This window comes from Vibrio sp. D173a, assembly GCF_030248475.1.
This window is the reverse complement of sequence record NZ_JAHGAH010000050.1, coordinates 1-43,057: the sequence shown is the minus strand read 5'-3', so window position 1 is coordinate 43,057 and position 43,057 is coordinate 1. Positions and strand designations below refer to the sequence as shown.

General features: G+C 46.8%; 39 protein-coding genes. 12 read left to right on the top strand and 27 right to left on the bottom strand.

Going from position 1 to position 43,057, the window contains the following annotated elements; genetic code table 11:
* Positions 1–371 precede the first annotated feature (371 nt).
* Positions 372–1,622: a serine hydroxymethyltransferase gene (glyA, locus tag KIV40_RS06285; RefSeq protein WP_005440106.1), complete on the bottom strand. Its 1,251-nt coding sequence runs from the start codon at positions 1,620–1,622 to the stop codon at positions 372–374.
* A 347-nt stretch (positions 1,623–1,969) separates the two neighbouring features.
* Between glyA and KIV40_RS06280 the strand changes: the two genes are divergently transcribed.
* Entirely contained in the window at positions 1,970–2,572 is a 603-nt protein-coding gene (locus tag KIV40_RS06280; protein ID WP_285348291.1) for a YitT family protein, read from the top strand.
* Between the two features lie 78 nt (positions 2,573–2,650).
* Here the strand turns inward: KIV40_RS06280 and treC are convergent, their stop codons facing one another.
* From treC to gmhB, 4 genes are all read right to left on the bottom strand, one after another.
* The gene (treC, locus tag KIV40_RS06275; protein WP_012127181.1) at positions 2,651–4,336 is read right to left on the bottom strand and encodes an alpha,alpha-phosphotrehalase; all 1,686 of its coding nucleotides are present in this window, start codon (positions 4,334–4,336) and stop codon (positions 2,651–2,653) included.
* 90 nt (positions 4,337–4,426) lie between these two features.
* On the bottom strand, positions 4,427–5,851 hold the full coding sequence (gene treB, locus KIV40_RS06270) for a PTS trehalose transporter subunit IIBC (protein WP_005530695.1): 1,425 nt from the start codon (positions 5,849–5,851) through the stop codon (positions 4,427–4,429).
* A gap of 175 nt (positions 5,852–6,026) precedes the next feature.
* Positions 6,027–6,974 (bottom strand): trehalose operon repressor TreR, encoded by a 948-nt coding sequence (gene treR, locus KIV40_RS06265; RefSeq protein WP_005530693.1) that lies wholly within the window; start codon positions 6,972–6,974, stop codon positions 6,027–6,029.
* A gap of 74 nt (positions 6,975–7,048) precedes the next feature.
* Positions 7,049–7,600, bottom strand: coding sequence for a D-glycero-beta-D-manno-heptose 1,7-bisphosphate 7-phosphatase (gene gmhB / locus KIV40_RS06260; RefSeq protein ID WP_285348288.1), 552 nt, complete (start codon positions 7,598–7,600; stop codon positions 7,049–7,051).
* A gap of 343 nt (positions 7,601–7,943) precedes the next feature.
* On the opposite strand from gmhB, the gene metN reads away from it, so the two are divergent.
* From metN to KIV40_RS06245, 3 genes are read left to right on the top strand one after another with little or no spacing between them, the layout of a single operon-like run.
* Complete coding sequence (gene metN, locus KIV40_RS06255) at positions 7,944–8,978, top strand: methionine ABC transporter ATP-binding protein MetN (RefSeq protein WP_005530689.1); 1,035 nt, start codon at positions 7,944–7,946, stop codon at positions 8,976–8,978.
* The gene (locus tag KIV40_RS06250; RefSeq protein WP_005432672.1) at positions 8,968–9,645 is read left to right on the top strand and encodes a methionine ABC transporter permease; all 678 of its coding nucleotides are present in this window, start codon (positions 8,968–8,970) and stop codon (positions 9,643–9,645) included. The genes metN and KIV40_RS06250 overlap by 11 nt, the downstream gene beginning before the upstream one ends.
* Before the next feature lie 32 nt (positions 9,646–9,677).
* Positions 9,678–10,487 carry a MetQ/NlpA family lipoprotein gene (locus tag KIV40_RS06245; RefSeq protein ID WP_005530685.1) on the top strand — a complete coding sequence of 270 codons (810 nt, stop codon included), beginning with the start codon at positions 9,678–9,680 and terminating at the stop codon, positions 10,485–10,487.
* Between the two features lie 85 nt (positions 10,488–10,572).
* Here KIV40_RS06245 and KIV40_RS06240 read toward each other — a convergent pair whose 3' ends face one another.
* The 4 genes from KIV40_RS06240 to syd all read right to left on the bottom strand — a co-directional run bounded on the left by KIV40_RS06240 (position 10,573) and on the right by syd (position 15,686).
* Positions 10,573–11,763, bottom strand: coding sequence for a YibE/F family protein (locus KIV40_RS06240; RefSeq protein ID WP_285348284.1), 1,191 nt, complete (start codon positions 11,761–11,763; stop codon positions 10,573–10,575).
* Positions 11,764–11,853: 90 nt separating this feature from the next.
* Positions 11,854–14,046: a bifunctional UDP-sugar hydrolase/5'-nucleotidase gene (locus KIV40_RS06235; protein ID WP_285348282.1), complete on the bottom strand. Its 2,193-nt coding sequence runs from the start codon at positions 14,044–14,046 to the stop codon at positions 11,854–11,856.
* Between the two features lie 315 nt (positions 14,047–14,361).
* Positions 14,362–15,138 (bottom strand): Zn-ribbon-containing protein, encoded by a 777-nt coding sequence (locus KIV40_RS06230; protein WP_005432677.1) that lies wholly within the window; start codon positions 15,136–15,138, stop codon positions 14,362–14,364.
* Positions 15,139–15,140: 2 nt separating this feature from the next.
* Positions 15,141–15,686, bottom strand: a complete 546-nt coding sequence (gene syd / locus KIV40_RS06225; protein WP_005530679.1) for a SecY-interacting protein — start codon at positions 15,684–15,686, stop codon at positions 15,141–15,143.
* 107 nt (positions 15,687–15,793) lie between these two features.
* Between syd and queF the strand changes: the two genes are divergently transcribed.
* From queF to xni, 5 genes are all read left to right on the top strand, one after another.
* A complete protein-coding gene (gene queF / locus KIV40_RS06220; protein ID WP_010648239.1) occupies positions 15,794–16,639 on the top strand; it encodes an NADPH-dependent 7-cyano-7-deazaguanine reductase QueF in 846 nt (281 codons plus the stop codon).
* A 159-nt stretch (positions 16,640–16,798) separates the two neighbouring features.
* Positions 16,799–19,084 carry a tetratricopeptide repeat protein gene (locus KIV40_RS06215; RefSeq protein WP_285348280.1) on the top strand — a complete coding sequence of 762 codons (2,286 nt, stop codon included), beginning with the start codon at positions 16,799–16,801 and terminating at the stop codon, positions 19,082–19,084.
* A gap of 98 nt (positions 19,085–19,182) precedes the next feature.
* Positions 19,183–20,748 carry a diguanylate cyclase gene (locus KIV40_RS06210; protein ID WP_285348279.1) on the top strand — a complete coding sequence of 522 codons (1,566 nt, stop codon included), beginning with the start codon at positions 19,183–19,185 and terminating at the stop codon, positions 20,746–20,748.
* Positions 20,749–20,966: 218 nt separating this feature from the next.
* Positions 20,967–22,343 carry a nucleotide 5'-monophosphate nucleosidase PpnN gene (ppnN, locus tag KIV40_RS06205; protein ID WP_005530670.1) on the top strand — a complete coding sequence of 459 codons (1,377 nt, stop codon included), beginning with the start codon at positions 20,967–20,969 and terminating at the stop codon, positions 22,341–22,343.
* Positions 22,344–22,401: 58 nt separating this feature from the next.
* The gene (gene xni / locus KIV40_RS06200) at positions 22,402–23,184 is read left to right on the top strand and encodes a flap endonuclease Xni (protein WP_285348277.1); all 783 of its coding nucleotides are present in this window, start codon (positions 22,402–22,404) and stop codon (positions 23,182–23,184) included.
* Between the two features lie 79 nt (positions 23,185–23,263).
* Here the strand turns inward: xni and rlmM are convergent, their stop codons facing one another.
* The 7 genes from rlmM to pomA form a co-directional block, all read right to left on the bottom strand.
* Positions 23,264–24,355, bottom strand: a complete 1,092-nt coding sequence (gene rlmM, locus KIV40_RS06195; RefSeq protein ID WP_010648228.1) for a 23S rRNA (cytidine(2498)-2'-O)-methyltransferase RlmM — start codon at positions 24,353–24,355, stop codon at positions 23,264–23,266.
* Entirely contained in the window at positions 24,352–24,750 is a 399-nt protein-coding gene (locus KIV40_RS06190) for a DUF423 domain-containing protein (protein ID WP_010648226.1), read from the bottom strand. The genes rlmM and KIV40_RS06190 overlap by 4 nt, the downstream gene beginning before the upstream one ends.
* Complete coding sequence (locus tag KIV40_RS06185) at positions 24,740–25,363, bottom strand: alpha/beta fold hydrolase (RefSeq protein ID WP_012127167.1); 624 nt, start codon at positions 25,361–25,363, stop codon at positions 24,740–24,742. Before KIV40_RS06185 ends, KIV40_RS06190 begins: the two co-directional genes overlap by 11 nt.
* Complete coding sequence (locus tag KIV40_RS06180) at positions 25,344–26,264, bottom strand: transcriptional regulator GcvA (RefSeq protein WP_285348274.1); 921 nt, start codon at positions 26,262–26,264, stop codon at positions 25,344–25,346. Before KIV40_RS06180 ends, KIV40_RS06185 begins: the two co-directional genes overlap by 20 nt.
* Before the next feature lie 534 nt (positions 26,265–26,798).
* On the bottom strand, positions 26,799–28,247 hold the full coding sequence (gene thiI / locus KIV40_RS06175; protein ID WP_010648221.1) for a tRNA uracil 4-sulfurtransferase ThiI: 1,449 nt from the start codon (positions 28,245–28,247) through the stop codon (positions 26,799–26,801).
* A 197-nt stretch (positions 28,248–28,444) separates the two neighbouring features.
* On the bottom strand, positions 28,445–29,389 hold the full coding sequence (locus KIV40_RS06170) for a flagellar motor protein MotB (RefSeq protein WP_005530654.1): 945 nt from the start codon (positions 29,387–29,389) through the stop codon (positions 28,445–28,447).
* Between the two features lie 15 nt (positions 29,390–29,404).
* Positions 29,405–30,166, bottom strand: a complete 762-nt coding sequence (gene pomA / locus KIV40_RS06165) for a flagellar motor protein PomA (RefSeq protein WP_005530650.1) — start codon at positions 30,164–30,166, stop codon at positions 29,405–29,407.
* A gap of 265 nt (positions 30,167–30,431) precedes the next feature.
* On the opposite strand from pomA, the gene xseB reads away from it, so the two are divergent.
* From xseB to dxs, 3 genes are read left to right on the top strand one after another with little or no spacing between them, the layout of a single operon-like run.
* Positions 30,432–30,674 (top strand): exodeoxyribonuclease VII small subunit, encoded by a 243-nt coding sequence (xseB, locus tag KIV40_RS06160; protein WP_005427560.1) that lies wholly within the window; start codon positions 30,432–30,434, stop codon positions 30,672–30,674.
* Positions 30,675–30,695: 21 nt separating this feature from the next.
* Positions 30,696–31,580 (top strand): (2E,6E)-farnesyl diphosphate synthase, encoded by an 885-nt coding sequence (ispA, locus tag KIV40_RS06155; RefSeq protein ID WP_012127163.1) that lies wholly within the window; start codon positions 30,696–30,698, stop codon positions 31,578–31,580.
* Positions 31,581–31,599: 19 nt separating this feature from the next.
* On the top strand, positions 31,600–33,465 hold the full coding sequence (gene dxs, locus KIV40_RS06150; RefSeq protein ID WP_285348272.1) for a 1-deoxy-D-xylulose-5-phosphate synthase: 1,866 nt from the start codon (positions 31,600–31,602) through the stop codon (positions 33,463–33,465).
* 104 nt (positions 33,466–33,569) lie between these two features.
* Here the strand turns inward: dxs and pgpA are convergent, their stop codons facing one another.
* From pgpA to crl, 11 genes are all read right to left on the bottom strand, one after another.
* Positions 33,570–34,073, bottom strand: a complete 504-nt coding sequence (pgpA, locus tag KIV40_RS06145) for a phosphatidylglycerophosphatase A (RefSeq protein WP_012127161.1) — start codon at positions 34,071–34,073, stop codon at positions 33,570–33,572.
* 57 nt (positions 34,074–34,130) lie between these two features.
* Complete coding sequence (gene thiL / locus KIV40_RS06140) at positions 34,131–35,096, bottom strand: thiamine-phosphate kinase (RefSeq protein ID WP_005530642.1); 966 nt, start codon at positions 35,094–35,096, stop codon at positions 34,131–34,133.
* 78 nt (positions 35,097–35,174) lie between these two features.
* On the bottom strand, positions 35,175–35,642 hold the full coding sequence (gene nusB / locus KIV40_RS06135; protein ID WP_005440182.1) for a transcription antitermination factor NusB: 468 nt from the start codon (positions 35,640–35,642) through the stop codon (positions 35,175–35,177).
* Positions 35,642–36,112, bottom strand: coding sequence for a 6,7-dimethyl-8-ribityllumazine synthase (gene ribE / locus KIV40_RS06130; RefSeq protein WP_005440184.1), 471 nt, complete (start codon positions 36,110–36,112; stop codon positions 35,642–35,644). The genes nusB and ribE overlap by 1 nt, the downstream gene beginning before the upstream one ends.
* 169 nt (positions 36,113–36,281) lie before the next feature.
* Entirely contained in the window at positions 36,282–37,391 is a 1,110-nt protein-coding gene (gene ribBA, locus KIV40_RS06125; RefSeq protein ID WP_285348269.1) for a bifunctional 3,4-dihydroxy-2-butanone-4-phosphate synthase/GTP cyclohydrolase II, read from the bottom strand.
* A 159-nt stretch (positions 37,392–37,550) separates the two neighbouring features.
* Complete coding sequence (locus KIV40_RS06120; RefSeq protein WP_005424876.1) at positions 37,551–38,204, bottom strand: riboflavin synthase; 654 nt, start codon at positions 38,202–38,204, stop codon at positions 37,551–37,553.
* 11 nt (positions 38,205–38,215) lie between these two features.
* On the bottom strand, positions 38,216–39,340 hold the full coding sequence (gene ribD / locus KIV40_RS06115; protein WP_012127159.1) for a bifunctional diaminohydroxyphosphoribosylaminopyrimidine deaminase/5-amino-6-(5-phosphoribosylamino)uracil reductase RibD: 1,125 nt from the start codon (positions 39,338–39,340) through the stop codon (positions 38,216–38,218).
* A 7-nt stretch (positions 39,341–39,347) separates the two neighbouring features.
* Positions 39,348–39,797: a transcriptional regulator NrdR gene (nrdR, locus tag KIV40_RS06110; RefSeq protein WP_005424846.1), complete on the bottom strand. Its 450-nt coding sequence runs from the start codon at positions 39,795–39,797 to the stop codon at positions 39,348–39,350.
* 127 nt (positions 39,798–39,924) lie between these two features.
* Positions 39,925–41,175 carry a glutamate-5-semialdehyde dehydrogenase gene (locus KIV40_RS06105; RefSeq protein ID WP_285348267.1) on the bottom strand — a complete coding sequence of 417 codons (1,251 nt, stop codon included), beginning with the start codon at positions 41,173–41,175 and terminating at the stop codon, positions 39,925–39,927.
* Between the two features lie 17 nt (positions 41,176–41,192).
* Positions 41,193–42,332: a glutamate 5-kinase gene (proB, locus tag KIV40_RS06100; protein ID WP_005424865.1), complete on the bottom strand. Its 1,140-nt coding sequence runs from the start codon at positions 42,330–42,332 to the stop codon at positions 41,193–41,195.
* 122 nt (positions 42,333–42,454) lie between these two features.
* Positions 42,455–42,844 carry a sigma factor-binding protein Crl gene (crl, locus tag KIV40_RS06095; RefSeq protein WP_005424873.1) on the bottom strand — a complete coding sequence of 130 codons (390 nt, stop codon included), beginning with the start codon at positions 42,842–42,844 and terminating at the stop codon, positions 42,455–42,457.
* Between the last annotated feature and the right edge of the window lie 213 nt (positions 42,845–43,057).

Below are 43,057 nucleotides of genomic sequence, written 5' to 3'. Positions count from 1 at the left end.
CCATATACGTTCCTCGCTTGTAGGGAATGACGACGTTGGGTTCCTGAGCAAATCAAAAGTATATTCAGAGTCTAATAACCTCTTTCGTTTTCCACGCAAATACTCCCAAGCAGCCACATAACAACTTGTTTCTCAGAAACCAAAACACGTCATTCCGAAGAGCCTAGGCGATATCAGGAATCTCGCTTCAACGCGCTCTAAGCTGATATTTCCATACGCTAGAAAAACAAAAAGGCCCTCAAATGAGGACCTTTAAATTGGGTGAACTTTCGAAATAGATGCGTCGAGTTCTAGGAGAACACACGGAGTTTGGTTTGCTTCTAGCAAATAAGTATGTCCGACAACGAAATCGGCGCACTCAATGAAGAAAGTTACGCGTAAACTGGTAGACGCTTACAGATTTCTAGAACTTTCTGTTTTGTCGCTTCGATAACTTCTTCGTTGCCGATGTTATCTAGAACGTCACACATCCAGTTTGCTAGCTCTTTCGCGTCATCTTCAGTGAAGCCGCGACGAGTAATTGCTGGCGTACCAACACGGATACCAGACGTTACGAATGGGCTGCGTGGATCGTTTGGAACAGAGTTCTTGTTTACTGTGATGTTTGCTGCACCTAGTGCTGCATCTGCATCTTTACCAGTGATGTCTTTGTCGATTAGGTCAACTAGGAATAGGTGGTTCTCAGTACCGTTAGAAACGATCTTGTAGCCACGCTCTTGGAATTGACCAACCATTGCTTTCGCGTTTTTCACTACGTTAGCTTGGTAAGCTTTGAATTCAGGCTCCATCGCTTCTTTGAACGCTACCGCTTTACCAGCGATAACGTGCATTAGAGGACCACCTTGACCGCCAGGGAATACTGCTGAGTTCAGCTTCTTGTACAGCTCTTCACCTTCGTTAGAAAGGATAAGACCGCCACGAGGACCTGCTAGCGTTTTGTGCGTAGTCGTAGTTACTACGTGAGCGTGTGGAACTGGTGTTGGGTACTCGCCTGCTGCGATTAGACCAGCAACGTGTGCCATGTCTACAAATAGGTAAGCGTCAACTTTGTCTGCGATTTCACGCATGCGTTTCCAATCAACGATTTGTGAGTAAGCAGAGAAACCACCGATGATCATCTTAGGCTTGTGCTCAAGCGCTAGCTGTTCCATCTCGTCGTAGTTGATTTGACCTGCTTCGTCGATACCGTAAGGAATCACGTTGTAGTGCTTACCAGAAAAGTTTACTGGAGAACCGTGAGTTAGGTGACCACCGTGCGCTAGGCTCATACCTAGAACTGTGTCGCCTGGGTTCAGAAGCGCCATGTAAACTGCGCTGTTTGCTTGAGAACCTGAGTGAGGCTGTACGTTCGCGTACTCACAACCGAACAGTTGGCATGCACGATCGATTGCCAGTGCTTCAGCTTTATCTACGTACTCACAACCGCCGTAGTAACGCTTGCCTGGGTAGCCTTCAGCGTATTTGTTCGTTAGCTGAGAACCTTGAGCTTCCATTACACGTGGACTTGTGTAGTTTTCAGAAGCGATTAGTTCAATGTGTTCTTCCTGGCGAAGTGTTTCTTCCTGGATAGCTGCGAACAGTTCCGCATCGTAATCTGCGATGTTCATATCACGCTTAAGCATCTGTATCTCCTGACTCAGATTGGTACTGAAAGTTGCAAAAAAACTGGATAACGACCTAAAGCAAACGTTTTCGTCGACCTAATGGCGCGCATTCTACATAATTTGGTCTAGGTCATAAAGAGAAATTTACAATTTTTCTCATGCAGTTTTTTCATGGTGACAAGCAAGAAATATCATGACGATGTTGCAATCGTTTAACCATGATCCGTTGACTGTCAATTTTGTGCTTTACACCCTGTAAAACGACAATTACATAGGTTTACCGAAAATTTTACCCTCTAGCTACCGAAAAGATCATCTTTTTACTACTATGCACGCCCGATTTATCACTAACGACTGCATAATAGATGGAAAAACACTCAAGAAAAGAAGACTGGATGGCAATTCTTACGGGGACCTTTTTGGTCGCTCAAGGCGTTTTCTTTCTCCAATCCGCGAACCTCTTAACCGGAGGCACCACAGGATTGGCTCTGCTTATTAGCCAATTTACACCTTTTACGTTTGGTGTGCTGTACTTTTTAGCCAACTGTCCTTTTTACTTGCTAGCATGGAAACACTTCGGCCGTCATTTTGCGATTAATAGTGCAATTTCTGGCGCTTTGGTTTCTATCTTTGCGGATAATCTGTATTTGCTGATCTCACTCGAGTCGATTAATGAGATTTACTGTGCGGTTGCTGGCGGGCTGTTGATGGGCTTGGGTATGTTGATCCTGTTCCGTCACCGTTCAAGTTTGGGTGGCTTCAACGTGCTGTGCTTGTTCATTCAGGACAAATTCGGTATTTCGGTCGGGAAATCTCAGATGGCGATCGACGCCTGTATCTTGTTTGCGTCTTTCTTCTTCGTCACACCTTGGGTGATCGGCTTATCGATTCTTGGCGCCTTCGCACTGAACCTTGTACTTGCAATGAATCACAAACCGCATCGCTACTCAGTAAGTTACGGTTCATAGGATGAAAAAATAAAAGGCTTTGGGGAGCACTCCAAAGCCTTTTGTTTAGGACCGAAATCCTTAGGGGAAGCTTAATTTTTACTCTTCAATCAGAAAGATGCGAGTTTCGTAAGGACGCAGTACTTGGTGGTTGGAAGCAATCGCGCTGGTTGCATTCTGATAGTTGGAAAGCAGGTTCTTGGCTTTGCTCATATCAAAGCGCTCTGGTAACACACACTCCACTTCTTCGCCGTAGTAGTTGTTAATACACAGCAGCGTTTGCTTGTCGTTCTGACGTGCGTAAGCAAAAATACGTTTGTGCTCAGGCAGTAAGTCCTCGTAACGACCATCGGTGATGACTGGAACCTGTTTACGCAGTTCAATCAAGCGCTTGTAGAAGTAGAACACCGAGTTCAAATCGGCAATCGCGGCTTCTGCGTTGATCTCTGAATAGTTCTGAGCCACCTCTAGCCACGGCGTGCCCTCAGTAAAGCCCGCGTGTTTCGCGCTATTCCATTGCATTGGCGTACGTGAGTTATCACGCGACTTCTGTGCCAAAATCGCCATCATGTCGTCGTGAGATACGCCATCGCGATTGACCATGATGTCGTACATGTTAGTGCTTTCAACATCGCGATATTGGCTGATTTCGGTGTAACCTGGGTTGGTCATGCCGATCTCTTCACCTTGGTAAACATAAGGCGTGCCTTGCATCATGTGCACCGATGCCGCAAGCATTTTGGCAGATTCAACACGGTATTGTTCGTCGTTACCTAATCGGCTCACAACGCGTGGTTGGTCGTGGTTACACCAAAATAGCGCGCCCCACCCTTTGCCATTTAAACCAGTTTGCCAATGGTTGAAGAGCTGTTTCAGTTGGATGAAATCAAACGGCGCTTTCGTCCATTTATCACCATTCGGGTAATCGACTTTCAAGTGGTGGAAATTGAACACCATTGACAGCTCTTTGCCATCTTGCGCTGAATATTGCTGACAATGCTCTAGTGTGGTGGAAGACATTTCACCTACAGTCACACTGCCATATTTCTGGAACACCGCTTCACTGATCTCTTGAAGGTATTCATGCACACGTGGGCCGTCGGTGTAGAAGCGGCGACCATCACCAATATCATCACTTGGAAAATCTTGCTGCTTGGAAATCAGGTTGATAACGTCAAGACGGAAGCCATCCACACCTTTTTCTGCCCAGAAGCTGATGACTTCTTTCACTTCTTCACGCACTACCGGGTTTTCCCAGTTTAGGTCCGCTTGCTCTTTAGCAAAAAGGTGCAAATAGTACTGACCCGTTTTTTCATCCAACGCCCAAGCGTTGCCACCAAACTTAGATTGCCAGTTGTTTGGCTCTACGCCATCAACCGGATCTTTCCAGATGTAGTAATCACGGTATGGACTGTTTTTGTCACCCAATGCCGATTGGAACCACTTATGTTCTGTCGAAGTATGATTCACCACGATATCCATGATGATTCGAATACCCAGCTGGTGAGCCTCAGCCAACAGGGTATCGAAATCTTGCATAGTGCCGAAATCTGGGTTGATCGCATAGTAATCGGAAATGTCATAACCATTGTCGATCATTGGCGATTGATAAACCGGCGTCAGCCAAATCGCATCCACACCAAGGTGTTTTAGATAATCCAGCTTAGAAATGATCCCTTTAATATCGCCCGTGCCTTTACTTCCACTGTCACAAAAGCTTTTTGGGTAAATTTGGTAGATGGTTGCGGTTTTCCACCAGCTCTCATCATGCTTGGTCATTGCCATTTCTAACGCTCACTTACCATTAAACGGAAACTTAAAATCTTAAAAATAGAGGAGATAAACGAAGCAGCCAAATAGCCGCCTCGGTTTGAATTACGCGTTAGCGGTTTCTAACTCACCTTTCATTTGCGCACGCTTATACAACACAAGCGTCAGTGCCACAGGGACCACAATCGCCACCAACATCGCCAGAGCAAAGACACCCCAGAACTGCGGTTGGATAGACAAGATGCCCGGCAAACCGCCCACACCAATTCCATTCGCCATCACACCTGCGCTGCCACAGATAGCTGCGGCAATCGCACTGCCGATCATCGCGCTCAGCATTGGGAATTTGTATTTCAAGTTGATGCCGTACATCGCAGGCTCTGTCACACCAAGGTAAGCAGAGATAGCCGCAGGCACCGAGATATCACGCTCGCCGTGTTTTTTACTGATGATAATGATACCAACTACTGCAGACGCTTGAGCAATGTTTGAAAGTGCAATCAAAGGCCAGATTGGCGTACCGCCTAGCTCTTGCATCAGTTGAAGATCAACCGCGTTGGTGGTGTGGTGAATACCGGTAATTACCAATGGCGCATATAGGAAGCCAAAGATGGTTGAGCCAATCATTGCGAAGTCACCCGTCATGGCTGCTTTTGCTGCGAAAGCAACGCCGTCACCCAACATGCGACCGAATGGACCAATAATAGAGTGCGCAAGAATCACAGACACAATGATAGAAACAAACGGCACGACCACTAGGTAAAGGTAAGACGGAATAATGCGCTTTAAATTGGTTTCTATGAACGCCAAGGCAACACCCGCTAACATCGCAGGAATCACTTGCGCTTGGTAGCCCACTTTCTCGATAGCGAATAAGCCAAAATCCCATACTTCAGGCACTTGCTTACCAATTAGGTAGGCGTTCATTAGCTGTGGCGAAACCAGTGTGACACCCAATGTGATACCCAGAATAGGAGTACCACCGAGCTTTTTCACTGTCGACCAACACACGCCAACTGGCAGGAAGAAGAAGATTGCTTCACCAATTAGCCATAAGAAAGAGTGTACCGTTGCCCAAAACTGGCTGATTTCCGTGAGCGTTTGGCCATCAAACATCTTGATGTCGCCAATCACGTTACGGAAGCCAAGAATCAAACCACCAGTGATGATCGCAGGTAACAGTGGTACAAAGATTTCAGCAAGGTGGGAAATACCACGCTCAACGATGTTCATGTTTTGACGAGCGGCGTTCTTAGATTCATCTTTGCTCGCTTCACTTTTACCACTTAACTCGATCAGTACCTTGTATACCTCATCGACTTCCGTACCGATCACCACTTGGAACTGACCTGCGTTGGTAAAACAGCCTTTCACCATAGGCAGTGCATCTAACTGTTTGGTATCGGCTTTATCTGTGTCATTCAACACGAAACGTAAGCGAGTTAAGCAGTGGCTAACACTGGCAATATTGTCCGATCCCCCGACCAGCTCAATAAGACGCTCTACATCTTGACGCGCAATCTTACTCATAACTTTGTCCACCCTGTACTGGATACATTCAATTCGTCGTATTATTTTTATTTTGGGAACATTCCCATTTGATAATTTTAATAATGTCAGCTCGATTTAAAAAACAAAATGGGAACAGTCCCATTAATTGAGAATGATCACAGTATAATTTTAGAGCAGATTGTCGACAGGTGGATTAATGGCGGATCGGTTGCTGGGTAAAATGCACCACAGACTCATCACCGTTTAACTGATTGATCAGCATCTTAGCGGCTTTCTCACCGGCATGTGCATAGCCCGGATCCACGCTGAAGACATTTGGAAAAAGGAACGAGAGTAGTTCGTTGCCCCCCACACCAGTGACCACCACATCTTCACGTCCGATTTCTTGCAGACGTTTGATCACACCGAGAGCGATAGTGTCACTGGCACAAGCGATGGCTTGCGTATCGGGTTGAAGAACTTGATCCACCAGCTGGTAGGCGCTTTCGTGGCTAAGTTTGCCGGTTTGAAAACAAGGTTCAACACGCTTTTGCTCACACCAAGCGTGGTAAGCATTTAGACGAGCAAGGCCCGTTGTGCGATCTTCTGGGTCAACGCCGATGTAGGCAATACGAGAAATAGATTGCTGTTCCAGATGGGAGAGCGCCATGTCGATAACACCTTGGTTATCATAGTTGATCGAAGAAACCAATTGAGTGTCCATGGCGATCACGACAATGCGATTGCCCCACTCCGCTAACGCTTGCTCATCACACCCAGTAAAGCCAAACACGATCACCCCATCGACATTGCGACGTTTAAGAACGTCCAAATGCTCGTTGGTTTTATCGCGAGCGAACTGGCTCTCCATGATCACCACGTCGTACCCTGCCGAGTACAAAGCACTAAGCATAGTGCCAACGGCACGGTTTTCTGATGGGGAATCGAGACGAGAAATGATCACGCCGACCACTTTCTGGCTGCCACCACGCATCGATTGTGCTGATTTGGATGGCACATAGCCTGATTCACGAATGATTTGTTCAACCTTCTCACGCGTTTGCGGTTTTACCTTGGGATCATTGGTAAGTACACGGCTAACCGTCGATTTGCCCACGCCAGCCAATTTCGCGATATCAAGAATGGTGAGTTTTTTGCTCATAAGTGTTCAGACTAAAAGAAAAAATCAAACAAAAGGGAAGCAGCGGCTTCCCTTATCTCAATCAGTAATGAAGATTACTTGTTTAGGTACGCAGGCACATCGGCAATGCTATCAAGTACAGCCGTAGCAATCGCTTCGCCTTGTTCCGTTACTGGTTTACCAGTACGAACCAAAATCTTAGTGCCAACGCCTGCCGCCTCTGCTGCCATCATGTCTTCGGCTTTGTCGCCGATCATCACAGATTTCTCCATGTCGATCTTCAAGAAGTCACGCGCAGAAATGAACATGCCTGGTTTTGGCTTGCGGCAATCACAATCATGCTTGTACTCACCGATGCCATGCTCAGGATGATGTGGGCAGTAGTAAATGCCGTCGAACTCAACGCCATTGTCAGCAAAGTTCCAATCCATCCATTGAGTCAGAGACAAGAAACGGTCTTCGCTGAATTTACCACGTGCAATGCCAGATTGATTGGTCACAAGCACCAACAGGTAGCCTTTCTCTTTCAGCGCTTTTGTCGCTTCAAACACACCGTCAATGTACTCAAAATCATGTTCATCATGAACGTAACCGTGGTCAACGTTAATCACGCCGTCACGATCGATAAAAACAGCAGGTTTTGCCAAAACGTATTTCTCTATTTACTCGGTTTCATCAGATTATTACATACCTTATAAGCACTCACACTATCTAATTGGTGTAAGTTCGCGACAAAACAGTTGATTTGCCGTCCGAGAATCGGTAAATCTTAAGTATCCCTCTTAATTGCTTCCTTCTAGCGCACATCCTCTGTTTTACGCTTCCTGCAGAACATCCATACATTTAGACGTCTAGACGTAAAAATATCTATTGACTTACTACTGCTTAACCCATAGCATCAACTGAGAATTGAGATAGAGTTCAAAATTTACTCCTGTTAAAAGCCGTTTTTAACAGCGAAGTTCCCAGTATCTCTGTGCAGGTTGAAACATGATAGAAATAAAAAACGTCAATAAAGTGTTCTACCAAGGCAGTAAGGAAATTCTTGCCCTTAAGGACATTAACCTAGATATCGCGAAGGGCACCATCTTTGGTGTTATCGGTTCATCGGGCGCGGGTAAAAGTACCCTCATCCGTTGTGTAAACATGCTGGAAGCTCCAACTTCAGGTTCCATCATCGTAGATGGCGTTGACCTAACCAAATTAAGCAAAAAGCAATTGGGAGAAACTCGCCGCAACATCGGGATGATCTTCCAACACTTTAACCTGCTGTCGTCTCGCACCGTTTTCGACAATGTCGCACTCCCTCTTGAGCTAGCAGGTAAAGACAAAGCGCAAATCACAACAAAAGTGACTGAGCTTCTTAAGCTCGTTGGTCTTGCAGACAAGCATGAAAGCTACCCAGCAAACCTCAGTGGTGGTCAAAAGCAACGTGTGGCTATCGCTCGTGCATTGTCATCAGACCCTAGCGTGCTACTTTGTGACGAAGCAACCAGCGCGCTGGACCCTGCAACGACGCAGTCCATTTTAGAACTGCTTAAAGAAATCAACCGCAAGCTAGAAATCACCATTCTACTGATCACTCACGAAATGGAAGTGGTTAAGAGCATCTGTCACGAAGTGGCGATCATCGGTGATGGTGAGCTAGTAGAAAAAGGTACCGTGGGTGAAATCTTCGCGCATCCGAAGACCGCACTGGCACACGAGTTCATTCGCTCTACTTTGGATCTTTCTATCCCAGAAGATTACCAAGCACGCTTACAAACCACGCGCGTAGAAAACAGTTACCCATTGGTTCGCCTAGAATTTACTGGCGCTACCGTAGATGCCCCTCTGATGACGCAAATCGCTCGTAAGTTCAACATCGATGTGAGCATCCTAAGTTCCGATCTGGATTACGCTGGCGGCGTGAAGTTCGGCATGATGGTCGCGGAGCTGTTTGGTAACGAAGAAGACGATAACGCAGCGATTGAGTTCCTGCGTGAGCACAACGTGAAAGTAGAGGTACTTGGCTATGTCCTTTAATACGATTTCTGAATGGCTGAGCTTAAACAGCAACCTACTTTTGGGCGCAACATGGGAAACCCTTTACATGGTTGCGGTTGCAGGCATCGTTGGTTTTGCAGTGGGCATTCCACTCGGCGTCATTCTGCACACCACTAAAAAAGGTGGCTTGCTGGAAAACACCAAACTTAATCGCGTGCTTGGCGCCATTGTTAACATCGGTCGCTCGGTTCCTTTCCTAGTACTGATGGTTGCGATTATTCCAGTAACCAAACTGTTGGTTGGCACCTTCATCGGTACAACAGCAGCGATTGTTCCTTTAACCATCGGGGCTATCCCATTTGTGGCGCGTCTGATTGAAGGTGCACTACTGGAAGTACCGTCAGGTTTGGTTGAAGCAGCGCAATCTATGGGCGCGACACCAACACAAATCATCACAAAAGTTCTGCTTCCTGAAGCAATGCCGACTATTGTTAACTCAGTAACCATTACTCTGGTAACGCTAGTGAGCTACTCAGCAATGGCGGGTACGGTAGGCGGCGGTGGTCTTGGTGACGTAGCTATCCGTTATGGCTTCCACCGCTATGACGTAGTGATCATGGCAGTAACCGTCGTGATGCTGATTGTTCTAGTACAAATTATTCAGTCTATCGGTGATGCAATCGTACGCCGCGTAGACCACAGATAAGAATTGAAAATACCAATTATAAGGAGATAAAGATGAAATTTAGCCTTAAGAGTCTTTTGACTGTTGCAACTGCTGCTTCTGCACTGGTTCTTGCTGGTTGTGGTGACAAAGAAGTCGACGTGAACAAAGTAAAAGTTGGCGTAATGGCAGGTGCGGAAGCACAGGTTGCTGAAGTTGCAGCAAAAGTTGCGAAAGCGAAATACAACCTGGATGTTGAGTTGGTTACCTTTACCGATTACGTAACACCAAACGCAGCGCTGGATGATGGCTCAATCGACGTAAACGCGTTCCAACACAAGCCATACCTAGATCAGCAAGTAAAAGATCGTGGCTACAAATTAGTGACTGCTGGTAACTCTTTCGTATACCCAATCGCTGGTTACTCTAAACAAGTAAAATCAGTGGATGAAATCGAAGATGGCGCACGCATCGCTGTTCCAAACGATCCTACGAACCTAGGTCGTTCTCTTCTGCTTCTTGAGCAACAAGGTCTTATCGAACTGCGTGACGGCGTTGATCTACTGGCAACGGTACGTGACATCGTAGGTAACCCGAAAAACATCACAATCGTAGAGCTAGATGCAGCACAGCTTCCACGTTCTCTTGATGACGTAGCGATTTCTATCATCAACACAACTTACGCAAGCTCAATCGACCTAACGCCAGAGCGTGATGGTATCTTCGTTGAAGACAAAGAGTCTCCATACGTAAACCTAATCGTTGCTCGTGAAGACAATGTTCAAGCCGCTAACGTACAAAACTTCGTGAAAGCATACCAAACTGATGAAGTTTACGAAGCAGCGAAAGACATCTTCAAAGGTGGCGTAGTTAAAGGTTGGTAATCACCTCTTTCTACAACACTTGAAACTTAAAAAGGGTGCTCATCGGAGCGCCCTTTTTACATCTGTTTTGATTACTGCTTTACCTCTAGAACATCTGAACTTCGTTTTTCTCAACGTCCTTTTGCATCTGTTCTGGCTGCGAATCCAATTGAGGATGCTTGAACACATAAGGCGCTAGAAACGCAGTAAAAGGAATAGTCAGCACAATCCCCACACTACCCGCCAACGCGTTCACGACTGCGAGGCCCACCAGCGGCATATTCATAAACTGACTCGCCGGCATGTTAAGCCCCCACACCATCATGATAGTCGTCAACGAACCACCAGCAAACGCCAAGATCAAGGTGTTAGTCATGGTACCCATGATGTCTCGACCAATATTCATCGAGGCTTTAACCAGTTGTTTTGGTTTAAGCTTAGGATCGGTTTGTTTGAGCTCCGCGTACGCCGATGCAATCGAAATCGCCACATCCATAACGGCCCCAAGTGCAGCAACGACAATCGTCACGAACATCAACCAACGAATACCCATCTTCACCGACGTTAGGTAAATTACGTCTTCGCCTTTGTCGAGGTAAATACCCGACAAGTGCGCCATTTCGCCAAACCACTGCGCCATGACACCCGCAGCTATCACACCCAATAACGTGCCACCCATGGCGCATAAACTCTTCCGGTTATAGCCAGAGACGAGAATAAAGCTGACCACGATGATCACAACCATCAATAAGATGCTGACCAGCATTGGATTCCAACCTGCAAAAATACTCGGCACCAACACACCAACGATCAAGGCAGCAGTGAAATAAAGTGCGACCATAGAGTTAATGCCCTCTTTCTTACCAAAGCTCAGCAGCAGCGCACAAAACAGCGCAAGCATCAGGTAAATCGCGTCTGAGCGTTTGTGGTTATACGCCCAATAGACGGTGCCATTGGTAGTTTCGCGGATCATCATGATGAAGGTATCACCTTCACTGACATACACGTTGTGCTGGCGACTAAGAGGGTTGGTGACTTCCACCTCTAAGCCTTCGCTCTCTCCCTCAAGGATTTTTGCCATGAAGACTTGTTTACCTGTCATCACATCTGGCACAAGCGGATCAGGCGCAACATGGTTTGAGATAGAACGCGTGACAGTCGCTTCAACAAACTCTTGTTGCTGGCGAGACTTAGGACGGAAATCTTCACTCCACGAAGCAGAAAACTGAAAAATAAGCGTGGAGATAAGGGTAATCAGTAGGGTGAAACCCCATCGGTGATAGATTCTTTTGATCATGAAGCACTCTTCTACATCACTCACTAAACGGGCTTTGCCTCTGGTGAGTAAAATTAGGCGCGGTAAAGATTACCGCGCCCACATGCAGGATTAATGAGTTGGGTTACAACCTGCGACTTTCTCATCAAGGGTCGCTGCGTCTTTGTTAGGGTTAACAAAGTAGCTAGACGAATCATTGATGTTCACAGACTTAACAATCGCTGGGTATTTCGGGTTTTCTAAATCAATCGAGACACAGATTTCCATGTTCTTCAATTGTTCCCACAGCGCTTTACCTTCGCCTTCACGCAGTGTCGTGATATCACCACTTGGTAGGTATTGAGTGAACGACCAGTTACCAAGACTGCCACTGAAGTCCGCCACATCAATGCCTTTGTGCTCTTCAACATAAGCCGTCAGCATGTCGCGAATTGCGTAGACTTGCTCGTTCACTGAGTCATAGAACACGTCGTCTTTGCTTGCCCAGCCATACTTCTGGATTTGCGAACCAAAGCGGTAGCTGTTCATCGCCACTTTGTAGGTCGCGTTTGGATCGAACTGCTCACCACCAATGCTGGTAATATTCACACGGCTACCCTCATTCGTTACTGCGTTGTTCTCATCCATCTCAAGAGACGGCTTACTCAGATCCACAGTGAACTCAATATCACCATCGAATTGATCGTAAAGATAAGCTGGCGCGCCTTTCTTGAACGATACGGTAATATCACCCGGTTTATATTGGTTGAAGTAAGAGTACGACCATTCAATGAAGCGTTTTAGGTTCGTACCTGTCATCTCTACGCCCAGTAAGGTGTTATCGTACTTGTACAAGTTGGTCGATTTACCTTTGGTGTAAACTTCGTTGTCGATTAGGTTAGATTGATCAGAGAACAACGACGCAGCAGAGACAATCGCACCATTCCCCTCCCCCATCGCCTCTTCAATTTTCTGCATTTGGATTTGGTTAATCACATCCATCAATGGCGTATCAACGACTTTCGCTAGGTGAATCGTCGAGTACAAACGCTCTGCGGTGTAATTGTAATCCGTTGCTGTCGCTTCGTCTGGGTAACCCGTTGCACTTGGTGTGAAGTTACCTGTCACAAGGCCAAGCTCACGAGTTGCGTCTTCAACCGAGATATCGTGCACGTATTGGAACTTCGCTTGCAGCGCTTGCTCTTCTTCCACTTTCTTCGTGCCAATGTTGGTCAACGTGGTGTCTTCCATCGTCCACTTGCCATCGACTTTCTTCAATTGAATTTCAGCTTTCGCTAGGTAAGCACCCCACTTGCCCGGCTCAATGATTTTCACGCTTTGCGCGCGATTGTCTTGGTTGTATTCACCAGACTTCGCTTTATCTTCAATCAACGTATTTTCACCGCCAATTTCTGATGTGGATTTGCTGATTGGTGTAACCGTGCCGTCTGCATTCACTTGCTCGATATAGTTGGCGTGTTCGTGGCCCGCTAGAATAACGTCGAATTTATCCGCCATTGCTGACGCGATTTCGTAAACACCCACACCACCGTCTTCTTGACGGCCAAGGTGAAGCGCACCCACAATCACATCTGGATTGTATTTAGACACCAGTTGGTCAACCGCTTCTTTGGTTGCATCCAATTCGTTCTCAAACTTCAAGCCTTTGAAGTGATCCGGCGCTGACGCTTCCCAGTTCGGCACGTTCGATGGCGTTAGACCAACGATCGCCACTTTCACGCCTTCCACTTCAAACATTTGGAACGCGCGAATGTAGTTCACATCGTTACTTTCCCACTTGATGTTAGAAGAAAGTACCGCACCATTAAAGTGATCGAGGTTGCGATCGACAAACGAACGCTCAAAGTTGAATTCATGGTTGCCTGGTACCCAAACGTCAAAGCCAAGAGAGTTCATGCTCTCGACCACTGGGTGGGTTGGATCATCGTTGAATAGTTGCGCGGAGTTGCCCTGAACCGTATCACCAATATCAATCAGGATCATATTTGGATGTGCCGCTTTTTGATCAGCGAGCAGAGTGGCTACACGAGTAATACCAGCGTCATCGTCTTCTGCGTTCAACGCGTAGTCAAAACCAAACAAGCGACCGTGTAGATCCGATGTTGCTGCGATAGCAATGGTGACTTCATCCGCTTGTGTTGCTTCACCTTTCACAACTACGTCTGCCGTGTTGGTTAATGTTTTACCCTCTGCAACCACCGGGCTGTAATCCGATGGAACCTCTACGTACTTGGTTTCATCATCACAGCCAGCCATCAAGCCGACAACAGCAATACAGACTAAGCTTCGTTTAAATAAAGTCATCTCAATTCCTTCCAGATTATTTTTTTATATATATTTTCGGAAGGGGCCCACTTCCCAAAACCTCAAAAAGGATATGGATGTTATTTGAAATTTTTGAGAAGCAAACGTTTCAATGCTTATAAACCATGCAACTAGGTTATATTTTTCTTTGAATATGAACAAAGATCACAAGCAAGGAGATGAGAGGAATGGCTGACAAAAATACTTTTCAAATCAAAGCATTGATAACATCAATAATGGGTGATTTTACTGAACAGGCTCGATTCATTTAGAGTGATAAAAAAAGCTGACATAGACGCCAGCTTTAAAAATGGACTACTTGATGTGATCCCAAGAGATATTGGAGACAATACGGCAATCGTCACACTTGAAGTAGAAGATATCGTGCAGCGGCTCGTCGAGTAACCATTCACCACCACATTTTGGACACTTACGCCCTTTTTCCGCTTCAAGCGACTCACCGCCAACTCGGTATTGGTAGTAGTAGGTCGGGATCTTAGTGATGTATTCAATACGACCACGTAAGTCCCAACCGCGGCGGAACAGCACACTGTCAGCATCGCAGATTTCATGCAGTGCAGCGTGTTCAGCACGGCAGCCACCCGCCATTTGGATTTCATCACACGCTTGCCATTCAGTTTGCCATTTCACCACCGCTTTGTGGTCACCATTCAGCGTCGCACCATTACGGTAAAGTGGGATTGGCAATAGCGTCTCGCCGCTTCGCAGTGGAGAGCAAGTATGAACGTACGTGGTGTAAAGCACTTGCCAGCTTGGTGTTTCTTCTTCTGCCGCTTCTTCTGAATTCAAATCACGACCCAACATGCGCATTTTCGGTGCAAGCAACGACGCTTCCGACAAACGATTCATGCACACTTTGACGAAGTCAGAATGGTAGCGAGGATGCAAACTGTCTTGCTCTGGGCAAACGACGCGAACATAAAACTCGCCATCCCCCATTACGATAGGAAATTCACGACCCAGAACTTGCCCGTTGTAACGCAGTGCGTCCATCAGACCATTAATCGCCTTATCTACGGCGCTTACGGTAGTGTTATCAAAACACTCAAACTGCAACTCAACAACGTACATGCTTACACCGCTGCCTCTAGTTTGCTCAGAAACTCAGTCAGTGTCTCGGCTAGCACATCTCGCTTATCCGAACCTAGGCGTTCAAGAATCACATTACCGGTTAGGTTACAGATAGAAATCACATCCAGCTCTGCATCTGTCGCTGCAATAAATACTGTCGGTTTTAGCTTTAGACGACGCTGAGTGACTAAGTGACCAAGAATGTTCTCTTGCAGACGAGTAAAGTCATCATCACTCCATACTTGCAGCAACGTCAGCTCATTACCTTGCCAAGTCGCGTCCATATCAGCGCTGTACTGAGAACCGAAGAAAAGCTTGATGTCTTCATGCAGCGTCAGCTCAATTGCGTTCTCAACGTTAGTGAAATCCGCCATTTCTTCACGTGGGAATGCTTTCCACAGTACTGCCCCATCGCGTTTCTCTTCTACACACGGAGAAACAAGATCAGCAAGCTCTTCACTGCGTGGCAGTTCATTGTGCTTGTCTTGCCAAGCTTGTTGGTAGCGCAGGCTAAAGTCCTGTAGAGCCTGAGGAACGGTTTGGGTCATGAAGGTCTCCTGGTTTGTTTTTATCAGGTTGCGGTGTCTGCCGGATAGCAATTAAGCAGCGGATTCAGTAAAATTCTCGCCATTCTAATCGAAAATGACCACAAAGTATGAGCAAATATTCTGACGCTAAAGAGCTTGCTGGCCTGACTCTGGGTAAAAAGACTGAGTACGCAAACCAATACGACGCAAGCTTGCTGCAACCTGTACCTCGCAGCCTAAACCGTGACGACTTAGAACTGGGCGACAGCCTGCCGTTTTTAGGTCACGACATTTGGACGCTGTACGAGCTATCTTGGCTAAACAGCAAAGGCTTGCCTCAAGTGGCGGTTGGCGAAGTATACATTCCAGCGACCAGCGCCAACTTGATTGAATCAAAGTCGTTCAAACTGTACCTAAACAGCTACAACCAAACCCGTTTTGCTACTTGGGAAGAAGTGACTGAGCGTCTAACGCAAGATCTATCGGCATGTGCAGGCGAAGCGGTACTTGTGGAAGTAAACCCAGTTAACCACTACACCAACCAACCAATCGTAACTATGGAAGGTGAGTGTATTGATGATCAAGACATTGAAATCACTAGCTACGATTTTAACGCTGCACTGCTTGAAGGTGCTGCTGGTGATGAGCAAGTAGAAGAAATTCTTCACAGTCATCTACTGAAATCGAACTGTCTAATCACCAATCAGCCAGACTGGGGCAGCGTAGAGATTCGCTACCAAGGCGCTAAGCTTGATCGTGAGAAGCTGCTTCGTTACTTAGTGTCATTCCGTGAGCACAACGAATTCCACGAGCAATGTGTTGAGCGTATTTTCACTGACCTGATGAAGTACTGCCAACCAACGAAACTTACGGTATTCGCACGTTATACTCGTCGTGGTGGTTTAGATATCAACCCTTATCGCTCAACGGAACAAGACAAGCCAGCACACAATAATCGCATGGCACGTCAGTAATCTGAGTAGGTAATGAAAGTATTTGAGTTCCATACTCAAACACTAATTACTTAAATACTCAAAAACGCCCAGCTATCTGTTGGATTGCTGGGCGTTTTTCTCTACTATTGATTATTCAAAAATACGTAAATTACGACACAGTTCAAGGGAACGAAAAGGATGTTTTGGGACAGTTCGCGTCTATTTATTAGGCTGATTGGCTTTCTTTGCTTATTGTTAGCACAGCCACTTCACGCGACCATTTTATCTTCCGCTTTGCTTAATGAAGCTCAGCAACTGGCTGAGATCGAACCTTCACAAGCCAAACAAGCGGCCAAAAACTACCTTTTGCAACGTGAACTGACTGAGCGCCAAGAGAACGGCAGCCCTTCTGCCATGTCTCGTGAAGAGACCGACCGTAGCATCCGCACACCAAGCAGCACGATTGAAGCGCATAAAATCATCGCGCAAGCCGACTACGCCATGGGCAACATTCGCTCTGCTATCAACAACCTTGATGAAGCAAAACGCCTCGCCAAAGAATACCAACTACCGTACATGAATCTGGATGTGCAACTGATGCGCAATCAAATGATTTGGATGTACGACAAAAACTACGCCGCAGCGGAAGAAAAACTCGACCAAATCGAAAAGCAGATTGAAGAAGCAAATCCGGTTTTACAACGCACTGACAGCGTTCGCTACCGCTTAGTGATGCAGCGTGCACTGCTGGCGGCTAACAGCGGTAATTCGGTAAACGCCGAGCGCTTGTACGCAAAAGCCAAAACCATGCTAGAGGACAATCGCTCAGACCTAACTCTGATTGATTACCACACTGCCGTCGGCGAGTTTTATCTCAACAATAAGAAGTACAACCTTGCCCTGTCAGAGCTGCTATATGGTTACTGGCAATCCATTGAAAATGACAGCGGCGCAAGACTGGCGAAGGTAAACCGTCTGTTAGCACGTCTATTCCAAGAGCGCCGTGTTTACGATAAAGCCATCGAGTACCTCTCTCAGGCGGCCGACTTTTACGACAGCTACCCAAGCTCACCAATTCTGGCTGATGTGTTAGAGCAAATGGGCGATACCTACTTCTACCAAGGTAAATTCAACCTAGCACTGGTGCATTACTTCAATGTGCTTGACCACGACAGCACCAGCAAGAACATCAATCGCATCATCAAGATCCGTTTGAGTCTCGCGGCAACCTACTTACAGCTCTATAACTACGCGCTGGCAGAGCAGTACTTAGATCGTGCTAGGGACTTGTTAGAGTATGCAGATTTACCGCAGTTAGAAGCGAAAGCGGCGCTGCTACAATCTGGCTTGGCGTACCACCAAAACGACAGTAAAGACGTCATCGTCAATGCGAAGAAAGCGCTCGACCTAATAGAGAAAGCACCAGACGAGACGGGCTTTATCAAACAACAGTCCTACCGTTTGTTAGGCTTAGGCTACGAGCAAGCTGGCGAATATCAGCTGTCTCTACAAGCGTACAAAAAATACACAAGCCTAGTTCGACTGGAGCAAAAACAACTTAACCAAATCAGTGAAGATGCCTTCCGCCAGCAAAAAGAGTTTGCTGAGCAAAGCATCCATTATGTCAGCCAGGCAGAAAAGCTGATTCAAGTGAGCATGGAGCACCGCAAGTTCCAAAAAATCTCGTTCGCATTGTTCATTATCGTATTGGTGATGTTCCTCTTCATCATGCGCCGTGGCGTCATCATGCAACGCCAAACGACTGAAATTAAAAAGCTGCGTGATGATCTGTTTACCCACTCCCGCTCGCGTCTGCGGAATCTACGCATGCTCAACGCTAAGCTGTCGCGCTCTCTTAAGAAATCAAGCGATACGTTTGAGCAGTGGCAGATGGGCGAGCTGATTCACGAGCCACTCAACGACCGTTTGCGTTTCGTGATGATTGATTTGCCATTCCTACGCAGTATGTACGTTCAGCATGGTTATAAAGCTGGCTTAGAGTTAGAGCGTGCATTTGGTGAATTCCTAGCAGAACGCATCCAAAAGCCGACACGTTTGTATCATTTCTCCGATGCTAACTTGTTGTACATCGAGCCAAACGCCGATCGTGATGCTTCTGCAGAAGAAACGTTTAACAAGTTCCAAACTTGGGTGGATGAGTTCGCGACCAAGCACGATGTGAATCGCATCATTCGTATGGGCATCAGTGACTATCCATTCTTACCACGTGCATACACGGCGATTAACGATGAAGAGTTACTCGACCTGTTACTCCTTGCCACCCACATTGCCCGTAAGGTGAGCTTAAAAGACAGACACAGTCACTGGGTATTCTTGAAGGCAATTGATAACGCACCAGCCGCGAGCTTTGCAACTGGTGACATACGAACCGCGTGTCAACATGCCATCAATCAAGGACTAATAAAGATTCATTCTTCTTATAAGAATGAGGACGACATCAAAAAAATATTAAAAAACGGGTAATTAACCAACGGTTGAGCACGATCAGTGATGACGCTATAAAGTTTTTTGTTATTATCAAATAATCGTCAGTAGTACATGGACTTAACCGTAGTCGCTTCATGGGAATCTTGGAATCCGATATTCAGTCGCAGCTTCATCAGCTGAGTTGTCAACTTGACCAACTCAGGCTGACTCATCGTGATACTTCGCTCAAATTTCAACGTGAGCAGCAAGTTCTAAAGCGAGTTGTGGCATCATTGTCTTCTGCTTGTCAGGGTTCAAACTCTCAAGTAACCAACTACCTGCTCGAAATTCAGCAAGAACTTGAACATCAAAAAGATGTCAGCACGCTGATCCCTCGTTTGGCAGTGCTAGAAAGAATGCTCAAACAGCAGTCTAAGACGATGGAAAAACAGACCGGTTATCTCGACGAACAAATCAAACACAGTGGTGAAACGCTTCAACGTATCACTGGCCTGCCTGCGCAGCTAAAACGCGAGTTGCGTAACCTAATGAGCTTTTCGGAAGTTCACGCCGGGACCAAAGTCGACCAAGCAACCAAACTGCTGAGCATCTACGAACGTGCGCTCAAGATCATTACTTCCAACTCACGCCTTAACCTTGGCGAACTAGAAAACGGCCCGGATAAATCTCAATTAGAGTGCCTTGCCAGCGATCTACAACACACCATCACCGAACTTGACTTCGAGGGTGAATCCGGTGATCAACTGTTGGATATTCGCGCCAAGTTACTGTTGGGGGTGAATGCAGAATCGCTTATCGAACTGACGTTAAATACACTTAAACTGGTCGTGGAAGCCACTAAGTACGAACGTAAATCGTCAGAACAGTTCCTAGAGCAGTTGAACACTTCGCTTTCGAGCAACCTTAAAACCGTTCATCAGAACGTCGACCAACACCAAACCTACTTCGAACATCGCCAAGAGTTAAACTCTGATATGACCTCCTTGGTGGAACGCAGCCAAGAGTCGGTCGAACAAGCGCAAGGTTTAGAAGAATTGAAAGGGGAAGTGTCACCACTTCTGGCCAAAATGGCGTCACTGACCGAACGCTTAAGAATGACGGAAGAGCGTGAACAAGCCCTTCAGGAGCGCTTGAGTTACAGCAAGAATCAACTGGAAGCCGTATTCGAAAGCACACAAGACTATCGTCGACGTTTGGAAGACCAAGCTCAGCGAATGCTGCTTGATCCGCTCACCAAGGTATACAACCGTGCAGCATTCAACGACCGATTGGAACTGGAATATCGTCGCTGGATCCGTTCACAGCAGAACCTACGCGTGGTGCTGTTTGATATTGATAACTTCAAAGCAGTCAATGACAGCTATGGCTACACTGCTGGCGACAAAGCACTGAAGATCATCGCTCGTACCATGAATAAGCGTATCGCCGATACAGAAACCGTAGCTCGCTTTGGTGGTGAAGAGTTCATCTTACTGATCCCAGAACAATCAGAAGAGTACACGCTAGAACTGATGAAAAATATTCAGCGTGATATCAGTAAGCTGCCATTTAAATTCCGTGAACAGAACATCATGATCACGTTGACCGCCGTTTCGACTTCATTCAGAGAAGCAGACAACCCAGAATACGTCTTAGATCGCCTTGGTAATATGCTAAAAGATTCCAAACAGCGCGGTAACAACCAAGTCAACTGGACCTAAAAGCGTTCAAAAAACAACCAAACAAACCACTTTCACCCTCTGTTTTGTCATATTGCCTCAAAATTTCAACGAGTTATCACGTTTCTCACCCCTTAGTCTGCTAAGCTGTCTAAACGCTATAAAACAAAGTCTGCCAACCACTTGAGTAGAACGACACGTATAAACTAAGTGGGTGAGTTGGTTTCTACCCTATAAAAATGCATTAGCAAGGAGGCCTTATGATTACCCATATAAGCCCCGCAGGTAGCATGGATTTGCTATCACAACTGGAAGTTGAACGTCTTAAGAAAACCGCATCAAGTGAGCTGTACCAGCTCTACCGTAACTGTACGCTTGCGGTCCTCAACTCTGGTAGCCATACCGACAACTCAAAAGAGCTGTTAGACAAATACCTTTCATTCGATGTGAATGTAATGCGTCGTGAGCGTGGTATCAAGCTTGAGCTTGCTAACCCGCCAGAGCACGCGTTCGTTGATGGCGAAATCATTAAAGGTATCCAAGAGCACTTATTCTCTGTTCTGCGTGACATCGTATACGTAAACATGCACTTGGCGGACAACCAACGCCTTAACCTCACTAACGCCACTCACATAACCAACCTCGTATTTGGTATCTTACGTAATGCCGATGCTTTAACGCCTGGCATTGAACCAAATCTGGTGGTGTGTTGGGGTGGTCACTCCATCAACCCAACCGAGTACCAATACACTCGCGAAGTAGGTAACGAATTAGGCCTGCGTGAGCTGAACATCTGTACGGGCTGTGGTCCGGGTGCAATGGAAGGCCCAATGAAAGGCGCAGCGATTGGTCACGCCAAACAGCGTTATACCGAGCAGCGTTACCTTGGTTTGACAGAGCCTTCAATCATTGCGGCTGAGCCACCAAACCCAATCGTGAATGAACTGGTGATCATGCCAGACATTGAGAAGCGTCTTGAAGCCTTTGTTCGTATGGCGCACGGCATCGTTATCTTCCCTGGTGGTCCTGGTACAGCCGAGGAACTGCTGTACATCTTGGGTATCATGATGCACCCAGAAAATGCTGACCAACCAATGCCAATCGTACTAACTGGCCCGAAAGAGAGTGAAGCCTACTTCCGCTCTATCGATGCTTTCATTGCTGACACCCTGGGTGAAGAAGGTCAGAAACACTACCAAATCGTGATTGATGATCCCGCAGAAGTGGCTCGCATCATGAAACGCTCAATGGAAGACGTTCGCCAGCATCGTAAAGAAAAAGGCGATGCGTACAGCTTTAACTGGTCACTGAAGATCGAGCCTGAGTTCCAACTACCGTTTGAGCCTACTCACGATGCAATGGCAAGCTTAAACTTGAACATCAACCAGAAACCACAAGTTCTGGCAGCAAGTTTACGTCAAGCCTTCTCAGGTATCGTAGCAGGTAACGTCAAAGCAGAAGGGATTCGAGAAATCGAACGTAAAGGCCCGTTCACCATCAATGGTGAGCCAGTCTTGATGAAGAAGCTCGACAAGCTATTGAAAGACTTTGTTGCTCAACACCGCATGAAACTTCCTGGCGGGACGGCTTACGAACCATGTTACCGCATCGCCCATCAGGAAAATGGTGGTCGATAGATAACTCAGCTTTGGTTACACTAGGGGCATTACGCCCCTTTTTTATTGCTAAGTCATTATGTCTATTCATCTTGTTATCATTGATGCCCTAAACCTGATCCGCCGCGTGCACTCAGCGCAACCCGATCCTACTGACATAGCAAGAACCATTACCACCACAGTCAGAACACTGACTCGCATCCTGTCTGAAGCGCAACCGACGCACATCATCGCGGTATTTGATCACCATGAACAAGATCGCGGCTGGCGCGCAGAAATTCTCCCGGACTACAAACAAAACCGAAAGCCCATGCCAGAGCCTTTGATCAAGGGCTTAGATGCGCTCCAACAAGCGTGGTGGGAACAAGGTATTGATTCGCTGCTGTCTGAAGGCGACGAGGCGGATGACTTGGTTGCAACTCTGGCCACCAAAGTCGCCAGTCACGGAGAGAAGGTCACGATAGTCTCGACCGATAAAGGATACTGCCAGTTGCTGTCCCCGACTTTGCAAATCCGTGATTACTTCCAACACCGCTGGCTGGATGAGCCGTTTATCGAAAAAGAGTTTGGCGTAAAACCATCCCAGCTTGCCGACTACTGGGGCTTAACGGGCATCAGTTCAAGCCAAGTTCCGGGCGTTCCCGGTGTAGGTCCAAAAGCAGCAAAGGAAATTCTCACTCAGTTTGAGGACATTGAAGCGGCATACGCAAGTGAAGAGCTGGTACCGAAATATCGTAAGAAGTTGGATGAACACATTGAGTCTGCGCGTCTATGCAAGCGAGTAGCAGCGCTGAAATGCGATATCGATCTCGGCTTTAACCTGCAAGATATTCGCTTTACCGGACCAAATAAAGCGCAATAGCAGCCAACGTCAGACACTAAAAAAGCGCCCTACTGTAGGCGCTTTTTTGATTCTGCTCTATCGCATAGTAACGCGTAGATTAGTGTGGAGAGATGTTAGACAAACACTGAATGTGAATCGTGATCTCTTCGCGGTCATGGTACAAGTGCTTCGCTTGCAGCTTGAATTTCACCTTGTTCTCAATCAGGAACGTTTTTAGGTTCTCAAGATCTTGCAGTACTTCGTCGTAGCGACCTTTCATTGGTAGCTTAAGGTTGAAAATCGCTTCTTTCGCCCAACCTTTTAGCAGCCACTGACCCATAAGGTGTGCAACGCGTGCTGGCTTCTCAACCATATCACACACAATCCAAGTCACGTTTTTACGGTCTGGTTCGAATTTAAAGCCATCCACCATGTGGTGCTTGATTTGCCCCGTTTCCATTAGGCTGTCCGCCATCATGCCGTTGTCCACACAGTGAACGAACATCGAACGTTTAACCAATTGGTAAGTCCAACCGCCCGGACAAGCACCTAGGTCAACACCCCACATACCTGGCGCTAAACGCTCATCCCATTCTTCACGAGGAATGAAGACGTGGAATGCTTCTTCTAGTTTCAAAGTAGAACGGCTTGGCGCGTCTGCTGGAAACTTAAGGCGAGGAATGCCCATAAAGAACTGCGAGTTGTTGCCCGGGTATGAGTAGCCGACGTAACAATGACCCGGAGCCACAAAGCAGATATGCAGCACTGGCTTCTTCGCGTTGTCTTTGTTCCACATAAGACCTTTACCACGCATAGCTTGACGCATTGGTACCGTGAACTTACGGCAGAACTTCAACAGCTCTTTTGCTTCGTTCGTGTCTGGGGTTTCAATACGCAGATCGCCACAACGTGGGAATGCTTCGATTTCTGACAATTCAGCAAGAATTGGGCTGATACGGTCGTCGCTTGGTAGCGCTTCAAACTCAGCCGCCACAGCAAACATCTGACGTGCAAAAATCAGTGCGCTAAAGTCGATGCCTTTTGCTAGCTTGTCTGCGTCTCCATCTTGGTAACACTCGAAGACAACATAACCTGAGTTTTTCTTCACACGAGGGAAGCCATACACTTCCAGCTGTGTTGCTTTGTCCTGAATTTCACCAGCACACTCTTTCTCAAAGCCAGAACGGCAATAGAGCATTAGTTGTTTCACTTGGAGACCTCTTTGATATTAAACGCAGCAAAAAAGAACAGACACCAGCCGATCATGAACAACAATCCTCCCATTGGAGTAATTGGTCCAAACCACTTAATACCCGTCAGCGCCAGCGCGTAAAGACTGCCGCTAAAACAAAAGATGCCGATGATAAAGCAAATCGCCGCGATGAAAAAATACTTTTGTGCTTTTTGTCCCAAATTGAGCAACAGCAAAATTGCACAAAATGCGATAGCCAAAGTATGGATGAACTGGTACAAAACGCCGGTTTCAAAGACGCCCAGTAAATAAGGCGATAACTTCGCTTTCAAACCATGTGCAGCAAATGCACCTAGAGCTACTGAGATCAAGCCAGAAAGACCAGTAAACGAGAGTAACCACTTACTTTTCACGGTACACCTCTTTAATAAATACCGCTAACTGCTCCACTGTCGAGGCAATGTTACCTGCTTCTGTATAACCTGAGCTCTTGCGTGGCTTAAAGCTGTGGTCACCGTCTGGCAGAAAGCTCACTGTGATCTGCTCTGATAATGCAAAGCCTTCGAACTCTTCGCGCTTACCGAATGTATCGCGCTCACCTTGTAGAATTAAGGTTGGCTTGTCGATGCTAGCTAAATGCTCACCTTTGTATTTCTCTGGCTTACCGGGTGGGTGAAAAGGAAAACCTAAACAAGCAATACCCGCCACCAGCGCATTGTCAGCAAGTAAGCTCGACATACGTCCACCCATCGACTTGCCACCAATCACGATAGGTCGAGTAGTAAAGTGAGCGATCACTTCTTCATAGGCTTCAAGAAGCTTTGGCGCACGATCTGGCGGACGCTTCTTACCATCTTCCGTTCGCTTAACCATATAAGGGAAATTAAAACGCACCACGCGTATACCCTGCTCAACTAATCCTTTGGCAACAGCAGTCATGAAATCGTGCTCCATACCTGCCCCTGCGCCGTGAGCAAAAATAAACAGCGGTCCGTTTTCAGGTCCCTCAGCTATCCAATGGCTCATCCAATACTTCCTCTTGTTCTTTTCTCGCAGTAGCCAGCATCCAGTCTCTAAACGTCGCGATACGTCCCATGTCCGCTTGCTGTTCGTGGCACACTACGTAGAAGGCATTCTTCGACACCAACACTTCATCAAATGGCGCGATTAAGCGTCCCGCTTCCATTTCAGGTTTGGCGAGTACGTTGTTTCCTAGGGCGACACCTTGTCCGTGAGCAGCAGCTTGTAACACCATGGTCGAGTGGCTAAAAATCGGCCCATGATTCACATTGATGCCTTCGATGTTCTGCTGGCGAGCAAACTGCTTCCAATCTTTACGAGAAGTATCATGTAACAAGGTGTGTAATTTAAGGTCACTTAGAGATTCTAATGGTTTGTTACCCAAAAGTAACGAAGGTGAACAAAGTGGGATCAAAAACTCTTGGTAGAGTTTATCAGCACGTAAACCAGGCCAGTTACCTCGACCATAATAGATAGCCACATCAACATCATCAGTCAGTGAACCTTCATCCATATCAACCGCTTTGATACGCACGTCAATGTCTGGTTCTTGGGCATTAAAATCGGCCAAACGCGGCACCAACCACTGGATAGCAAAACTTGGTGGCAAACTGATGGTCAGCGCCCCTTTTTCACTGCGTTCCAATACTTTATCGGTCGCTTCAGCTATCGAAGTGAAGATATCTTTGATGTCCAGAAAGAAACTTTGCCCCTCTTCTGTCAGCAACAATGAACGATTGCGACGACGGAAGAGTTTCAACGATAGGAACTCTTCAAGAGCCTTAATCTGATGACTTACAGCCGCTTGAGTAACAAACAACTCTTCAGCGGCACGGGTAAAACTAAGATGGCGAGCAGCCGCTTCAAAAACGCGAAGTGAATTCAACGGAGGCAATCTGCGAGACATTATGGGACCTCAAGTAGGATTAGTTTTTTTTATCTGAAACATTATAAAATGTCCGTTGCCGAACAGCCAGATAAATTCTATATTTCACCCCGCAACACGAGCCTGAACGGCTTGATTCCGTTTGTGAATCAATTGGCTTCGTTGTTGCGATGTTGTGTTTGCAAACTCGTATTTCGAGTTAGGTAGATTTCTACCATATGTTTTGTCCACACTCCCTGTGACAAAACAGATACTTCCTGTATTTATTTTGACCTGTCTGTCAAATTTCTTGCACCGCCTTATTAGGCGGTGTTTTTTTATCTGAAAAATCCCACCGCCCCTCTTCTCCAGGAATTGGTATCCACATCACCTTTTCAGCCGAACTTCGGATTAATTATCGTTATATCAATAACAATTACGAAGTGTGAGATTGAGTTCAATATTATCACTTTATAAAACAAAATTTTGCACGAGTTAAAACTAAAAAAGCGCAAGCTGATTTCTCAGTCTGCGCTTTGTGATTCTCTGCTTTGCTACGCGGTTGAGAGCGCGCGATTAAGGGCGGTAAACCTTCACGTTGTTGAAGCCTTGCTCTTGCAAGTAAAGCGCTTGCAGACGGCTCATCACGCCACGGTCACAGTACAGTAGGTATGTCTTCGCTTGGTCTAGATCGCCAAACTGAGTACCCAGCTTGTAGAACGGAATGTGTTTTACTTCAACGCCATCGATTTCTAGTGAGTTATCGTCTTCCTCTTCAGGGCTACGAATATCCAGTACGATTGCGTGCTCTTCTACAGCTTGTACTTGCTCAACTTCTGGAGCCGCTTGCTTAGACTCTTTCGCGATATCACGGATGTCCATCATACGAGCGTCTTGAACCACTTGTTCAAGGATGCTGAAGTCGAATTTCTGCTCTTCTGCTTCGAGCTTGCCTTTCACCGCTTTCACAGTTGGCTTCTTAGAGATAACACCACAGTATTCTGGCATTGTCTTCGCGAAGTCTTCAGTGCCGATTTCACGCGCTAGGTTAACTATGTCTTCTTTGTCCCAGTTGATTAGCGGACGCAGGATAAGAGTATCTGTTACGTTATCGATGTGGCGTAAGTTAGTTAGTGTTTGGCTTGATACCTGACCTAGCGCTTCACCTGTCACTAATGCTTCGATCTTCATCTTCTGAGCAATCATGCCTGCGGCACGCATGAACATACGCTTCAGTATCACGCCCATTTGGCCGTCATCAACTTTCTCCAGGATTTCAGCCACTACCGGTTCGAAATCAACTGAGATGAAACGTACTTTTGCTGAAGAACCGTATTTGTTCCATAAGTAGTGAGAAACCTGCTTAACACCGATTTCGTGCGCTGGACCACCTAGGTTAAAGAAACAGTAATGCACTTTAGAGCCACGTTTGATGTGTAGGTAGCTTGAAACACCAGAATCAAAACCACCTGAGATCAGGCTGAGTACGTCTTCTTGTGTACCTAGTGGGAAACCACCTAAGCCTTTGTGACTTGCCAATACTTGGTTTAGCCTGTCGTTAGTTACTTCAACGTTGATCGTTACATCCGGCTTGCTGAGCTTAACGCGAGCGCTTTCTACGGCTTGGTTAAGACCGCCACCTACGTAACGCTCTAGCTCAATAGAAGTAAAGTCGTGTTTACCACGACGCTTTGCGCGCACAGCGAAGGTCTTGCCTTCGATCAGTGAACCGCTTAGCTCTAAAACCTGCTCGTAAATATCGTGCAAGTCTTTGAATTCGGTTTGCTTTACTTCAAGGACGTGGCGAATACCTGGCGTGTGCGTCAGGATTTCTAAAACTTCAGCGTGGAACTCGTCACTCTCAGAGGTCACTTCAATGTGATCACGACGGTTGAATACCGCGACAGATTCCGTACGGCTCTTAACGATGTTACGAATGTTGCACTCTAAAATCTTTGTGAAGCGCTTACGCACAGATTCACTTTTTACAAAAATTTCTGGATGGGGCTTTACAATAAATTTCATAGTCTAGTTCGCAGGTTAGTTTCGCAATCAACAATGAGTGAGGCTCCACCTAGATGCTTCGCACGCAGAAAAATTGCGTTTTGGTCATAAAGGTAGCCTGAGCTCACTTCAAAGGCGCAAGATTATACACCTAAGCGAAATGGAATGACAAAAAAAGCGAGCTAACGCTCGCTTTTAGTATAGAAACAAATATCCGCTTATTGAATTACGGGCACTTCTTCGCTGTAAAGTGGCTCACCTTGCATGATGCTGATTTCAACACGGCGGTTAAGTGCACGGTTCGCATCAGAATCGTTTGGTGCTAGCGGTTCGGTATCGGCCATGCCTCGCACTCTTAAGCGTTGGTGCGAGAAGCCTCTTACTTTCTCCATTTCTTGAGCCACCGACACCGCTCTTTGCGACGACAAGTCCCAATTGGAGCGATACAGCTCAGAATCCAACGGTTGGTTGTCCGTATGTCCAGACACTCGAACAATGCCTGGTACGTCTTTGACCAGTTCGGCAATCTGGCGTACCAGCGGTCTGAACTTCGGCTGCAAGAACGCAGAGCCTTCAGGGAAAGCACCTTTCTCACGCATTCGAATCACGATCTGCTGACCGAGATTTTCGACCTCAATTGCGCCTTGCTCAATTTCACGCTCCAACGCTTTCTTGATACTTTCCATCAAGGTTTCCATCTCTTGCGATGTTTGTTCAGACTGCTGTTGTTGCATGTCTGATTCCGCCGATTGGTTGTTATGCGTTGACGTTTCTGGCGATTGACCACCCGTTAGCTTACCTTGGTCTCGCTTAGTGCCACCCGCTCGGTCAGATTCTCCTTCATGGAACTCCAACGTCTGCTGAGTGATGTCCATGGTTTGCTGCATGATGACATCAATCGGTGTTGGCTCTGGTCGGCCCGGTCGAAACTCTTGCGCAATGATGCTGGTGCCCTTTGGAATGTCCTTCACTTCAAGTTGGTTCTGAACACCAAAAGCAAACTTCATCGAACCCGCAATCTGTTTGAACTTCAGTACGTCCATTTCCGAGAACGAAAGCAGCAATACGAAGAAACACATCAGAAGTGACATTAAGTCAGCGAATGTCCCCATCCACAGCGGGAGGCCGGGTGGTGGACAATCACATTTATTATCTTCATCCATCAGATGACCTCCGGATTACTCATCGATCTCGAGAGCGCGTTTACCCTCGTTGAGGTAGTTCTTCAGGTAACTGTCGATAACACGTGGGTTCTGACCATCTTGGATTGCCAAAACGCCATCCATAATCAAACGACGGTTTAAGGTTTCTTGATCGCGGCGCAGTGAAAGCTTATCGGCAATTGGGAAAAACACCATGTTAGAAAGCACCGCACCGTATAGTGTGGTCAAAAGCGCTACCGCCATCGCAGGGCCGATCGCTTTTGGGTCATCCATGTTTGAAAGCATGGCTACCAGACCAACCAGTGTACCGATCATGCCCATCGCAGGAGTTACGTCACCAAACGCACGGAATACACCGGTACCTTGAGTATGACGCTCGTCGGTAAGTGCAATGTCTTTCTGTAGTGCCGCACGTACAACGTCGGCATCATGTCCATCAACCAGTAAGTCGATGCCTTTCTGCATAAAGCTGTTGTTGATTTCCATCTCTTCAAGAGCAAGGAAGCCACCTTTACGTGCCGCGTCTGCCATTTCAACAATCTTAGCGATCAGGTCTTCTGGCTCATCCGCTTTAAACATGAACGCTTTACCAGCGATCTTAGTCGCGCCAAAGAACTGCCCCATGGTGAACTTCATCAGCACAACAAATGCCGAACCACCAACTACAATTAGGATTGAGGTGACGTCTACGAACATGCCAATGCTGCCACCTAGCACCATCGCCATAATGACGAATGCAAAACCACCAATCAAACCTATTAGGGTTGCTAAATCCACAAAGCACTCCTTTCGCTATACTTAAACATTGCCTAGTCAGGCGAATTATTACTTGTATCGACAACTAGAACAGTTTTTTTAGAAAAATCTTGGTCAATACATCACAAAAAGATCGTTTAGGCTCGAACTAAATGATCGAGATTGTCTCATCAGACCCGTTGAGAGCTAATTTTGTGACAATTATATAAGGTTAAATTTGACCAACTTAGTAGGCTAAGGTAACTTGCGTGCATTCTATTAGAGGCTTGATTAAGGCAGATAAAAGATGGCGGTCAAGAAACCAGAAAACATGACCTTCGAAGCAACCATTGAAGAGCTAGATAGCTTGGTTGATCAACTAGAGAATGGCGATCTTGCCCTAGATGATGCCCTACGTAAATTTGAGCGTGGCATTGCACTGGCTCGTGCTGGTCAAACTAAACTGAGCGACGCCGAACAGCGCGTTAGCATTCTTCTTAGCGAAGATGATGAAGCACCACTGAGTGACTTCAACCCTGAGTCAGAATAATTATCAGTAGTGAGCAATGTGATGCAAGAGACATTGACGTCTTATCAACAAAGAAACAACCAACAACTCAATCAGTGGCTTGAGCAACTGCCTCATCAAGAACAGCCGCTGATTCAAGCGATGAAATACGGCCTACTACTAGGTGGCAAACGTGTTCGTCCTTTCCTTGTTTACATCACAGGTCAAATGCTGGGTTGTAAGCCAGAAGATCTTGATACGCCCGCTTCTGCAATAGAGTGTATCCATGCCTATTCTCTGATTCATGATGATCTACCAGCCATGGATGATGATGATTTGCGTCGCGGTCAACCAACTTGTCACATCAAGTTTGACGAAGCGACAGCCATCCTAACTGGTGATGCACTTCAAACGCTTGCCTTCACCATTCTTGCCGAAGGCGCACTGAATCCGAACGCAGAGAACCAGCGTATAAAAATGGTACAAGCTCTAGCGCAAGCCTCTGGTGCTGGCGGTATGTGTCTTGGCCAGGCGTTGGATTTAGGTGCAGAAAATCGTCGTGTATCCCTCGCAGATTTGGAAGAAATTCATCGCAATAAAACTGGTGCACTGATTAACTGTGCCGTAAAACTGGGCGCGTTAGCCGCAGGCGAAAAAGGCCTAGAAGTTTTGCCACACTTAGAACGCTACTCAAAAGCGATTGGTTTGGCGTTTCAGGTTCAAGACGATATTCTTGATATCATCAGTGACACAGAAACACTGGGTAAGCCTCAAGGTTCAGACCAAGAGCTGAACAAGAGTACTTATCCATCTCTACTGGGTTTGGAGGGAGCAATGGAGAAAGCTCACACTCTGCTACAGGAAGCTCTTCAAGCATTGGAAGCAATCCCATACAATACTCAGTTACTCGAAGAGTTCGCCCGATATGTCATCGAGCGCAAGAACTAAACTATAAGCGCGCATTTATATGACTCTTGATATTTCAAAGTACCCAACACTGGCGTTAGCAAATACACCGGAGGAGTTGCGTCTTCTTCCGAAAGAAACATTGCCAACATTGTGCGATGAACTACGCACGTATCTGCTAAATTCAGTGAGTCAGTCTAGCGGACACTTAGCGTCTGGCTTAGGCACAGTAGAGCTAACCGTAGCTCTGCATTATGTATACAACACACCCGTAGATCAGTTGATCTGGGACGTAGGCCACCAGGCTTACCCACACAAGATTCTCACTGGTCGTCGTGATCAGATGCCAACTATCCGTCAGAAAGACGGCCTTCACCCATTCCCATGGCGTGAAGAGAGCGAATACGACACCCTATCCGTTGGTCACTCATCTACTTCTATCAGTGCAGGTCTTGGCATGGCCATCAGTGCGCAAAAAGAAGGTGAAGGTCGTAAAGTGGTCAGCGTTATTGGCGACGGTGCAATCACCGCTGGTATGGCTTTCGAAGCGATGAACCACGCTGGTGACGTTCACCCAGATATGCTGGTGATTCTGAACGATAACGAAATGTCGATCTCAGAAAACGTAGGCGCACTGAACAACCACCTTGCTAAAGTCCTTTCTGGCAGCCTATACACCTCTATCCGTGAAGGCGGTAAGAAAGTGTTGTCTGGCGTCCCACCAATTAAAGAGCTGGTTCGTCGTACGGAAGAACACCTAAAAGGCATGGTTGTTCCTGGCACCTTATTCGAAGAGCTAGGCTTCAACTACATCGGCCCTATTGATGGACACGATGTGAAAGAGCTAGTTAAAACGCTGAAAAACATGCGTGAGCTGAAAGGCCCTCAATTCCTGCACATCATGACCAAGAAAGGCAAAGGTTATGAGCCAGCAGAAAAAGACCCTATTGGTTATCACGCAGTGCCAAAGTTTGCTCCCTCAAACAACAGTTTGCCGAAGAGCAGCGGTGGCAAGCCAAACTTCTCTAAGATCTTTGGTGATTTCCTATGTGACATGGCGGCGCAAGATCCTAAGCTGATGGCGATTACGCCAGCGATGCGTGAAGGCTCTGGTATGGTTCGCTTCTCGAAAGAGTACCCAGAACAGTACTTTGACGTCGCGATTGCAGAACAGCACGCCGTGACTCTCGCGACGGGTATGGCAATTGCGGGCGATCATCCGATTGTAGCAATCTACTCTACCTTCCTACAGCGTGGTTACGATCAGTTGATTCACGATGTGGCGATCATGGACTTGCCGGTGATGTTCGCTATCGACCGTGCTGGTCTGGTTGGCGCCGATGGCCAAACCCACCAAGGTGCGTTTGATCTTAGCTTCATGCGTTGTATCCCGAACATGGTGATCATGGCTCCAAGTGACGAAAACGAATGTCGTCAAATGCTGTACACGGGTCATAAGCACACAGGTCCAAGCGCGGTTCGTTACCCACGCGGTAGCGGCATGGGCACAGACATCGAAAAAGACTTCACTGCACTTGAAATCGGTAAAGGTCGTATCGTTCGTAAAGGTGAAAAAGTGGCAATTCTTAGCTTCGGTACCTTCTTAGGTAACGCGCTAGAAGCAGCTGAAAACCTAAACGCAACGGTAGCAGACATGCGCTTTGTTAAGCCACTTGATGAAGCCTTGATCCGACAGCTAGCAGCTGAGCACGATGTGCTAGTTACGCTCGAAGAAAACGCGATCGCTGGTGGTGCTGGCGCGGGTGTGATTGAGTTTATGATGCAAGATAAGATCATCAAGCCTGTACTCAACCTTGGCCTGCCAGATCGCTTCGTTCCTCAAGGCACACAAGACGAGCTACACGAAGATCTTGGCTTAGATGCGAAAGGCATCGAGAAGTCGATCAACGATTACTTAGCTAAGTAAGCGTACGTAATACAACGAAGTAAACACAGAAAAGGGATGCCGTGGCATCCCTTTTGTTTATTTGTCGATTGTCAGTACGATGCCATAAGTACTACGCGAAAGTACTACATCCAGCCTGCGTATTTCGCCACTAAAAACAGTGCGATACCCGCCATAATGCCTGCCACGATATCATCAATCATGATACCTAAGCCGCCGTGAACACGTTTATCCAACCAACCGATTGGCCATGGTTTTACCATGTCAAAGAAGCGGAACAAGATAAAGCCAGTTATTAGCCACTTCCATTCCGTCACTGGAATATTCAATGCTGGCACAAGGCTCATGGTGATCCAAAAGCCCGCAAACTCATCCCACACGATAGAGCCATGATCGTGAACGCCCATGTCATCTGATGTCACTTGGCAAATCTTAATGCCAATCACACAAGAGAAAAGCACGACAACCACATAAAGTGGAAAAGGCAGTTGTGCTAACAAGAGGAACAAAGGCACCGCCGCAAGCGTCCCCATTGTCCCAGGCACCACTGGTGATAAGCCGCTACCAAAACCTGTCGCCAAAAGATGCCACGGGTTCTTTAATGAAATCAGAGAGAGAGGGTTGGTCATTTCCTTAAACCTATACTGCAAGTTTGGTATCAATCTTAGGCTAACGCCTAGCTCAGATTATTTAAAGTGGTCAAAGCCGCTGAGATCCCAATCAAGAGGTTGATTGTTATCGTGCAGCTCAAACGTGCCTCTTGGTCGAATCTGGCCAATACACGTGACTTTACATCCCGTGTGCGACAGTGCGCTTTGCAATGAACCGTGGTTCTGCTCTGGCACAGTAAAACACAGCTCGTACTCTTCACCACTTGATAAAGCATACTGCTGAGCGCTGACCTTATCATCTAAAAACTGAACTAATTCTGAAGATATCGGCAGCTGGGAGACATCCAGGCTAACCCCCACATCAGAACGTTTGAGAATGTGCTTGATATCAGAGATCAAACCATCAGAAATATCAATCGCCGACGATGCCAACCCAATGAGTGCTTGTCCGGCTAATACGCGAGGAGTACTGAGATAATGTGCTTTTTCAAGCTCTGGCGCTGCAATGCGTGAGCGCAGTGAATCATCCAAAATCACATCCAGACCAGCTTTGGCATCACCAAGGTTACCTGTCACATACACCCAGTCACCGACTTTTGCTCCAGAGCGAGTCAAAGCTTTGCCCTCTGGTACAAAGCCTTGCACCGTAAGTGTCAGGCTCAGTGGACCTTTGGTGGTATCACCGCCAATGAGTTGAATACCAAAGTAGTCTGCCAGCTCAAAAAATGCATCACAGAAGGGCGCAAGCCATGCTTCATCTGGCTCAGGCATGGTCAATGCAAAGCTCACCCAAGCTGGGGTTGCACCCATTGCAGCCAAATCACTGATGTTAGAGGCCAGCGCCTTATGCGCGACCCAAGCAGGATTGGCATCGGCAAGAAAATGAGTACCAGCCACCAGCGTATCGGTGCTAATGGCAATTTGCACGTTGTCTGGCGCTTTCACTAACGCACAATCGTCACCTGCCGCTAGGTGTACGTCTTTGCGCTGGTTTTGGCGTCCAACAAAGTACTTGTCGATCAGATTAAATTCACCAGACATTGTTCACTTACTGTTTGATATAAAAGCTTTTGATACAAAAAAGGTCAGCATCTGCTGACCTTTTTAATGAAGAAATCGTTATTTCTTACGTACGTGTGGCGCCGCTTTATCTAGCACACCATTCACAAATTTGTGGCTGTCTTCTGCCGCGAATACTTTTGCAAGTTCAATCGCTTCGTTGATTACCACTTTGTAAGGAACATCTTCGCGACGAGTCATCTCGTACATAGCAAGGCGAAGAAGAGCAAGTTCCATCATGTCTAGGTCCTGCATTGGACGTGACACGTATGGACGGATTTTGCTATCTAGCTCAGAGTGGCTAAGTACAACACCGCTTAGTAGTTCACGGAAGTAAGCTACGTCTGTTTCTGGAGCAGCTAGTGCAGGCTCAGATGCGTGAAGTTCTTCTTCATCGTATTTGTCGCCAGACAAAAACTGTTCTTCGATCGTGGCAACATTGTCTTTAGTAATTTGCCATGAGTAGATCGCTTGTAGCGCGAATTGACGTGCGTTACGACGTGCGGCTGGTTTCACACTGGCCCCCATTAGGAATCAATTTCAGATAGTACGTTAATCATTTCAAGTGCGCTTAGTGCAGCCTCTGCACCTTTATTACCAGCCTTGGTTCCTGCGCGTTCAATCGCTTGATCGATAGTATCAACAGTCAGTACGCCAAACGCCACCGGAAGACTGTATTCCAGAGAAACTTGTGCAAGACCCTTGTTACACTCACTACAAACATAGTCAAAGTGTGGTGTACCGCCACGGATTACTGTACCTAGAGATACGATTGCATCGTACTTACCAGTCTTAGCAACACGTTGAGCTACTAGAGGTAGTTCTACGGCACCTGGACAACGAACAACAGTGATGTTGTCTTCGCTTACTTGTCCGTGACGCTTTAGTGTATCGATCGCACCAGATAGTAGGCTTTCGTTAATAAAACTGTTGAAACGAGAAATAACGATAGCAATTTTTGCATTTGGCGCTGGGAAGCCACCCTCGATCACTTTCATAAGCTTTCCTTTAACTCTATTTATAAGTGAAAATTGTTCATCAAGTGAGAATCGCCGGATTCTATCACAAATTTGTGAGCAATATCTAATGGAAATTGGAGACGAATCACGAGTTCCTAGCCTTAACGATGATAAGTACTCGCAAGACTAGGAACCTGTAAGTCAGTTGTTATTCGCAGACATACTCAACTACGTTCAGGCCAAAACCGCCTAGCGCGTGGTACTTTTTGTTGGTCGAAGAAAGCAGACGCATATCGTGCACGCCTAGGTCAGCAAGAATTTGCGAACCAACGCCTACACGGCGAGAAGTGCCTTGTTTCTTCGCAAGTGTTGGGGCTTCACCTTTATCTTGCGCTTCAAACATCTTAACGCGGTGAACAAGTAGATCGGTTGATTCTTCATTGCCAAGTACAACCAATACACCACCCTCTTCGCCAATGCGCTTCATTGCCTTCTCTAGTGTCCAACTGCGCTCTGCATTGCGGTCACTACGAAGTACATCGGTAAAGACATCTTGTAGGTGGACACGAACCAATGGCGCATCTTCTGTTAGGTCACCTTTGCTCATTGCGTAATGCACTTGGTTATCGATAGTGTCTTTGTAAGTCACCAGCGTAAACTCGCCGAACTCCGTTGGTAGTGCGCATTCTGCCACTCGCTCAATGGTCGTTTCTGTGTTGTTGCGGTATTCGATAAGATCCGCAATGGTCCCCAGTTTCAAGCCGTGCTTTTCAGCGAACACTTCTAAATCTGGGCGGCGCGCCATCGTGCCATCGTCGTTTAGGATTTCAACGATAACCGATGCAGGCTCAAGACCTGCCAGACGAGCCAAATCACAACCAGCCTCAGTGTGGCCTGCGCGAGTTAGAACACCACCATCTTGTGCTGCTAGAGGGAAGATGTGACCCGGTTGTACTAAGTCTGCCGCTTTTGCGTTTGGCGCGACTGCAGCTTGTACAGTGCGAGCGCGGTCCGCTGCAGAAATACCCGTTGTTACACCTTCAGCGGCTTCAATAGAAACCGTAAAATTGGTGGTGTATTGTGCGTTGTTGTCTTGCACCATTGGCGGAAGGCCAAGGCTCTCACAACGAGTTTTTGTCATGGTTAGACAGATTAAGCCACGGCCATGCGTAGCCATAAAGTTGATAGCTTCCGGCGTAATGTGCTCGGCAGCCATGATCAAATCACCTTCATTCTCGCGGTCTTCATCATCCATCAGGATGACCATTTTGCCTGCGCGAATGTCATCAATAATCTCTTGAGGCGTGCTGATAGGCATATTCTGTTTCCCGTTATTCAAAAATTTATTATTGCAGCAGCAATGCGTTTAACGTTTCGTTGAGTTACGTCTACTGGCTTTGGTCAGCAAAGCAGTTTGAAGCCAACCTTTATTAAGTCAGTTAACCTGATAACGTTCTGTGATTGTGGTCGGTTTCGTTTAAGCAAAACCATTTTGCTGCAAGAAATCCATGGTAATTCGTGATTCTTGCGACTCTTCTTTTTGACCTTGTAGCAAACGCTCCATGTAGCGAGCTAACACGTCCACTTCTAGGTTCACTTTACGGCCAACTTGGAACTGATCGATGGTCGTCTCTTCACTAGTGTGAGGAACAATTGTTAATTTAAAACCATTCTTACGTAGGTCGTTGACGGTCAGACTAATGCCATCCACTGTGATAGAGCCTTTTTCTGCCACGTACTTACAAATTTCCGCTGGCATCTCAACCCAGAATTCAATCGCACGGCCGACTTGGTTACGCTCAACAATCACACCCACGCCATCGACGTGACCGGACACAATGTGGCCACCAAAACGAGTGGTCGGTAGCATGGCTTTTTCGAGGTTCACTTTGTCACCAACTTGGTAGGCAGCAAAACCGGTTTTGTTCAGCGTTTCCAGTGACAAATCCGCACTGTAGTAGTGACTACCGAAGTCGACGACCGTCAAACACACACCATTGGTCGCGATACTGTCGCCTAACTTAACGTCAGACATATCCAACTTGCCTACTTCTACCGTTACGGTGATGTCTTCGCCTTTTGGCGTAATAGCAGTCAGCTTACCAACTGCCTCTACAATTCCTGTAAACATAATGCTTCTTTCTAGCTTTGGTTGCGTTTGACGGTTGCAGTAATACGAATATCCACACCCACCATTCGAACATCGGTAATAGTTAAATCGATAACTTGGGCCATCTCAGTTAACCCAAGTGCACCAATCAAGCCTCGTCCATCGCTGCCCATCAATTTGGGTGCAAGATAAACAATCAGTTCATCTACAAGGTTAGCTTTGATTAACGAACTCGCGAGCGTCGCTCCTGCCTCGACCCACAAGTGATTGATATGGTATCCGCTTGCTACATTTCTTAGTGTCGCCGCTAAGTCAATTTGGCCATTTTCACCCAGTTCAGGGACCATATCGCTACCTTGGCTGACAATGATACGCTCACCATCAGTATTGAATAGCTTTAGATCATCACTAAGCTGAGACTGGCGATCGAAAATAACGCGCGGAGGCTGACGGACATCCTCTTGGGGATATTGCGTTTGCACGCTTTTTGGCAAATCCTCCCAGCGAACATTCAATGACGCATTGTCATCAATCACGGTTTTGCTGGTTGAGAGAATCCCACAGCTCAATGCACGATAACGCTGCACATCTTGGCGAGCCTTTGGGGAGGTGATCCATTGGCTTTGACCATTACTGAGTGCGCTTTGTCCGTCTAAACTGGCCGCCATTTTCAACTGAATGTATGGCATGCCCGTTTGCATGAATTTGATGAAGCCTTTGTTCAGTTCAATAGCTTCGCTTTCTAACAAGCCGACCTGAACTTCTACCCCTGCATCACGCAGCATTTGAAAACCGCGCCCTGCGACTTTCGGGTTGGGATCTTCCATCGCACAGACAACGCGCGCGACTTTGGCTTTGATGAGCCCTTCAGCACAAGGTGGCGTGCGGCCATAGTGAGAACAAGGCTCCAACGTTACGTAAGCTGTCGCACCTTGGGTTTTATCCCCCGCCATACGCATGGCGTGGACTTCGGCATGAGGCTCGCCTGCACGGTGATGATGACCTTCGCCAACTATCTCACCGTCACGGACAATAACACAGCCTACATTCGGGTTAGGTGCCGTTGTATAAATGCCGCGCTTCGCTAACTTGAGCGCACGCGACATCATTTCGAAATCTTGAGAGGTAAATTCTGAAGAGAGAGATTGTTGAGCCATGATTCAATCAGTCTTCTAGGCGAGCAATTTCTTCGCCAAATTCACGGATGTCTTCAAAGCTGCGGTAAACCGATGCGAAACGGATATAAGCGACTTTATCCAGCTCTTTTAATTGGTCCATAACTAGATTACCAATCATCTCGCTAGGTACTTCACGCTCACCAGTGGCACGTAGTTGTGACTTAATCATGCTAATCGCTAGCTCGATAGAATCGGCACTCACTGGACGTTTTTCTAGGGCACGCTGTATCCCACCGACCATCTTGTCTTCATCGAAGGGTTCGCGGTTGCCGTTTGACTTAATCACTTTCGGCATCACCAACTCTGCCGTCTCAAACGTAGTAAAACGTTCGCTACATGCAAGACACTGGCGACGACGACGAACCTGATGGCCGTCCGCAACTAAGCGGGAATCAATTACTTTTGTATCGTTCTCAGAACAAAAAGGACAATGCATATCACCTCCAAATAGCGTGCGATTGGGTTCGTCCCAAAAGCAAGACTAGTGTAGCGGAATTGCTATGTTAGAGAAAACAAAAAGGGGCACTACTGCCCCTTTTTCAATCAATATCAGACGTTTTCTGTTAACTGCGTGCTAGGTAGTTTGCTTTACCAACCCATTTGTAGCTGGTTAGCTCTTCCAAGCCCATAGGACCACGTGCATGCAGTTTCTGAGTGGATACCGCTACTTCTGCACCAAGACCAAACTGAGCACCATCCGTAAAGCGTGTTGCCGCATTGACGTAGACTGCGGCAGAACCCACTGAGTTGATGAACAACTCTGAGTTTTCTAGGCTGTTAGTCATGATCGCATCTGAATGACTCGCGTTGTGAACACGCATGTGATTGATCGCTTCTTTCACATCAGCAACCACTTTTACACCAAGCGTGTAACTTAGCCATTCCGTATCAAAATCGCCTTCACCCGCATCACGAATTTGCTTTGCTTGCGCCATGAGCGCTTTTGCTTTTGGCTCCGCAACGAAGGTCACTTTGTCGTTCATGCGTTCTACAATCATTGCTAGGAATTGCGCTGCCACTTTTTCATGAACAAGCAGAGTATCTAACGAGTTACATGCTGAAGGACGTTGAACTTTTGAGTTCTCAACAACATTCAATGATTTTTCTAGATCCGCAGACTCATCAACAAAGATGTGGCTAATCCCAAAACCACCAATGATCACTGGAATGGTGCTGTTGTCTTTACACATTTTGTGTAGACCAGCGCCACCACGTGGAATGATCATATCGACGTAATCGTCTAGTTTTAGCAGTTGAGAAACCAACTCGCGGTCTGGCTTTTCAATGTATTGAACAGAAGCCGCTGGCAAGTTCGCTTTCGCCAGCGCAGATTGAATAACCTTTACCAATTCCATATTAGAAAAGAACGTCTCTTTGCCACCACGAAGTATGCTTGCGTTACCTGTTTTTAGACACAGTGCAGCAATATCGATGGTTACGTTTGGACGCGCTTCGTAAATCACGCCAACCACACCAAGTGGTACGCGACGACGAGACAGAGACATGCCGTTTTCTAGCACTTTGCTGTCAATCTCGCTGCCCACAGGGTCATTTAGACTGATTACGTTACGCACGTCATTGGCAATGCCTGTTAGACGCTCTTCGTTCAATAGAAGTCGGTCAAGTAGAGCATCGGTAAGGCCCGCTTCGCGGCCCAGTTCGATGTCTTTTGCGTTTGCAGCCAAAATAGTTGCTGCGTTAGCTTCTAGCTCATCAGCGATGATCGCTAGTGCTTGGTTCTTTTGTGCGGTTGACGCTGTCGCCAATTCGAAAGCTGCATCTTTGGCAGCTTTACCCATATTCGTTAAATCCACGTTGCTTCCCTCAATTTCTATTCTTGAATGACGACAAGATCATCGCGATGAATCACTTCTGAGCCGTAGTCATGACCCAAAATAGAGATGATATCTTTACTGTGCTTACCGGCGATTTTCGCGAGGTCTTCACTTGAGTAGGCGCTGATACCACGAGCAACCAGTTTGCCGTGAGAGTTTGTTACGCGCGCCACTTCGCCACGAGCAAAGTCACCGCTTACCTTAATAACGCCTTTTGCAAGCAGGCTGCTACCTTTGCCAACAACCGCATTCACTGCGCCATCGTCAATAATGATGTCACCAGATGCCGCAGGGCCCGCTAAGATCCAGCGTTTACGGTTTTCTAGCGCTTCTTCACAAGGAAGGAAACGCGTGCCTTGTGGCTCTGAGCTCAATGAGTCAAAGATAACATTTGGTGCACTACCCGCTGCAATGATCACCTCAATGCCTGCACGTCGAGCGATGTCTGCCGCCTGAAGCTTGGTTGCCATGCCGCCAGTACCTAGCGTTGTGCCGCTACCACCCGCAATCTTACGCAAAGTATCATCGATGGTTTTCACTTCTTTGATCAGTTCGGCATTTGGATCTTTACGAGGGTCTGCAGTAAACAAACCTTTTTGGTCTGTTAGCAGCAGTAATTTGTCTGCACCACACAAAATCCCCACCAAAGCAGACAAGTTATCGTTGTCACCAACTTTGATCTCGTTGGTTGCTACCGCATCGTTTTCGTTCACGATAGGAATAATGTCGTTTGCAACCAGAGCATTGATGGTGTCACGCGCATTTAGGAAACGCTCGCGATCGTCCAAATCCGCACGAGTTAGCAGCATCTGACCAATTTTGATGCCATAAATGCCAAACAAAGACTCCCATGTTTGAATCAAACGGCTCTGGCCCACAGCAGCAAGCAACTGTTTGCTCGCCATCTCGTTGGGCAGTGCGGGGTATCCAAGATGCTCACGGCCTGCTGCAATCGCACCAGACGAAACCATTACTACTGAATGGCCTTGTTTTTTTAGCTCAGCACATTGACGAGCCAGCTCTACCATATGAGCACGGTTTAACGCCAAAGTGCCGCCTGTCAGCACACTTGTACCCAGTTTCACAACGACGGTCTGTGGTTGCGAAACAACTGCATTCTGTTGATTCGTTGTCATGATGTCTTCTGAAATGAAAAACAAATAAAGAGTGGATGTTTTAGCAATCAAATGGGGATTTAACAAGCAGAAAAGGTGCGAAAACGCACCTTTTTGTCTTATCGAGGAGGAAAACAGCCAAATTAGGCGAAATCAAACGATTCAGTGTGATATTCCACTTCCAGTTTGAAATGCTCAGCTACTGTGTCTGTCAGCTTCTGGTGGAAGGTACTCTGCGTCAGGTACACTTCTTCCGTCACCTTGGCGGGTAGTGGTTCTGAAGTCCAGTCCCCTTCTTTGTTGTATTTACCAATATGGTATTTTGCCGTAAAGCCACCTTCGATGGACTCCAAGTCCATCCACCAGCCCCAAAATTCACGTTTTTCAGGTGACTTTTTATCGTCTACACAGACTGATAAACAGTCAAAATAGTAGTGACCTTCTTGTGATTGTGGTTCGCGCAGGTATGGACCTATTGCCTTCAACTTTGACATCAAGCGAAAGTGAGTCGGTCCCTGTGTCGTCTCTGACATAAGAATCTCCGTTTCCATAGTAAGGATATTTAGCTATCCAAGAATGATTATTATTTTTAGGGTGTGTTGATCTTTCGTGAGTATTTTTTGAACAACATTGTAAAGAGTTATAATTTGCTTCGCCAAAAGTAAAACCATAACCAATACCATGCCAAGAACAATGCTAACTGATATTCGATGGGAACTGCTACTTCAAATTATGAAAAGTACAGG

Coding starts and splice junctions, on each gene's coding strand:
- glyA (WP_005440106.1), bottom strand. CDS start 1,622: ATGCTTAAGCGTGATATGAACATCGCAGATTACGATGCGGAACTGTTC.
- KIV40_RS06280 (WP_285348291.1), top strand. CDS start 1,970: ATGGAAAAACACTCAAGAAAAGAAGACTGGATGGCAATTCTTACGGGG.
- treC (WP_012127181.1), bottom strand. CDS start 4,336: ATGGCAATGACCAAGCATGATGAGAGCTGGTGGAAAACCGCAACCATC.
- treB (WP_005530695.1), bottom strand. CDS start 5,851: ATGAGTAAGATTGCGCGTCAAGATGTAGAGCGTCTTATTGAGCTGGTC.
- treR (WP_005530693.1), bottom strand. CDS start 6,974: ATGAGCAAAAAACTCACCATTCTTGATATCGCGAAATTGGCTGGCGTG.
- metN (WP_005530689.1), top strand. CDS start 7,944: ATGATAGAAATAAAAAACGTCAATAAAGTGTTCTACCAAGGCAGTAAG.
- KIV40_RS06250 (WP_005432672.1), top strand. CDS start 8,968: ATGTCCTTTAATACGATTTCTGAATGGCTGAGCTTAAACAGCAACCTA.
- KIV40_RS06245 (WP_005530685.1), top strand. CDS start 9,678: ATGAAATTTAGCCTTAAGAGTCTTTTGACTGTTGCAACTGCTGCTTCT.
- KIV40_RS06240 (WP_285348284.1), bottom strand. CDS start 11,763: ATGATCAAAAGAATCTATCACCGATGGGGTTTCACCCTACTGATTACC.
- KIV40_RS06235 (WP_285348282.1), bottom strand. CDS start 14,046: ATGACTTTATTTAAACGAAGCTTAGTCTGTATTGCTGTTGTCGGCTTG.
- KIV40_RS06230 (WP_005432677.1), bottom strand. CDS start 15,138: ATGTACGTTGTTGAGTTGCAGTTTGAGTGTTTTGATAACACTACCGTA.
- syd (WP_005530679.1), bottom strand. CDS start 15,686: ATGACCCAAACCGTTCCTCAGGCTCTACAGGACTTTAGCCTGCGCTAC.
- queF (WP_010648239.1), top strand. CDS start 15,794: ATGAGCAAATATTCTGACGCTAAAGAGCTTGCTGGCCTGACTCTGGGT.
- KIV40_RS06215 (WP_285348280.1), top strand. CDS start 16,799: ATGTTTTGGGACAGTTCGCGTCTATTTATTAGGCTGATTGGCTTTCTT.
- KIV40_RS06210 (WP_285348279.1), top strand. CDS start 19,183: ATGGGAATCTTGGAATCCGATATTCAGTCGCAGCTTCATCAGCTGAGT.
- ppnN (WP_005530670.1), top strand. CDS start 20,967: ATGATTACCCATATAAGCCCCGCAGGTAGCATGGATTTGCTATCACAA.
- xni (WP_285348277.1), top strand. CDS start 22,402: ATGTCTATTCATCTTGTTATCATTGATGCCCTAAACCTGATCCGCCGC.
- KIV40_RS06185 (WP_012127167.1), bottom strand. CDS start 25,363: ATGAGCCATTGGATAGCTGAGGGACCTGAAAACGGACCGCTGTTTATT.
- KIV40_RS06180 (WP_285348274.1), bottom strand. CDS start 26,264: ATGTCTCGCAGATTGCCTCCGTTGAATTCACTTCGCGTTTTTGAAGCG.
- thiI (WP_010648221.1), bottom strand. CDS start 28,247: ATGAAATTTATTGTAAAGCCCCATCCAGAAATTTTTGTAAAAAGTGAA.
- KIV40_RS06170 (WP_005530654.1), bottom strand. CDS start 29,389: ATGGATGAAGATAATAAATGTGATTGTCCACCACCCGGCCTCCCGCTG.
- xseB (WP_005427560.1), top strand. CDS start 30,432: ATGGCGGTCAAGAAACCAGAAAACATGACCTTCGAAGCAACCATTGAA.
- ispA (WP_012127163.1), top strand. CDS start 30,696: ATGCAAGAGACATTGACGTCTTATCAACAAAGAAACAACCAACAACTC.
- dxs (WP_285348272.1), top strand. CDS start 31,600: ATGACTCTTGATATTTCAAAGTACCCAACACTGGCGTTAGCAAATACA.
- pgpA (WP_012127161.1), bottom strand. CDS start 34,073: ATGACCAACCCTCTCTCTCTGATTTCATTAAAGAACCCGTGGCATCTT.
- thiL (WP_005530642.1), bottom strand. CDS start 35,096: ATGTCTGGTGAATTTAATCTGATCGACAAGTACTTTGTTGGACGCCAA.
- nusB (WP_005440182.1), bottom strand. CDS start 35,642: ATGGGGGCCAGTGTGAAACCAGCCGCACGTCGTAACGCACGTCAATTC.
- ribE (WP_005440184.1), bottom strand. CDS start 36,112: ATGAAAGTGATCGAGGGTGGCTTCCCAGCGCCAAATGCAAAAATTGCT.
- ribBA (WP_285348269.1), bottom strand. CDS start 37,391: ATGCCTATCAGCACGCCTCAAGAGATTATTGATGACATTCGCGCAGGC.
- KIV40_RS06120 (WP_005424876.1), bottom strand. CDS start 38,204: ATGTTTACAGGAATTGTAGAGGCAGTTGGTAAGCTGACTGCTATTACG.
- ribD (WP_012127159.1), bottom strand. CDS start 39,340: ATGGCTCAACAATCTCTCTCTTCAGAATTTACCTCTCAAGATTTCGAA.
- nrdR (WP_005424846.1), bottom strand. CDS start 39,797: ATGCATTGTCCTTTTTGTTCTGAGAACGATACAAAAGTAATTGATTCC.
- proB (WP_005424865.1), bottom strand. CDS start 42,332: ATGACAACGAATCAACAGAATGCAGTTGTTTCGCAACCACAGACCGTC.
- crl (WP_005424873.1), bottom strand. CDS start 42,844: ATGTCAGAGACGACACAGGGACCGACTCACTTTCGCTTGATGTCAAAG.